Here is a 55,051-nt window from a genome sequence, read left to right on the forward strand (position 1 = left end):
GGCGTACGTGGCGAAGGACGGCACGCCGCGCGCGGTGCCGATCGCGCACACCTGGAACGGCGAGCGGATCGTGCTGTGCACCTCGAAGAACGCGCCGAAGCTGCACGCGCTGCGAGCGAACCCGGTGGTGGCGCTGACGATCGACACCGAGGTGCACCCGCCGAAGATCCTGCTGATCCGCGGCACCGTCGAGCTGGACGAGGTCGACGGCATCCCGGAGGAGTACCTGCAGATGAACGGCAGCTACGGGATGAGCGCGGAGCAGCGGGTGGAGTGGGAGCGCGAGGTCCGCTCGCTCTACGACGGCATGGTGCGGATCGTGGTGACGCCGACGTGGGCGAAGCTGATCGACTTCGAGACGACGCTGCCCAGTGCGGTGCAGGAGCTCGTCGAGCGGCGGTCAGCTCGACAGGAAGCGGTCTAGAACGCGCACACCGAACTCCAGGCCCTCGACGGGCACGCGTTCGTCGACGCCGTGCGCCATGGCCCGGTAGTCGAAGTCCACGGGCAGCCGCAGCGGCGAGAAGCCGTAGTTGTGGATGCCCAGCCGGCTGAACGCCTTGGCGTCGGTGCCGCCGCCCAGGCAGTAGGGCACGACGGCCGCGGCGGGGTCCTCGTCACGCAGGGCCTCGGCCATCGCGGTGAACCACGGCGTGTCGATGGGGGCCTCGACGGGCGGCTGGTGCTCGAGGAACTCGCGGGTCACCCCGGGCGGCAGCAGCGAGTCGATGGTGGCGACGAGCTCGTCGACGGTGCCCGGCAGGGTGCGGACGTCGAGCTGCGCGGTGGCGGTGCCGGGGATGACGTTGACCTTGTACCCGGCCTGCAGCATCGTCGGGGTGGTCGAGCAGCGCACGGTGTTCTCGGCCAGTTTCGCGGCGGGACCGAGCCGGGCCAGCGTCGCGTCGACGTCGTCGAGGTCGACCTCCACGCCCAGTGCCTTGCCGGCGCCGACGAGGAACGCCTCGACGGTCGGGGTGAGCCGGACGGGGTGCTGGTGTGCCGCGATCCGCGCCAGGGTGGTGGCCAGCGCCGTCACCGCGTTCTGGTCGTTGCGCCGCGACCCGTGCCCGGCGCGGCCGGTGGCGGTGAGCTTCATGTGCGAGGTGCCGCGTTCGGCGGTGCCGATCGGGTACAGCCGCACGCCGTCGACGTCGTAGGAGAACGCGCCGGACTCGCTGATCGCCGCCTGCACACCCGCGAAGTGGGCGGCGTGGTGCTCCACGAGCCAATGCGCCCCGTAGGCGCCCTGGTCCTCCTCGTCGGCCACGAACGCCAGCACGACGTCACGGCGTGGACGGCGGCCCTCGGTGTGCCAGCGGTTGATGACGGCCAGCGTCATCGCGGCCATGTCCTTCATGTCGACCGCGCCCCGGCCGTGCACGAACCCGTCGCGGATCTCCCCGCCGAACGGGTCGAAGCTCCACTCGCCGGGGTCGGCGGGCACGACGTCGAGGTGCGCCTGGACCAGCACGGCCGGCAGCGACGGGTCGGTGCCGGGTACGCGCGCGAGGACGTTGGTGCGCCGCGGGGCCGGTTCGAGCAACGTGGGTGGCACCCCGTTGTCGTGCAGGACCGCCGCGACGTGCTCGGCGGCCTCCCGCTCGCCCGCGGAGCCCCCGCTGCCGCGGTTGGTGGTGTCGAACCGGATGAGCTGCGCGCACAGCTGCGCCACGTCCAGCGTCATGAACGCCACCGTATCCGGCGCCCTCGTGTGGAATTGTGACGGGCCTGTGCCGATCGTGATGGGGGAACACCGGTGCACCTGCAGAAGGCCCTGGAGGGTCTCGCGCTCAACCCGGCGCTGCCCGAGGGCATGGTCCGCCGCCTGATCGCCCACCGCCGGGGCTTCGGTGACGTCGCGGCCCGCCCGGACCTGACCGGTGAGCTGATCGACGAGATCATCGCCGGCGGCGAGCACCGGTTGCTGCACACGTTGGCGCTCAACCGGGCCCTGCCCGACCCCGTACGGCTGCGGCTGGCCCGCCATCCCGACGCCTCCGTGCGGTCCGCGCTCGTCAAGGGCTGCGATCAGGGAGCGGCGCGCGAGGTGTTCGAGCTGCTGCTCGCCGATCCCGAGCCGCAGACCCGCGCGTACCTGGCACAGAGCGACGCCCTGCCGGACGACCTGCGCGAAAGCCTCGCGACCGACCCGAGTCCGCAGGTCCGGGCGGCGCTGGGCCGCTGGTGGACCGAGGCGCCCGAGCACGTCAGGCGTCTCCTGCTGACCGACGCGGAAGACGAGGTCCGGGCAGCCGCGTGCGCGACCTACCACTCCCGGTTCCCGCATCCGGTGCCGCCACCGGACCTGGTGCCGGCCCTGATCGCCGATCCGGTCACCAGGGCCGGGGCGGTCCGGCACCTCCGCCTCGACGCCGCCACTGCCGCGCGGCTGGCAGCGGATCCGGACCCGGAGGTCCGTGCCCAGCTGGCCCGCCACCCCCAGCTGCCACCAGAACTGCGGGACGTGCTCGGCACCGACCCCAGCGGGGAGGTCCGTCTCGGCGTCTACGCCCGGCAGGACACGCCGGAGCCGTTGCGAACGGCCATCCACGCCTGGTTCGAGGCCGCTCCGCACCCGATCGACGTGGATCCCGACCTGGACGACGAGGAGATGGAACTGGCGCTCGTCCGCAGCGTCCTGGTGATCGAGCTGCACATGATGCGCCTGGAGTGGGTGATGGCCGACCCGCTGTCGCACATCGACTCGCCCTACCCGTGTTTCCGCGCTTCCGCGGCCGCCACGCGTGAACCACTGCCACCGACGCCGATCCCCGGATGCGCTGCCTCGCCCCGCGCGACCCCGACCTGCCCGCCGAACTCGTCGCCGGGCTGGCGGCCGATCCCGACCACGCGGTGCGGCGCGCGGTCGCCCAGCACCGCAACCTCCCGGAGTCGTCGCTGATCGCGTTGCTGGACGACACCGATGACTGGACCGTTCACCACGCGGCGGGCTCACCGGCGCTGCCGGTGGAACAGATGGAGCTCCTGCTGCTGCTCGCCGGCCTGTAGTCAGCCGTAGAGGCCCTCGATCGCCCCTGCCGCGACGTGCGTGACGACCTTGAAGGCCTTCATCGCCTCGGTCATCGACGCGGCGTCGAACCCGACCCGACGCACTCCGATCAAGTCGACGGTCGGCACGACCGCGGCGGCGTCGGCCAGGTGCGAGGCGTCGAACTCGACCTCGATGCGATGCGGCGCCACGACACCGGCGGAACGCCCTGCCGCGGCCATCGCCGCGGTGGCCGCTTCTGTGATCTGTGAAGAAGTCACGGCGGGTGGCAGGCACACGGCCGCGTACCGCGACACGCACTCCTTGACGGCCACGGTCCACGCGGAGGCGGCGTAGGAGGCGGCGTCTTCGCATGTGAGGTCGTCACCGGTCACGAGCAGCACGGGAGCGCCGTACTCGGCTGCCAGCGCGGCGTTGAGGCGGCCTTCGGAGGCGAGCACGCCGTCGAGCCACACGCCGGTGATGGAGTTCTCCAGGTAGGTGTGCGCGAGCACGCCTCGGGTGCCCGCGGCCGTGTGGTAGCCGAGAAAGACCACTCCGTCCACATCGGAGTCGATACCTTGCATCATCGACAACGGTTTGTGGCGGCCGGTGAGCAGGCGCGCCGACGCGTGGAGGTCTTCGAGCAGGAGGTTGCGTTGCGAGGAATGCGCCTCGTTGACGATCACCTGCTCCGCTCCGCCCGCGACGAGGCCGGTGACGCACGCGTTGACGTCCGCCGTGAACAGGCGCCGGAACCGCTGCCACTGCTCGGTACCGGGAACGACGTCCCCGGTCCAGGTGACTCCGGTGGCGCCTTCCATGTCCGCCGAGATCATGATCCGCACATCTCGGTAAGTTAGCGGTGGGCTGCTGGGGAAGAGGGGTTTTCGTGCGGGTGAAGTTGTGCGCATTGCTTGCGACAGCAATGATTTTGGGCCTTGCGGCGCCTCCGGCATCGGCGCAGCAGCCGGTGGTCCTGAAGGTCGCGATCGTGCAGCAGATCGACTCGATGAACCCGTTCCTCGCGGTGTTCCAGTCGAGCACCGAGATCGGCCGGTTGATGTACGACTACCTGACCGCCTACGCCGCGGAGGACCAGTCGGTGACCGAGGGCCTGGCGAACAAATGGGAACAGTCACCTGATCGGCTGACGTGGACCTTCACGGTCCCCGAGGGCAAGAAGTGGTCCGACGGCGTGCCGATCACGGCCCGCGACGTCGCCTTCACCTACAACCTGATGCTGTCCGACGAGGTCGCCAGGACCGCGAACGGCAGCTTCGTCAGCAACTTCGCCCATGTCTCCGCCCCGAACGACCGGAACGTGGTCATCAGGACCAAGACGCCGCAGGTGACGATGCTGGCGCTGGACGTGCCGATCGTGCCCGAGCACGTGTGGTCGAAGGTCGGCAGCATCAAGGACTACGCCAACGACCAGATGCCGGTCGTGGGCTCCGGGCCGTTCGTGCTGTCGGAGCACGTGCCGGGGCAGTTCATCAAGCTCAAGGCCAACAAGACCTACTGGCGTGGCGCGCCGAAGTACGACGAGTTGCACTTCGTGTACTTCCAGAACTCCGACGCCGCGGTGCAGGCGCTGGGCAAGGGCGAGGTCGACCTGGTCAACCGGATGGCACCGGCCCAGTTCGACTCGCTGCAGGGCAAGGAGGGCGTCACCCGCAACAAGGCGATGGGCCGCCGCTTCACCGAGCTGATGATCAACCCCGGCGCGCAGACCCGCACCGGTGAGCCGATCGGTGACGGCAGCCCGGTGCTGCGCGACGTGCGGGTGCGCCGGGCGATCGCGCAGGCCATCGACCTCGACGCCCTGGTGGCGCGGGTGAACCTCGGCTACGCGGAGAAGGGCGCCGGTCTCGTGCCGCCGGTGTTCGGCAAGTACCACTGGCAGCCGTCCGCGGCCGAGCTGCGCAAGTTCGACCCGGCCGCGGCCGGCGCGGCGCTCGACGCCGCCGGGTATCCGCGCAAGGCCGACGGCACCCGGTTCCCGCTGCGGCTGATCGGCCGTGCCGGACGGGCCTACGACGAGCAGGCCAGCGAGTACCTCAAGCGGTCGATGAGCGACATCGGCATCCCGCTCGACGTGCGGCTGGTGTCGGACAACCAGCTCAACGAGTCCACCACCGCCGCGACCTATGACCTGGCGTTCTCGGGCTGGTCGACGAACATCGACCCGGACTTCGTGCTGAGCCTGCACACCTGCGCGCAACGGCCGGGCGCGGACGGCAAGGGCGGCACCACCGACACCTATTTCTGCGACGAGACCTACGACAAGCTCTACGCCCGGCAGCTCTCGGAGTTCGACGAGGCCGAGCGTGTCGAGCTCGTGAAGCAGATGCAGGCCCGCTTCTACGACCAGGTGCCCGCCGTCGTGCTGGCCTATGAGAACGCGCTGGAGGGTTATCGGTCCGACCACTTCGCGAGGTTCACGACGCAGCCCGCGCAGGGTGGCGTGATCATGGCGCAGAACGGCATGTGGGGTTACTACGGCGCCGAACCCGCGGGGCGCACCGCGCAGGCCAGGAGCACGGGCTGGGCCGGGTTCGCCGTGGTGGGCGCGGCGATCGCGGCGCTGGTGCTGGCGTTCGTGGTGCTGGCGCGGCGGCGCAGGGCGACGGCGGGGGAGCGCGAGTAAGTGCGTCTGGCCGGTCGGTTCGGTGGTGCCGCGCTCAGCTTGCTGATGGTGGCGGTGCTGGGCTTCTTCCTGTTCCGGGTGGTGCCCGGCGACCCCGTGGTCTCGATGACGCGCGGACGTCCGACCACGGCGGCGATGCAGGCCGAACTGCGCGCGCAGTTCGGCCTGGACCGTCCGCTGCTCGAGCAGTTCTGGAGCTACTTCACCTCGCTGCTGCAGGGCGATCTGGGCACGTCGTTCACGTTCCGCCGCCCGGTCTCCGACGTGATCCTGGAGCGGCTGGGGCCGACGTTGCTGCTGGTGGGCACGGCGACGCTGATGGCGGTGCTGCTGGGGTTGTGGCTCGGGGTGCGGGCGGCGTGGCGGCGTGACTCGGTGTTCGACAAGGTCACGACGGGGGTGTCGCTGACGTTGTGGGCGGTGCCGACGTTCTGGCTGGGCATGTTGCTGATGATGGTGACGGGGGACCTGTTCCCGTCGCGGGGCATGCGTGACACCGACACGGCGCCGGACTTCGTGTCGCAGGCCCTGGACGTGGGCCACCACCTGGTGCTGCCGTCGGTGACGCTGGTCGCGGTGGTGTGCGCGGAGTACGCGCTGGTGATGCGGTCGTCGTTGCTGGAGGAGATGAACGCCCCCTACCTGACGACGGCCCGCGCCAAGGGTCTGCGCGACGACCTGGTGCGGCGCCGCCACGCCGTGCCGAACGCGGTGCTGCCGGCGATCACGCTGGTGTTCCTGCGGTTCGGGCTGGTGGTGGCCGGGGCGATCACGACGGAGACGGTGTTCTCCTGGCCGGGTCTGGGGCTGTTGTTCTACGACGCGCTGACCGGGCCGGACTACTTCCTGCTGCAGGGGTTGCTGGTGGTGACGGCGGGCGCGGTCGTGGTGATGAACCTGCTGGCCGACCTGCTGCACGGGGTCCTGGATCCACGGGTGAAGGTCGTATGAACAGGTTCGACAGGACCGGCCTCGCGGGTGCCGCGATCCTCGCCGTGGCGGCGCTGGTCGCGGTGCTTGCGCCGCTGCTGATCGACGCGGAGTCGCTGGACGTCACGCGGGTGACGGCGGACGCCTGGCAGGCACCCGACGCCGGGCATTGGCTGGGCACCGACCACACGGGACGGTCGGTGGCGCTGCTGATGGCGCAGGGCACGGGGACGTCGTTGTTCGTCGGGTTGACTGCGGCGGTGCTGTCGGTCGGGATCGGCACGCTCGTCGGAATCGTGAGCGGTCATTTCGGTGGCCTGCTGGCGGGGGCGTTGCTGCGGGTCACGGACTTCTTCCTGGTGCTGCCGGCGCTGGTGCTGGCGATCGCGCTGTCGACGGTGCTGCCGCGCGGGCTGGGCACGATCGTGCTGGCGATCGGGCTGACGAGCTGGCCGTCGACGGCACGGATGGTGCGGGCGCAGACGCTGACGATCGAGGCCCGTCCGTTCGTGGAACGCGCACGGGCGCTCGGTGGTGGCCACGTCCACGTCATCGGGCGGCACGTGGTGCCGTCGGTGGTGCCGCTGGTGCTGGTCAACGCGACGCTGGCGGTGGCATCGGCGATCGTGGCGGAGTCGACGCTGGCGTTTCTGGGGCTGGGTGATCCGACGCGGATCTCGTGGGGCGCGATGCTGCACCAGGCCCAGCTGCACGGGGCGGTGCCGCAGCAGGCGTGGTGGTACCTGCTGCCGCCGGGCCTGGCGATCGTGGTCGTGGTGCTGGCGTTCACGCTCGTCGGGCGGGCGCTTGAAGCCGTTGTGACGCCGAAGAGGTGAATCCGGTGCTGGAGCTGAAGAACCTCTCCGTCCACTACGGACCGAAACGTGTCGTGAGCGAGGTCGACCTGACGCTCGCGCCCGGTCAGACGCTCGGGCTGGCGGGTGAGTCGGGGTCGGGCAAGTCGACGGTGGCGATGTCGGTGCTGCGGCTGCTGCCCAGGGCCGCGCGGGTCGAGGGCGAGATCCTGCTCGACGGCGACGACGTGCGGACGATGTCGTGGGGCCGGTTGCGGGCGGTGCGGTGGGCGGCGGCGTCGATCGTGTTCCAGGGCGCGATGCACTCGCTCAACCCCGTGCGCCGCGTCGGTGACCAGATCGCCGAGCCGATGCGGCTGCACGGCGCGCGGGGCAGCGTGGCCGAGCTGCTGGAGCAGGTGGAGCTGCCGCGGGAGAAGGCGCGGGCGTATCCGCACGAGCTGTCGGGCGGGCAGAAGCAGCGGGTGATGATCGCGATGGCGCTGGCGTGCGGGCCGCGCCTGGTGATCGCGGACGAGCCGACGACGGCGCTGGACGTGGTGGTGCAGGCGCAGGTGCTGGCGGCGATGAAACGCCTGGTGGCCGAGCAGGACCTCGGGTTGCTGATGATCAGCCACGACCTGTCGGTGCTCGCGCAGACGTGTGAGGACCTCGCGGTGATGCATCGCGGTGAGCTGGTCGAACGCGGCCGCACCCGCGAGGTGATCGCGAACCCGCGGCATCCGCACACCGCGGCGCTGACGGCGGCGTTCCCGGTGATCGGCGATCCGGCGCACCGCTGGGCCGAGCCCGCCCCGCAGCCGGAGCCGTTGCTGCAGGTGCGGGATCTGGTGGTCGACTACGGGCGCACCCGCGCGGTCGACGGGGTGGACCTGACGATCGGGCGGGGCGAGATCGTGGCGCTGGTCGGCCAGTCCGGATCCGGCAAAACGACACTGGCCCGTACCATAATGGGGCTGCGGAAGCCGTCCTCCGGTCGGGTGATCTTCGACGGTGCCGAGGTGGGCCGCACCGGCAAGGCGCTCAAGGCCTTCCGGCGTCAGGTGCAGCTGGTGCTCCAAGATCCGTCCAGCGCGCTCAACCCACGTCACACGGTGTTCGACGCGGTCGCCGAGGGACTGCGCGTGCACGGCCTGGCCGACGAGCAGGAATCCCTGGTCACGGCCGCTGTCGAACGCGCGGAGCTGCGTCCGGCGAGCCTGTACCTGGAGTCGCTGCCGCACGAGCTGTCGGGGGGTCAGCAGCAGCGGGTGGTGATCGCCGGAGCACTGGTGCTGCAGCCCCGTCTGCTGGTGGCCGACGAGCCCGTCGCGTCCCTGGACGCCTCGGTGCGCGGGGAGATCGTGGCGCTGCTGCTCCGGTTGCGCCGGGAACTGGGCCTTGCTTCATTGATCATCACGCACGACCTAGGGCTGGCGTGGCAGATCGCCGACCGGGTCGCGGTGATGCATCAGGGGAAAATCGTGGAACAAGGCTCAGTCGAACAAGTCCTCCTCACCCCGTCTCACGACTACACGCGCGCTTTGCTGCGCGCGGTGCCGCAGGTCTGAGGGTGATCCCGCTCGAACACGCCCGGTGCCGGGCCTCGCTGACGCCTGCCGAGATCGGGCGGGGCGGGGCCGACGGCTGGGTGGCCGTGGACGAGGTGCCGGCGCTGGCGCGGCTGGCGTGGCAGGACCTGGGCCGCCCGCCCGGTGTCCTGGGTGAGCTCGCGCAGGCGAGCGAGCGCGAGCACGTGCTGGAGCTGTGCCGGATCCTGGCCTCGACCTCCCGTGCCGACACCGCGGCCGTGTGGCGGTACCTGGCCGCGGACTTCGAGCACACCGGGGAACGCTCCGACGGCAGGCAGCGGTTCCTGCTGGACCGGGCGATGCGCGGCCAGGGCGTGAACTGGCACGACTACTCGGCACTGATGGGCGTCGCCCGCCCCGAGGAGGTCGACGCGGCGTTCGACCGAGGCGAGGACATGGTCGGGGTGGCGGTGATCGGCCTGGCCCTGTCGCATCCGGACCCGCTGGTGGTGTCGCGGCGGGTGGCCCGCGCACTGGACCACAACCGCATCGAGGTCCGCCGCCAGGGCGCGACGGCGCTGGCGCACGTGGCGCGCATCCACGGGGTGGTGTCGCGGGAGTGCCTGGAGGTGCTGCGCCGTCACCCCGACGAGGTGGCCGAGGACGACCTGTGGACGTTCGTCGCACACCGCAGGCTGCCGGCGTGGTTGTGGTGGCGGCGGATCAGGTCACGGCCAGGGCGGCGAGTTCCGCGCGCACGGCGGTCTCGGTTACGTGGTCGCGCTGCCCCTCGGCCCGTCGCAGTGCCTCCTCGAAGTGCCGGCGGGCCAGGACGGGATCGCCTTCGGCCTGCGCGACGCGGCCGCGTTCCACGGCGATGTGGCAGCGCATCTGGTCGGGCCCGTACCAGCCGCCCGGGCACCGCTCCCACGCCTGGTCGCACTGCTCGCGGGCGGTCGCGTAGTCGCCGGTGACGCGGGCGAGTCCGGCCAGGCCGAGGTGGGCGCCGGCCTGCACCACGAGTGCGCCGGCGCGCCGCGCGAGGGTGAGCGCGAGGCCGAAGTCCGTGCGCGCGCCGTCGAGGTCGCCGGCGAGCAGGGCGGCCTGCGCGCGTCCGATGACGGCTTCGGCGGTGTCCTCGGTGGCGCCGAGCTCGTCGAGCAGGCCGCGGCCCCGTTCGATGTGCGCCAGGGCGCCCGCGGCGTCGCCTCGCGCCAGGGCGATCTCGCCGAGCTGGTTGAACGCGAGCGCCGCGCCCCAGCGGTCGCCGATGCGCGTGAACGCCGCCGCACCCTGCGCCAGCAGGTCGGCGCCCGCCGTCTGGTCGCCTGCCATGCGTGCCACGAGACCGTCGCCGACCAGCGCCAGCGCGGCACTCCACGGGTCGCCGCCGAGCAGCCGGTTGCGGCGGTGCCACACCTGGGAGTCGCCTCGCGGCGCACCGAGCGCCATGCCCCACATCATGGTCATGATCGGGTAGCGCGGCGGGTCGACGAGCCTGTCCAACAGCGCGTCGGCCTGCCGGATGCGGGCGCTCTGGTCCCCGGTCGCGACCGGCCAGGCGATCAGCAGGCACAGCGCGTACTCCTGCTCGTGGCCGGGCGGCGGGGTCTCGCCGCACGCGTGCAGCACGGCTTCGGCCTGCTGGGCGGCCTCGGTGCGCAGGCCGCGGAACCAGTAGTAGGTGGCGAGCGCGGCCATGAGCTCCAGGGCGAGGCGCACGTCGTGGCAGGTGGCCCAGGTGACGGCGGCGACGAGGTTGTCGTGGTCGGCGGCGAGCCGGGCGAGCCATTCGATCTGGCCGTGGGCGCGCAGGTGCGGTTCGGCCTGCTGCGCGCGTTGCAGGAACCAGCGCGCGTGCGTGGCCGCGAGGTCCGGGGCGTGGGTGGCGCAGAACGCGCGGATGGTGTCGAGCATCCGGTAGCGGTCGTCGACGACCTCGACGAGTGACTTGTCCGCCAGCGACGTCAACGTGTCCACATCGGACCCGCACACCGCGGTGACGGCGTCCAGGCCGGCTCCGCCGCTGAACACGGTGAAGCGGGCGGCGAGGTCGCGTTCGGCGTCGGTGAGCAGGTCCCAGCTCCACTCCACGACGGCGTGCAGCGTGCGATGGCGGGGCGCGGCGGTGCGGCTGCCCTTGGACAGCAACCGGAACCTGTCGTCGAGGCGGGCGGTGATCTCGGCCAGCGGCAGGGTCCGCACGCGGGCGGCGGCCAGTTCGATGGCGAGCGCGATCCCGTCCAGCCGCCGGCACACCTCGGCGACGACGCCCGCATCGGCGTGGAACCCCGGCTTCACGGCCTGCGCGCGGTCGAGGAACAAGCGGGTGGCGGCGTCGTCGTCCAGCGCGGTGACCGGGCTCAGCGTCTCCCCGGTGATGCCGAGCGGTTCACGGCTCGTGGCCAGCACCCGCACGTCCGGGCAGGAGGCGAGCACGGAGCCGAGCACGCGGGCGGCGTCCTCGACGACGTGCTCGCAGTTGTCCACGACCAGCACGACGTCGCGGGCCGCCAGCGCCGCCCGCAGCCGTTCCTCGACGCTGACCGGGCCACCGGACAGCAGTCCGGCCTCGCGCACCCCGAGGCCGTCGAGCATCGCCCGGGCGACGTCGGTGGTGGCGCTGAGGTCGACGAACGCCACCTCGCCCGGTTCGCGGTGCGCGACCTCGACGGCGAGCCGGGTCTTGCCGGTGCCACCGGGGCCGATGAGCGTGACGAGCCGGTTGTCGCGCACCCACTTCGACACCCGCCGCAGGTCCTCGTCGCGACCCACGAAGCTGGTGAGCTGCGCGGGCACGCCCCGGTGCGGTGCCTGCGCCCGCAGCACCTCCAGGTGCGCGGCCGCGAGCACGGGGGAGGGATCGACGCCGAGCTCGTCGGCCAGCAGCTCCCGGCCCTGCGCGAACACCTCCAGCGCCTCGCCCTGGCGGCCGTCGCGGTGCAGTGACCGCATCAGCGCCGCTCGCAGGTCCTCCCGCAACGGGTGCTGCGCGAGCAGCTCCCGCAGGTCTTTCGTGGTCCCGCCCGCCACCGCGCAGCCGATGAGCACTTCCGTCAGGTTCTGCCGCGCCACCGGCACGAACGGCGCGTCGACGTCCGCGAGGGCGGGCCCGCGCCACAACGCCAGCGCCTGCGCGGCCCGTCCGGCCGCGAGCAGCCCGGCGCAGTGCAGGTGATCCACCTCGGACGGCCCGGCGACGAGCCGGTAGCCCGCCGGGTGGTGCTCGATCACCAGCCCCGGCACCGTGCGCCGCAACCGCGAGACCTGCGACTGCAGGGCATTCGCCGCCCCGGCGGGCGGGTCGGCGTACAAGCCGCCGATCAGCTGGTCGTGCCCCACGATCCGCCCGGCGTCGAGCACGAGCATGGCCAGCAGCGCACGCTGCCGCGGCGCCGCGACCTCCACACCGTCGACCAGCACCGGACCGAGCACCCCGAACCTCACAGGCGTGATTGTTCCCGAGCCGGGGGATCTACGAGGCCGGAACCGGCACTGCTCCGAACACCTAGCGCAGCGCGTGTCCCGTCGTCGCGTCGACATGAGCCGGGACCTCGTCGTGACGATCACCGACCGTCGAGGTCCCGGTGGGCTCGAACAGCAGGATCTCCGCACCGTCCGGCGCCGACGGCTTGTGGAACGTCCCGCGCGGCACGGTGAACACCGACCCCTTCGCGAGCACGACCGTCCGCTCCCCGTCAGGCTCGCGCAACGCGATGCGCAGCTCACCGTCGAGCACCAGGAAGAACTCGTCGGTGTCGTCGTGCACGTGCCAGAGGTGCTCACCCCGGACCTTCGTGACGCGCACGTCGTAGTCGTTGACCTGCGTGACGATCCGAGGGCTCCACAGGTCGTCGAACGAGGCCAGGGCTTTGTCGAGGGCAATGGGTTCGCTGTTCACGGCCACCAGCCTCGCCGTTGTCGCACCACGGGCGTGAGTGCTAGGAATCGCACATGCCGCAAGATTCCTCGCACCGCGTCGTCGTCATCGTCGACGAGAACTCCAACCCGTTCGAACTCGGCTGCGCCACCGAGATCTTCGGCCTGCACCGCCCCGAGATCGGCGGCCACCTCTACGACTTCCACCTCTGCGCACCCGAACCCCGCACGGCGATGCGCGACGGCTTCTTCACCCTCACCGGCGTCGCGGACCTCAGCGCCGCCGACACCGCCGACACCCTCATCGTCCCCAACCGCCCCAACGTCGACGCACCCAGACGCCCGGAGGTCCTCGACGCCATCCGCCGCGCCCACACCCGCGGCGCCCGCCTCGTCGGATTCTGCAGCGGCGCCTTCACCCTCGCCGAAGCCGGCGTCCTCGACGGCCGCCGCGCCACCGCCCACTGGCAGTGGGCCGACGACTTCCGCAGCCGCTTCCCGGCCGTGCACCTCGAACCCGACGTCCTGTTCGTCGACGACGGCGACATCCTCACCTCCGCCGGCAGCGCCGCCGCCCTCGACCTCGGCCTGCACCTCGTCCGCCGCGACCACGGCGCCCAGATCGCCAGCTCCGTCAGCCGCCGCCTCGTCTTCGCCGCACACCGCGACGGCGGCCAGCGCCAGTTCGTCGAACGCCCCGTACCCGACCTGCCCGACGAGTCACTCGCCCCCGTCCTCGCCTGGGCCCAGCGCCACCTCGACACCCCGCTCACCGTCACCGACCTCGCCACCCGCGCCGCCGTCAGCCCGGCCACCCTGCACCGCCGCTTCCAGGCACAGCTCGGCACCACACCACTCGCGTGGCTCACCGGCGAACGCGTCACCCTCGCGTGCCGGCTCATCGAACTGGGGGAGCGGCGCTTCGACGTCGTCGCCCGCCGCACCGGCCTCGGCACCGCCGCCAACCTCCGCGCCCTGATGCGCCGCGAAACCGGCCTCACCCCGTCGGACTACCGGCGCCGCTTCAGCCCAGCGCCCGCAGAATGATCCGCTCCACCACCCGCGTCTTCGCGTCGGCGTAGTCCTGCACCCGCCCCCACGTCCGGCCCGCCAGCTCACGTTTCGTGCGCTCGTACTTTTCCCGGTCCTCCGGGTGAGCACGCAGCCGGTCGCGGAACGCCAGCATCCGGTCCAGCTCCTCACACCTGGGCGAGAAGACGTGCAGGTTCACGTCCGGCGCCGTGCCCTTGAGCACCCGGTGCTCGTGCCACGTCCGCTCACGAAGCCGCAGGTGGTAACCCGCCGCCACCAACGCCGGCACGTAGGCGTCCTCATCGGCCGAGTCCGGCACCACCAGCAAGATGTCGATCAACGGCTTCGCCGCCAGCCCCGGCACCGACGTCGACCCCACGTGCTCCACCCGGACGACCTGCTCACCCAGCGCCGCCCGGATCTTCGCCTCCTCACCCGCGTACCACCGCGCCCACGCCGGATCGTGGTCCCGCAGCACCACCGGGGCGTTGTGCGGCGGCGTCTCCGTCACGAACTCGACCTCACCCGGCTCCACCGGACACGCCAGATACGCGCGTTCCAGGATCTCCAGCACCACGGCGTTCTTCGCGTCCACGTAGTCCTGCACCCGATCCCACGGCCGGGCCGCCAGCGCTCGCTTGGTGGACGCGTACAACTCGCGGTCCCCGGCGTTGCCGCGCAGCCAGTCGCGGAACAGCAGATGCCGCCGCACCTGAGCACACCCACGCGGGAACACGTGCAGGTTGACGTTCGTGTCCGGGCCCTTGAGCACCCGGTGCTCGTGCCAGTCGTCCTCCCGCACCGCCACCCGATACCCGGCCGCCTCGAGCGCGGGCACGTACGACGCCTCGTCCAGCGGGTCGTCCACCACCAGCATCAGGTCGATCAACGGCTTCGCGCACAACCCGGGAACCGACGTCGACCCCACGTGCTCCAGCACCGCCCCCGGCAACGCGGCCAGCACCCGCACCCGTTCCCGCTCGTACAGACCGGGCCAGGCAGGGTCGTACTCGGCGAGCTCGATGTTCATGGCAAACCCCCAGATCGGCAGTAGGCCAGAATATCAACTCCCGAACAGGTCACCCGCGCTCTCGACCCGCTCCAGCACCTCGTCCGCCGTGAACACCAGATCCTCCACGACCTCGCAGTCCTCGACCTCGTCCCACGTCACCGGCGTCGACACCGCCGGCCGCTCCCGAGCCCGCAACGAATACGGCGCCACCGTCGTCTTCGCCGGATTGTTCTGCGACCAGTCGATGAACACCTTCCCCGTGCGCTGCGCCTTCGCCATCGTCGACACGATCAACGCCGGATGCTCCTGCGCCAACCGCTGCGCCACCGCCTTCGCGTACTCCGACGTGTCCTTCGCCGGCGCATACGCGTACACCTGCATGCCCTTGTTGCCCGACGTCTTCGCCCACGAATCCACACCGTCGTCGTCCAGCACCACCCGCACCAGCTCCGCGACCCGGCAACACTCCACCACCGTCGCCGGCACACCCGGATCCAGGTCGAACACCAGCAGATCAGGATCCCGCTTCCCACCCCGCGGCCCCACCGTCCACTGCGGCACGTGCAACTCCAGCGCCGCCAGATTCGCCAGCCACACCAACGTCGCCAGCTCGTCCACCATCACGTAGTTGACGGTCTCGTTGCCCTTCGAACTCCCCGGCGACTCCAGCCGCATCGTCCGCACCCACTCCGGACGGTGCTCCGGCGCGTTCTTCTCGAAGAACCACTTCCCGTCCACCCCGTTCGGAAAGCGCTTCAACGTCACCGGACGGTCCTTCAGATGAGGCAGCAACACCGGCGCGATCCGGGTGTAGTAATCGACCACCTCACCCTTGGTGAACCCGAACCCCGGATACAACACCTTGTCCAGGTTCGTCAGCTTCAACACCCGGTCCTCGACACGCACAGTCGCGTCACTCGACAACCCGACGCACCTCCTCCGGCGTCTTGTCCGGCCGCAACCCACGCCACGCCGGAAACCGCATCCGCCCGTCCGGCGTCCACTGCCGGAACACCACCTCCGCCACCAGCTCCGGCTCCACCCACTTCGCGCCCTTGGACCGCTCCCGCGGCATCTCCGTCACGAACGGCGACGACCTGCGCGCCAACGCCTTCAACCGCGGCGTCAGCACCGCCAGCTCCGCGTCGTTGAACCCCGTGCCCACCGACCCCGCGAACGCCAGCCCGCCGTCCCGCGGAATACCCAGCAACAACGCACCGATCACCCCGGCCCGCTTGCCTTCACCCATCCGCCAGCCGCCGATCACCACCTCCTGCGCCAACAGGTCCGTGATCTTGCGCCACACCGGCGACCGCATCCCCGGCTGATAAGGCGAATCCAGCCGCTTCGCGACCACACCCTCCAAACCCTGCTCACGACTCGCCGCCAGCACCGACGCCCCGTCCTCGTCATACGACGGGGGAGTCATCCAGTTCGGACCCCGCAGCTCAAGACCCCTCAACAGCTCACGACGCTGCCGAAAAGGGAGCTGCACAGTCGAACTGCCATTCAGGTGCAGAAGATCGAACAGCAGCAGCGTGGCCGGATACTGCTTCGCCGCCCGACGCGCCGCCTCCGACTTCGTCACGTGCATCCGGTTCTGCAACGCGCTGAAACTCGGCCGCCCGTTCCGCAACGCGACGATCTCCCCGTCCAGCAAAGCCTCCGTCGACCCCAGCTGCTCACCCACACCCTGCAACTCCGGATAAGCGACCGTGATGTCGTTGCCCAGCCGCGACCACGCCTGAACACGCCCACCCTCGACCCTCAGGACCGCCCGGACACCGTCCCACTTGAACTCATACGCCCACTGATCATCATCGTCGTGGGGGAGAGGACCAGGAACCGCGAGCATCGGCTTCAGCAGCTCCGGCAACACCTGCCAGTCCGGCCGCGCCGCAGCATGCCGGCGCTTCATCATCCAGTTCTTCTCGTCCTTCCCAGAACGGAAGAACACGAACTGACCCTGCACACGACCACCACGCAAGATCACATCGACCTCGCGGTCCGACCACTTCACCGTCTCATAACGACCGCGATCCCAGATGAACATCTCACCGCCGCCGTACTCACCCCTCGGGATCTCCCCGGAGAACTCCGCGTACTCCAGCGGATGGTCCTCGGTGTGCACAGCCAGCCGCACCACATCCGTCGTCGGCGGCAAACCCTTCGGCACCGCCCACGACACCAGAACCCCATCACGCTCCAACCGCACATCCCAATGCAGGCTGCTCGCGTGATGCTCCTGGATCACGAACGTGTCGTTGTCGCCCCTCGGCAGATCAACCGCGTCCGGAACGGGCTCCGGCGTCCTCGCCGGATCCCTCTTGCGCCGGTACTCGTCGAGCCCGGCCATCTACGCCGACGAAGCCTTCTTCTTCGGCGCAGCCTTCTTCTCAGCGCCCTTCCGCCCGGCCTTCGCCTTCTCCACACTGCGCTCCAGAGCCGTCATCAGATCGATGACATCGCCCTTCTCCTCGGCCTCCGGCTGCTCGGGCAACTCCGCACCCTCCGCCTTCGCCGCGATCACCTTCTCCAACGCGTCCCGGTAGTCGTCGGTGAACGTGTCCGGATCGAAGTCACCCGCCATCGACTCCACCAGCGACGTCGCCATCTTCAACTCCTGCGGCCGCACCTCCACGTCCTGGTCCAGGAAGTCGAACTCCGCCTTGCGGATCTCGTCCGGCCACAACATCGTGTGCATCACCAGCACGTCATCGCGCGCCCGAATCGTCGCCAGCGTCTCCTTCTGCCGAATCGTGATCTTCACGACCGCCAGCTGACCCGTCTTCACCAGCGCGTCCCGCAACAACACATAAGGACGCGCCGCCGCCTTGTCCGGCTCCAGGTAGTACGTCTTCTGGAAGTAGATCGGATCGATCTCCTCCGCCGGCACGAACTCCAGAACGTCGATCGACTTGTCGGTCTTCACCGGCAACTTCTCGAAGTCCTCGTTCTCCATGATCACCATCCGGCCGTCGTCCAGCTCATAGCCCTTGGTGATCTCCGAATACTCCACCTCTTCACCACACACCGAACAGACGCGCTTGTACTTGATGCGCCCGCCGTCCTCCCGGTGCACCTGGTTGAAACGGAAGTCGTGCTCCTCGACAGCCGTGTAAAGGCGCACGGCGATCGTCACCAAGCCGAACGAGATGGCCCCACGCCACACGGATCTCATTCTCATTGGGTACCCCTGAAATGCGGTTTTCGCACCACCAGGTCACCCACTCGGCCTAACGATCCGGCAACTGAGCGACCCCCCGGCCCACGCGTCACAACCCAGAGTCCCGCACCACGGTGGAGCACCGCTAGATGTCCTTGAGCGCCCAATACGTCCGGTTGCTCGCCACCGCCGCCCGCCGCTCCCGCGCCGTCGCCTCGATGTAGTTCTGACTCGTCGCCAAACTCGCATGCCCCAGCAACGCCATGATCTCGCTCGCCGACGCCCCGTCCTCCGCCAGCCTCGTCGCGAACGTGTGCCGCAACGCGTGCAGATTCGCCCCCGTCGGCACCCTGTCGTTCAACCCCGCCCACCGAAAACACGACTTCACCAGGTACTCCAGCCCACCCCGGCCGATCGGCTCGCCATGCCGATCCCGCAGCAACGCCGACTCCCGGTCAAAACGCCCCTGAGGAAACCGCTGCCTACAACTCTTCAGGTACGCATCCACGATCCGCTCCATCGGCGGCTCGATCGGAACACTGCGATCCCGGTTCCCCTTGCCCTTCACGTGCAACCGCTGATCACCCTCCCGCCCGACGATGCTCGCCAGCGTGAGCGTCCGCATCTCAGCACTGCGCAACCCCGCCACCAGCCCCAGCGCGATCACCAGCACATCCCGCTCCGGCCACGGATCACGACCCTTGCGCGCCCCCTCCGCCGCGGCCGTGAGCAACTGCTCGGGAGTGTCCTCACCCCGCAGCGGCTTCGGCACCAGCGGAGGCGTCTTGGGACGAGCGACAGCACCCATCGGATTACCGGCGATCAGGTCCTCGGCCACGCAGAACGTCAGGAACTGGTTCCACGTCGACCAGGCCCGCAGCACGGAGCTCTTGGCGTGGGTGTCCGCGAACACCCCGAAGGCGTTGCGGAGGTTGGCCCCGGTGAGCTGAGCGACGACGAGGTCCTCGACCGGGCAGGAGAGGGTCTCGGCCAGGAGCGTGTTCACGCCGGCGAGATCCCGCTGGTAGGCCGCCGTTGTGTGCGGCGAGTCCTTGCGGGTCCGGCGGGCGAGGAAGAAGGCGTCCTGAGCGGCGAGCACGTGCATATGGATCTTGTACCGCACACCACCGACAATCCCGGACGCGGCGGCGGCACAGGGGAGGGGAGTGCCCGCTGGTCTTCGTGTGCGAGCGATGGTGGAGGACTTCCGAATCGCAGGTCAGCGCGTGGCGTGGGGCGTCATCTCGGCGGCAAGGCAGCGGTGGAACGCGTCGCTGCGAGGTTGGTGCACGGCGGCGCGAGCGCTCGGGTCTGCCAACCTGTTCTGTGCTGGATAATGGCGATTATGCATGAAATGTCCGTTTCGCCGGATTCTGATCGGCCTGAGACGGCGCTGGACCAGGTGGCGTCACTTGTCGGGGATCGTGAGCGTAATGGCGCCTCGCTACGTACGTCTCACTGACGACACGTCGGTGTCGACCGCGCTCCGGCATCGCCGTGGATCTGATGTTGTGGCGTCTGCAAGCGCAGCCGGCCTGCCCGTTGGCTGTGACTTGCAGACGCGCCAACACGGGCGTTTCGGCCCCTTCTGAAGCGATCTTCGCAGGTCGCCGTTTCGCCGATAATCTACATTATGTCAAGTAACGTGGATCTGGGCTGCCTGAGGCGCTCTCCCGCCGTTCCTCTGCGCCCGTCTGCGACCCGGATCGCTTCATCGGGCGTTGCGCGGCGCTTCTTGGTCCCGCTGTCGTCGCTGGGCCCGCTCCATGGCGACCTGGCCGGTTTCCTGGGCTCGCCGCTCAGCCGGTGTCCACGACCGTTGCTCCTGGCGGTCCTGACGCCTTACGTCACCGTGGCGATAGATGGCAGGGTGCTCGCTCATGATCGATGAGTTCGCCAAGGACTACCTGCACGGAGATCTGCGTGAGTTGCGCGAGGTGATGGTGTGGAAGCTGGAGGGCCTGTCCGATGCGGACGTGCGGCGGCCGCTGACGGCTTCCGGGACGAATCTGCTGGGGTTGGTGAAGCATCTGGCGTTGTCGGAGTCGCGGTACTTCGGTGAGGTGTTCGGGCGGCCGTTCCCTGAGCCGTTGCCCCGGTGGGACGACCTGGCGGCGCGCGGGTCGGACATGCGGGCGGACGAGTCGGAGTCGCGCGAGGACATCGTGGGTCGCTATCGGCGCGTGTGGGCGCATTCGGATGCGACGATCTCTGAGCTTGCGGTGGACTCGCCTGGTCATGTGCCGTGGTGGCCGCGTCCGGACGTGATGTTGTTCAACGTGTTGGTGCACCTGGTGACGGAGACCGCGCGGCACGCCGGGCACGCCGACATCTTGCGGGAGCAGCTCGACGGTGCGACCGGCGAGGGGCGTTGAGGCCTGTTTCCGCTGCTCCCCCGCGTTGAGATGATCTTGTCGGGGGTGCTTGCCACACTCGGGTCATGCGCTATGCGATCTATGTGCCGTCGTTCGGTTCTTCCCTGGGTGATCCGTCCGTGCTGGTGTCGCTCGCTGTCGAGGCGGAGGCGGCGGGGTGGGACGGGTTCTTCCTGTGGGACCACGTGGTGGTGCCGGGTGAGCCTGTCGTTTCTGACGTCTGGGTGACGTTGGGTGCGGTGGCGGCGCGGACGTCGAGGCTTTCACTGGGGCCGTTGGTGACGTCGCTGGGGCGTCGGCGTCCGTGGAAGGTGGCGTTGGAGGCGTCGACGTTGCAGCGGTTGTCGGGCGGTCGGTTGGTGTTGGGCGTGGGTGCGGGTGTGCCGCAGGACTACTCCCCCTTCGGCGAGCGCGGGTCGCGTGCGGAGGCGATGTCGGAGGGTGTGGGGTTGGTGCGGGCGTTGTTGTCGGGCGCCGAGGTGGAGCATCACGGTGCGTTGTTCGAGGTGTCGGGGGTGCGGTTCGCGCCGGTGGAGGTGCCGATCTGGGTGGGTGGGATCTGGCCGCGGTCGTCGCCGTTTCGTGCGGCGGAGCATGCGGCGGGTGTGGTGCCGGCGACGTTCGGTCCTGACGGCTTGGTGGTGCTCTCCCCCGCGGATGCTGCTCGGTTGAAGGCGGATTTCGTGGCGTCGGGTGGTCCGGCTGATGGTGATGTCGTGTTGTGGGGTGGTGGTGCGTTACCGGAGGCGGGTGAGTACGAGGCCGCTGGTGTGACGTGGATGCTGACCGATGGTGGTGCGCAGGGGCTTGATGAGTTGCGGGGGTTCGTGGCTGCTGGTCCCCCGCGTTCAGGCGTGTAGGCCTCGGAGCAGTGTGTTGAGGTAGCGGCGTGCGGTGGGGAGCCGTTCGGCGGGGCCGGCGCTGTGGACGTAGGTGGCGTAGGCGATGCCGCACATGAGTGGGATGAGGTCTGCGTCGTCGAGGTCGGGGCGGACGGCTCCGGCGTCGCGTGCGCGGGCGAGCAGTTTGGTGCCGTTGCTGAGGATCTGTGCTTTGAGTTCGGTGGTGCGTGGGAGCACGTCTTGGGCGCTGGCGGCGACTTTGACGAGTGCGGGGTCGGTGACCTGGCTTTCGACGACCTTGGTGAGGAAGTCGGCGAACGCGGTCCAGGGGTCGTCGTGTGTCAGACCTTGTTCGCCGCAGCCGGCGAGTGCTTCGAGGCAGGGGGTGGCGACGGTTTCGAGGAGTGCTTCGGTGGTCGGGAAGTGCCGGTAGACCGTGCCGACGCCGAGTCCTGCGCGGCGGGCGACGTCGTTGAGTTGCAGCGGGGTGCCTTCGTCGACGAGTTCTCTGGCGACGGTGAGGATGTGCTCCCAGTTGCGGGCGGCGTCCTTTCGCTGCGGCGTCATGTCTTCCAGACTAATTGGATACGCCATCCGGAACGTGGTCGAGTGGTGCGTGCCTCTGGCTGAGTCTGCGGACGGCGTGCTGGACGCGGGGGTCGGCCGCGGTGCGGTTCGGTGTGACCGGGGTGGCGCGCGGGCCGATGACGGTGCCGGAGGTGAGTGTCTGGTCGGTCGCGGCGAGGATCGAGGGGCGGGCGGCGGTGGAGGCGGGTCCGGAGGTCGCTCGCTCGAAGGTGCGGCGGACGAGTGGCCACAGCAGGCGCAGGCCGGGTGACACGATCTTGGGTGTGCGCATGGTGCCGTCGGTCATGTCGGTGGCCGCGCCGCCGGGGTCGGCCGCGAGGACGGACACCGTGGTCTGTCGCTGGGCGAGGTCGAGTGTGTAGGCGAGGTTCGCGAGCTTGGCGCGTCCGTACCAGTGGAAGCCGTAGTAGCCGCCGGGCGGTTCGATCTCGTCGAAGACCTTCTTGGCGGCCATGACGGAGCCGGAGGTGACGTTCACGATGCGGCCGGTCAGCACTGGGAGCAGGGTTTCGGTGAGCAGGTAGGGCGAGAGGTGGTTGACGAGGAAGGAGGCTTCGACGCCGTCGATCCGGGTGTGGTCGGGGAACATGGCGCCGATGTTGTTGACCAGTACTTCCAGCTCCCCCTCGGCGGCGATGCGTGTGGCGAGCGCGCGCACTTCGTCCAGTGAGGAGAGGTCGGCGCGCAGGTACCGTGCGGGCTCCCCTCCCCTGGCGTTGATCCTCTCGACGGCTTGCGCGCCTCGTTCGGGGTTGCGGCCGACGATGGTGACGGCGTAGCCGGCTTTGGTGAGTCCGAGGGCTGTCTCCAGCCCGATGCCTCCGGTCCCCGCGGTGATGACTGCTCTGGGTGCCATGACATTCCCCAATCCGGATAGTCGATCCGCTTATTGAGGACGCTAGCACACATGCGGATTAGCTATCCGCTTCGCGCGGGTGAGAATGCCGCTGTGGATCTCGGGGTGATCGGCCAGGCGGCGGGCATGTTCGCGGTGACGAACGTCGACGACCTGGTGCTCCTCGCGCTGTTCTTCGCGCGGGCCAAGTCGGCCTGGCAGGTGGTGACGGCCCAGTACGTGGGCTTCACCGCCATCCTGGCGCTGGCCGTGATCGGCGCGCTCGGTGCGTCCCTGCTCCCCGCCCACTTCCGCCCGTGGCTGGGTCTCATCCCCCTGGCGCTCGGCCTCAAGGCCGCCTGGTCCCTGTGGCGCGGCGCGGACGACGAGGACGAGCCGGACTCCGCTCCCGGGGTTCTGGCGATGGCCGGTGTGACCCTGGCGAACGGCGGCGACAACATCGGCGTCTACGTGCCGGTCTTCACCGTGACGGACTCGCTGTGGGTCTACGTCGTGGTGTTCCTGCTGCTGGTCGGCGTGTGGTGCCTGGCAGGCTGGTTCCTGGCCTCCCGCCAGGTGGTGGCCCGCGCCCTGGCCCGGTGGGGCCACGTCGCCCTGCCGATCGTGCTGGTCGCGATTGGTCTTTTGGTGTTGTTCTCGGGCTGAGCGGGCCTGTGGTCGGGTAGACACCTTCGGGTGCGAAAGACCTACAGCTACAACGAGGCCGTCAAGATCCTCGGCGGCCGCGACCACCCGGTCATCGCCGCCATGGACAAGGTCCTGGGCGGCGCGCTGCTGGCGGGTTCGCTGGGGCTGTGGCAGGTGCTGGACCTCTTCGACGCGAAGCCCGACTTCCTCCGCCTGAGCAACGAGCTGATCTCCAAGGTCTCCGCGAAGCGCCGAGGCGTGAGCCGCCACACCCGCACACAGCAGTTGCATGCCGCGCATGCGGTTCTGGTGATGACGGCGTTCTTCGAGGCGTTCGACGAGCAGCAGGTCCCCGTAAAGCTCACCGCAGAGGACCGCGAACTCGTCGTCAGGTACAACCCGTGGGACGAGCCTCTGCCGCTTCCGTCGGTCGGCCGTTCGTACGAGGAGAATCTGGTCGTCCTGGCACGTCAGTACGACTTGCTCGCGGCACTGCTCTGCGAGGTGGTCGCGAGCATGGCGTGCTGGGACGGCTTGAACGAGACCGAACGCGGTCGGGTGCGCAGCGCCATCGGAACCGCCGCCCTCCGTGCGTCGGAGCGGTATCAGGAACTGCTGGGGCAGCTCGCCGCCGAGTTCCCCGAGATCCGGTTCTGGTTCGCGGTCGAGGACGGCCGGGCGGCGCGCAAAGCGCTGGCGCGACTGGAGGACGTGCTGCGCGAGACCACCACGGAGGTGATGCCGGAGGTGCGGTTCGCCGAGCTCGCCGGTGTCTACGGGGGCGCGCTGCGGCGGCCGTTGGTGAAGTCGGCCGACGTGCCGGACGGCGTGTGGATCCCGAGCCTGGCCGACGCCTACGTCGACCCGCGGTTCCAGGTCGTGACCAGCACCGACCGGGCTGCCGCGCCGTCGCTGCTCGCGTGGTGGGACGACGTGCCCGTCCGTGACGATCTCTACGCCTACCTCGCCGGTCTTCTGACCTCGCCGGAGGCTCTGTCGGCTCCGCTGCTGGTGCTGGGTGATCCGGGGTCGGGCAAGTCGGTGCTGACCGAGATGCTGGCGGCGCGGTTGCCGGCGTCGGACTTCGCCGTGGTTCGGGTGGAGCTGCGGTGCACACCCGTCGGCTGCACCTTGGAGGAGCAGATCGAGCACGGCTTGCGCACCCTGCTGCAGGAGCCGGTGAGCTGGGCGGAGTTCTCTCGCGCGACCGGTGGCGCGTTGCCGCTGGTGGTGCTGGACGGGTTCGACGAGCTGTTGCAGGCCACCGGCGTGAGTCAGACGCGGTACCTGACGACGATCGCCGAGTTCCAGCAACGGCTCGAAGACAGGGGCAGGCCGGCGTTGTTCGTCGTGACGAGCCGGTTGAGCGTGTGTGCGGGGCTGGAGCTGCCTGAGGGCACGCAGGTGGTGCGGTTGATGCCGTTCGACGAGACACAGGTGCGTTCGTGGCTGGAGGTGTGGAACGCGGGCAACCGCCCGCTGCTTCCTGAGACGGTGCTGCGTTACCCGGACCTCGCCTCACAACCGCTGCTGCTGTTGATGCTGGCTCTGTACAACGCGGTGGACAGCTCGTTCCAGCGTGATCACGAAGGCCTGAGCCGAAGTCAGCTGTACGAGCGGCTGCTCGACCGGTTCGCCGAGCGTGAGGTGACCAAGACCGGGGCCGACAGGACCGAGGCCGATCTCGCCGAGGACGTCCGCTACGAGCTGGACAGGCTGTCGGTGGTGGCGCTCGCGATGTTCAACCGGGGCGTGCAGTGGATCGCCGAGCACGAGGTGACCGCGGACCTGGGCGAGTTGCTGGGCATCGGTTCCCCGGAGCGGCTGAAGGGGACGCGTACTCCCCTGTCCGCCGGTGAGATGGTGCTGGGCCGGTTCTTCTTCATGCAGAGGACGGAGGCCGTCCGGGAGGACAGGACCAGGCTGCGGACCTACGAGTTCCTGCACGCGACGTTCGGCGAGTACCTGGTGGCGAGGTTCGTGTGGCAGAGGCTGCTGGAGCTGCGCAGGGAGGACGAGGCCCGCTCGCGCAGGAAATCCACCGTGGACGACACCGAGCTGTACTCGGTGCTGTCGTTCGCGGCGCTGACGGCGAGCAAGCCGGTGCTGGACTTCCTGCGGGAGTTCGCGGAACGCAGTGACCGGGGCGGGTTGTTCGACCTGGTGTCACGGCTGTTCGCCGCGCGGGACGAGTCGCGGGGGTCGCGTGGCGGGTATGCGCCGGTGTCGTTGCCGGACTCGGTGCGGGATGCGAAGTACTCGTTGAACCTCGTGGTCCTCGCGGTGGTGGTGCGTGGGAGGTGCTATTCCGACCAGCTGGGGTTGGGTGTGGACGGCTGGCAGCGGCTGACGCTGTTCTGGAAGTCGCGGCTGCCGTCGAGCGAGTGGGCGAGCGTGGTGCTGTGGCTCTGGGTGGAGCGTGACGCGGAACGGCACTTCTCGGTGTGCCTCAACATCCGGGTCCGTGAGCCGCACGCGGAGTGGCTGATGATGTCGGAGCCGTACGTGACGTTGGACGAGGTCGCGCTGACCCTGCGGGACATGGTGACCCCGCTGGCGTCCCGGTACAGCCTGGACGTGACAGCGGCGTTGATCGCGCTGGCGGCGACCCGGCCGGACAACTGCCTGCCCGCGCTCGCACTCCTCCGGGCGTCGGACACGAGTCGCGGTGTCTTCGTTTCAGCGTTGCTCGAGAGGTTGGGGCAGGGCGGCGATGACCTCTCACTCCTGAACATCCTGGGGCCGGGTTACCCGGGCAAGCCGACCGAACTGGTGGAAGCGTGGTTGCGGATGTACGACCGCGGAGAACGTTTCGAGGACAAGCGGCCCTTCCTCGAACTGATCGCGGCGGCATCGAACATGGACATCTCGCACCGGCCTGACCTGATCAGGCGGGCCAGGGTGGCGGCGGCCGATCTGGGTCTTGTATGGCCACCGTCAGGGCCTGCGCCAGGGTGGCGAGGTCCTGTTCGGTGAGGTCGCGCTCCCCCACACGCCGCTGGATCTCGCTGCGCGAGCACACCACGACCGCGCCGGTGTGCCCGCCGAGCTCGGCGGCGGCCACGATCTGCGTCTCCCCGTTGTGCAGGACCAGGATCGGGTCGGGCGTGTCGGTGTAGAGCAGGTGCTCGATGTCACGTCCGGTGATGGCCATGCTCAGTCTTGTACGGCTCGGGCGTAGCGGGCCGCAAGAGAGCGAACGTGTGCCACGAGTTCGGGGGGTGAGGTGACTTCGAAGTCGTAGCCGAGCATGCCGATCCACACGGCGAGTGTTTCGACGGAGTCGGAGCCGGTCACGAGTTCGCAGGTGGTGTCGTCGACGGCTTCGACGGTGCCGATGGCGGCGTTGATGCGGGCGGCGACGGCGTCGGCCGGGGCGTGGACTCGGACTCGGGCCTGGAAGCGCCAGGCGGCTTGGGTGACGCGGGAGGCGACGTAGGTGGTGGCGTCGAGGTCGCGTGGGGTGAAGCGGGGGCCGAACGGGGGCTGCGGTGGGGTGATGCGGTCGACGCGGAAGCTGCGCCAGTCCTGTTTGTCGGCGTCCCAGGCCACGAGGTACCAGCGGCGGCCCCAGTTGACGAGGCGGTGGGGTTCCACTCGGCGGCGGGTCGGGGTGCCGTCGTGGGCCTGGTAGTCGAAGCGCAGGGTGTCGCTGTCGCGGCAGGCCGCGGCCAGGGTCGAGAGCAGTTCCGGGTCCAGTGCGGGGGCCGGGGAGTCGCGGGGGACGGATTCGACCTGTTCGAGGGCGGAGACGCGGTGGCGCAGGCGGGACGGGAGGACCTGTTCCAGTTTCAGCAGGGCGCGCAGGGAGACTTCTTCGAGGCCGGTGACGGCGTTGGTGCGCAGGGCCGCGGCGACGGCGACGGCCTCGTTGTCGTCGAGCAGCAGGGGTGGGAGTTCGGCGCCGGCGCCGAGGCGATAGCCGCCGAACGAGCCGGTGGTGGCGTTGACCGGGTAGCCGAGTTCGCGCAGGCGGTCGACGTCGCGGCGGACGGTGCGGGGGCTGATCTGCAGTTCGTCGGCCAGTTCGCTGCCCTGCCAGTCGCGGCGTGATTGCAGCAGGGCGAGCAGGCGCAGCAGGCGCGCCGAGGTTTCCAACATGGACGGACACTTTAGGACAGAGGCTGGCCGCAAGGCTCGTTAGCCTCGGGTTATGACGGAGATCAGGGAATTCCACATCGCGGTCGACGACGCCGACATCGACGAGTTGCGGGCTCGTCTGGCGCGGACGCGGTGGACCGACCAGGTCGCGGGTGCCGGGTCGCGCTACGGCGACGACGTCGCGGACGTGCAGGAGATGGCCCGGTACTGGGCCGAGGAGTTCGACTGGCGGGCGGTGGAGGCGCGGCTCAACGCGTTCCCGCAGTTCGTCACCGAGATCGACGGCACGAACGTTCACTTCCTGCACGTCACCAGCCCGAACCCGGACGCGCTGCCGCTGCTGCTGATCCACGGCTGGCCGGGTTCGGTCATGGAGTTCGTCGACGTCGTCGAGCACCTGCGCGAGGACCACCACCTGGTGATCCCCTCGATCCCGGGCTTCGGGTTCTCCGGGCCGACGACGCAGACCGGCTGGCACTCCGGGCGCATCGCCGCGGCGTTCGCGGAGCTCATGGCACGGCTGGGGTACCGGCGTTACGGGGTGCACGGCAACGACGCGGGGGCGATCATCGCGCCGCAGGTCGGGCAGGCCGACCCGGAGCACGTCGCGGGAGTGCACGTCACGCAGATCTTCTCGTTCCCCTCGGGTGACCCGGCCGAGATGGAGGGCCTGACCGAGGACGACCACCGGCGCCTGGGGGTGCTGCAGAACTTCTGGGAGACCATGTCCGGCTACGCGAAGCTGCAGCAGTCGCGGCCGCAGAACGTGGCGTTCGCGCTCGCGGACTCCCCCGTCGGCCAGCTCGCCTGGACGATGCAGCTGATGGGCGAACCGGCCGTGACGAAGGACTTCCTGCTCGCGAACGTGGCGATCTACTGGTTCACCGGCACCGCGGGGTCCAGCGCGCGGTTGTACTTCGAGGACGCGCACCGCGAGGACCAGCCGACGGAGCCGACGACGGTGCCGATGGGTGTCGCGATCTTCCCCGACGACTTCCAGACCATCCGCCGCTTCGCCGAACGCGACCACCGCAACCTCGTGCACTGGTCGGAGTTCGAGACCGGCGGGCACTACTCCGGGCACGACTCGCCGGAACTGCTGGCGGGCGACCTGAAGGTGTTCTTCGCCAAGATGTAGCCATGCCGCAGTGGATCGAGGCGGGGATCTGGGGACTGGCCGGTGGCGGCGCGCTCGTGGCGGGCGCGCTCGTCGCCTGGTTCCTGCGCGTGCCCCGCGACGTCGTGGCCGTCGTGATGGCGTTCGGCGCCGGGGTGCTGACCGCGGCGGCGGCGTTCGAGCTGATGGACGAGGCGGAGAAGACCGGTGGTCTGCTCGCCACCTCCGCCGGGTTCCTCGGCGGCGCGGTCGGCTACGTGCTGGCGAACCTGGTGCTCGCGCGGCGTGGGGCACGGCACCGCAAGCGCAGCAGCAACCAGCCCACCGAGGCCGACCAGGCCGGCAGCGGCACCGCGATCGCCGTGGGAGCGCTGCTCGACGGCGTCCCCGAGTCGGTCGTGCTGGGCGTGTCGCTGCTCAGCGGCGGCGGGGTCGGGGTGGCGATGCTGGCGGCGGTGGTCATCTCGAACGTCCCGGAAGGGCTCTCCAGCGTCGCCGGCATGAAACAGGCCGGCCGCGGGCCCGGTTACGTGTTCGGGGTGTGGGGTGCGATCGCCGTGGCGAGCGGGCTGTCCGCTGCCCTGGGGAACCTGCTGCTCGACGGCGCGTCACCGCAGCTCATCGCCGTGATCACCGCCGTCGCGGCGGGCGCGATCCTGGCCATGATCGCGGACACCATGATCCCCGAGGCCTACGAGCGGGCCCGCCTCTACACCGGGCTGTGCACCACCGCCGGGTTCCTCACCGCGTTCGTGGTGGAGCGGCTGGGCTAGATTCGCGGTGTGGTGATCGGAGAGTTCTACGACGTGGTGGTCGACTGCCCGGACCCCGGCGCGCTCGCCGAGTTCTACCGGCAGGTCGTCGGCGGTGAGATCACCGACTCCGACGGCGACTGGTCCACGCTCGTCACGGCCAACGGCCGGCGCCTGTCGTTCCAGCGCGTCGAGGACTACTCGCCGCCGCGCTGGCCCGGCCAGGAACACCCCCAGCAGATCCACCTCGACGTCATGGTCACCGATCTCGACGTCGCCGAGCCGCTCGTGCTGGCCTTGGGCGCGACGCTGCTCGAGGGCTCGTCGAAGCCCGTCGGGTTCCGGGTCTACTCCGACCCCGCCGGCCACCCGTTCTGCCTGGTCACCAACTAGGCCTAGGCCCTAGGCCCGCCAGACCGTGGCGGAGCGGGTCTCGGTGCTCTCCAGCGTCAGCGGCACCGGCACCTCGTAGCGGGCGCACGCGGTGAACCGGTCACGCGGCAGGTGTGCGCGGTCCGGGTCCCCGAGCAGCACCACCGCACCCCGCGCCGCGGCCCTGCTCAGGAACGGCAGCACCAGCGCGGTGATCTCCGCGTCGTAGAAGACGTCCCCGGCGAGCACGACGTCGGCGCCGTGCGCGTCGCTGTCGAGCTGGTCACCGTCCAGCGTGCTGACCGTGACGCCGTTGGCGGCGGCGTTGAGCTGCACCGCGGCGAGCGCGAGCGGGTCGATGTCGTTGGCGGTCACCACGTCCGCTCCGGCCAGTGCCGCGGCGATCGCGACCAGACCGGAGCCCGACGCGAGGTCGAAGACCTTCTTGTCCCGCACCAGCCCGGCGTTGTCGAGCAGGTGCCGTGCCAGGGCCTGGCCGCCCGCCCACGGGAACGCCCAGAACGGCGGCTGGTCGTGGTGGGTCAGTTCCCACAGGTCCATCGCCTCGGCCGCGCTGTGCAGCAGCACCTCGGGCACCAGCGGCACGGGGGCCAGCGTCGTGTTGGCGAGCACGAAGTCGGTGAGCGTGGGCGCGGACATGACGGACAAGCTTAGGGGCAGCGCGAACCCCGGCCGCAGAGGCGAAAGGCCGTAGGTTCACATGCCGCCGGCCACCCGCAGGATCGCGCCCGTCGTGTACGAGGCCTCGTCCGACAGCAGCCACGCGATGGCGTTCGCGATCTCGTCGACCTCACCGGGCCTGCCCAGCGGGATCCGGGCGGCGACGCGGTCGGGGCGGCCGGGGTCGCCGGACAGGCTGTGGATGTCGGTGCGGATCGTGCCGGGCTGCACGCAGTTGACCCGGATGCCGCGCGGCGCGAGCTCCTTGGCCAGGCCGATCGTCAGCGCGTCCACGGCGGCCTTGGTGGCGGCGTAGTGCACGTACTCCCCCGGACTGCCCAGCGTCGCCGCCCCGGAGGAGACGTTCACGATCGAGCCGCGGCTCATCCGCCGGGCCGCCTCGCGGGCCACGAAGATCGCGCCGACGAGGTTGACGTCCACCACGCGGCGCAGGTCCTCCGTGCGCAGGTCCGCGAGCGGCCCGGACGGGGAGGTGATGCCGGCGTTGCTCACCACGCCGGTGATGTCGTCGCCGGCCGCGTCGAACAGGCGCGCCACGTCGGCCTCGTCCGCCGTGTCGGCCCGTACGGCCAGCACGCCGAGTTCGGTCTCCAACGCCCGCGCCTCGTCCTCGGCCTGGCGGTAGCTGATCACGACCCGATGCCCGTCGCGCACGAGCCTGCGCGCGGTCGCGGCACCGATACCCCGGCTTCCCCCGGTGATCACCGTTGTCATACCGCAGACCCTATACTCGGCACCGGATATACGGGAGCGGATATGACGTTCAAACGCACGAACCCTCTGGCCCTCGCGGTGCTGGCCCTGCTGTCGGAGCGGCCGATGCACCCCTACGAGATGGCGCAGACCATGCGGGAACGCCACCAGGAAGAGGTCATCAAGCTCAACTACGGCTCGCTGTACACGGTGGTGGAGTCACTGCACAAACACGAGCTGATCACCGCCTCCGCCGTGCAGAAGGCCGGCAACCGCCCCGAACGCACCGTCTACGCCGTCACCGGCGCGGGCACGGCGGAGCTGCACGACTGGCTGCGCGAACTGATCGCCGTGCCCGCCAAGGAGTACCCGCGCTTCGAGGCCGGGATCTCCCTGGTCGGCCTGCTGCCCCCGGCCGACGCGCTGCAGCTCGTGCACCAACGCGAAGCCGCCGTCGGGGAGCAGCTCACCGCGCTGGCGGTGCTGCTGGAGAAGCTCGCCGGCATGGGACTGCCGCAGCTCGCGTGGATCGAACTCGACTACCGGATGGCCGTGCTGCGCGCCGAACGCGCCTGGCTGTCCTGGTTCGCCACCGCCACCCGCGAGGGCACCGTCGGCGGCTACGACGACTGGGAGGACAGACACCGATGAGACTGCTGTTCGAAGTGACCAGCGTGGTGCACGCGCCGTTGGAGGACGTGCGCGCGCGGATGTTCGCCGACGCCGGCGAGTCCGGGCCGCACCGGCTCGTGGACCGCGAGCAGGGCGTGATCGCCTACTGGGGCGACTGGTGGTACCGCGGCGAGGACACGCTGCACCCCCACCCCGAGGGCGCGCTGCTGCGCCACCGCGTCTACAACATCGCCAGGCAGGGCAACTGGGCGCCCTACCTGGCGAACAAGCTGTTCATCGGCTACCGCGCGAAGCTCGAGGCCTCGATGCGCGAACGGGTGCGGCGGCTCCAGAGCTGACCGATCAGAGCTGACCGAAGCGCACGACCGCCACGAACACGGTCAGCGCGCACAGCACGAGGTTGATCGGCACCGTGGCGCCCTCACCGCGCCGGATGTGCGTGATCGCGGCACCCACCTGCACCAGCGCCAGGCCCAGCGCCGCGATCGGGGTGAGGATCGGCGCGACGCCGGTCAGCCACGGCAGCACCAGCCCGAGCGCACCCGCGACCTCGACCGCGCCGATGCCCTTGACCTGCCCGGACGTGAAATCCCCCGCCCAGGACATCCTCGGCTCGGCCAGCAGGTCCTGTTTGGTCTTGACCAGCTTGGTGAAGCCCGCCATCAGGTACAGGGCAGCCAGCACACCCGACACGATCCACACCGCGACGTTCATGAACGAGAACCTAGCCCCGCACCTGGGAGGCCAACTACCGATGCCCGAGTCCACAGATCAACTAAGGGTCGCCTTAGTCATCACCCGAACGGCCGTATAGAGTGTGCAGATGAGGTGCTCGACACTCTCCGGCTTCGCGGGCGAACCGCTGGCCGGCACGGCCGCGACCGCGACGGCGTGGCTGTGCCTGGAACAGCCGGGCCCGTGGGGCCGTGACGCCCTGACCGAGAGCCACCTCGACCCCGAACTGGGCGCCGAACTGCAGCGCCGCGCCGCCGGCACGGGTGTGCGCATCCTGCTGATCCGCCGCCCCGGCAGGCACGCCGACGACCACGTCCCCGCGACCCGCCGCCTGTACCTGGCCTCAGCGAGCCCCGGCGCCTCCTGGCTGGAACAGGCCGACCTGGCCGTGCCGGAGGAAGCCCTCGAACTCGACTTCGAGGCACTGGGCGCGGGCCGCTCCACCGCGTTCGGCACCCCGGTCCACGACCCGTTGCTGCTGGTCTGCACCAACAGCAAGCGCGACGTCTGCTGCGCGCTGTACGGCCGCCCGATCGCCACCGCGCTGAACCTGTGGGAGTGCACCCACACCGGCGGCCACCGCTTCGCGCCCACCGGGGTGCTGCTGCCCACCGGTCACCTGTACGGACGACTCGACCACCAGTTGGCCCAGCGCGTGGTCACGGAGGGCATCGTCGCCGACCGCTGCCGGGGCCGCTCCTGCTTCACCCCGCGAGGCCAGGTCGCCGAGGTCGCCGTGCGCGAGAAGATCAGCGAGACCCGCGACGTGCTCACCGTCGTCGCCGAGACCCCGGACTCCGCGACCGTGCGGCACGCCGACGGGCGGGAGTGGCGGGTGACGCTGACCGAGCAGCCGGTGCCGCCGCGGCCCGCGAGCTGCGGGAAGTCGCCGGACATCGCGATCGCGCTGGTGGCGACGGCGATCGACGAGCTGGCGAAGGTCTGCCGCTAGTGGTGTGGCCCGGAACGTTGCCAGGTCGCGCCGCTAGCCTCGCCGGGTGCCTCGGCTGATCCACCTCAACGGCCCCACCGGCGTCGGCAAGTCCACGATCGCCGCCCGCTACGCCGCCGACCACCCTGGAACGCTCGACCTCGACGCCGACGAGATCGTCCGGCTCGTCGGCGGCTGGCGCGAGGACTTCCACGGCGCGGTCAACCTCGTGCGGCCACTCGCGCTCACCATGGCGGCGACGCACCTGGCCTCGGGCCACGACGTCGTGATGCCGCAGCTGATCATGCTCGGAGGCGAACGCGACAAGTTCGCCGCGGCGGCCAAGTCCGCGGGCGCGGACTACCTGGAGTTCGTGCTGCTCGCCCCGCCCGAGATGGCGATCGACCGGTACCGGCGGCGGGAACACCACATCGACCACGTCGTCGATGCGCTCGGCGGCGTGGACGTGATCCGGCAGAGCCACGACCGCATCACCACCTACCTCACTCCGGCCGCGACCGTCCTCGACGCCACGGGTGACGCCGAGCAGACCTACGCCAGGCTGAGGGCGGCGCTGGACGTAGGTTGATCGGATGCAGAGCACGCACACGGTCCCCGCTGACCGGAGACGCGTCCTGGGCGTGGTGATGTCGATCATGGCGCTCGCGTGTGCCGCGCTGACGGCCGCGGGGTTCGTGGTCGACCTCGGCGGCGCCGAGGACGGGCTGGTCTTCGCCGTGATCCCGCTGCTGCTCTTCGCGCCTTCCGCGGTGCTCCTGCTGAGCACACCGGGCAAGCCCGAGTTGATCGAACTCGACGACGACGGCATCGCGCACGTCCTCGGTGGCGTGAAGCGGTCGTGGGCGTGGGATCAGGTGGCGGCCCTCGACATCAACGAGCCCCAGGAGTACTCCTACGACGGTTCCAGCTGCACGGTCCGGTTCACCGACGGGCAGCTCCTGCACGTCAGCGGGCGCACCGAGAACAGTCGTGCCATCGTCGCGGCTCTGACCACCCACGGCGCGGACGCCCAGCGTGAGCCGGTGCGCAAGAAGCACAAGAGGCGCGCGGCGGCTGTCCTGGGCGGTATCACGCTCGTGTGCGGCAGTGTCGCGACCTGGGCGATCGTCGCGCAGAAAAGCGGTGAACCCCTCGAACTGGCCCAGCCCGCGGTGGCGTGCGCAACGCCGGCGGTGATCAGCCTGATTCTGCTGGTCTCCGTCCTGGTGACGGGCCGGCGCTAGGCGCGGTCGCGGAGAACACGCCGATGCCCAGCGCGTACGGGTCGTCCAGGCCGACGGTCTGCAGCGTCTCCGCCGGCAGCGCGAGCAGCGAGATCGCCACACCGAGGAAGTAGGCGTCGAGCAGGCCCGTGTCGCGCACCGTCGAGGGCAGGCCGGCCGCCTGCTGCAGCGCGGCGGCGGCCTCGGCGTTCGCGAGGACCATGCCCGACAGCGCCTCGCGCACACCGGGGCGGCGGACCGCCTCCAGGTACAGCTCGACCATCGCGAGCATCTGCGTCGGGTCGTCGGCGACCGCGCGGCGCAGCAGGGCCGGGTAGAGCTCGGCGACGTCGATGGCGCTGATGTCGGCCGGGGTCGTCTCGCGCAGGCGTTGCACGGCGGCGCGGTGCAGCGAGGTCATGCGGGCGGCGCAGGCGGTGAGGACGGCCTCGCGGGTCGGGAAGTAGTTCTTGGTGGTGCCGATGGGGACGCCGGCCTCGCGGTCGATCGCGCGGTGGGTCAGGCCGCGGCCGCCTTCCACCGCGAGGATCTGGATCGCGGTGTCGCACAGCAGATCACGACGGCTCACGGTCCGGGACACTAGCAAGATCACCACGGGTGTGGTGAATCGGGGCGAAAGTGCTGGTCCCGGCCGTCGCGATGACGACGCCGCGTTCGAGCACGAGGAACAGGCCGCAGACGCAGCGGACGTAGGCGACGGCACCGTGCGAGGAGACGGCGGAGGTGGACGACCAGTGGCAGGCAGGGCAGGTGGCGATCATGAGCCAAGCCTGATGTCATGGTCTAGTGCATTTCAACCCTTACGGCGGGACGGCTGCCGAACTCGCCGCGACCCTGGTCAACGCCGACCCCGCCACGCACCTGCTGGACGTGCTGAAAGCGTCGGACTACAAGCCCCTGGGCTCGCTCGACGCACGGCAGGAACGTGACGTACGAGACTGGATCGAACGGCTGCGCCAGGTGTTCCGCGCGCCCGCGGTCGAGCTGCTCAACGACCTGCTGGCCCAGTCCTCGACCACGCACTACATCTCCACGCACGACGGGCGCGCCCCGCACCTGCACTACGCCCGCGAGGACGCGCCGACCGACGTGCGGCTCAAGGCGTACACGGCGGCGGGCATGGCGGCGTTGTTCTGCGAGGACGCGGGGCGCATCGGCTCGTGCGGCCGCGACGGCTGCGACACGGTGTTCGTGGACACCAGCCGCAACGGCAGGCGGCGGTTCTGCTCGACCAAGTGCGCCAACCGCGTCGCCGTCGCGAACCACCGCAGCCGGGCCCAGCCCGCGTGAGCCCGATCAGCGGGACCTGGGCCCGGCGGGCTCACTTGTCGATGACGTTGAGCAGGCGGCGGGCCTTGTACTCGGAGTTCGCCTCCAGCCCGTAGGTGTGGCTGCGCCAGTCGGTGCCCCAGCCGCCGCGCTGCTCGTAGGCGAAGTAGCGGGTCCTGGTCGAGTCAGTCCACCGGTCGAAGATCACGACGTGGCGGTTGTCGCCGTCACCGATCGCGTCGATGACCAGGTCGCCGCGCTTGAGCTCGCTCATCGCGATGGGGGACGTCCAGGTGGTGGTGATGAGCGCCTGGGTGTTGGGCGCGTCCGGGACCTTGTCCAGGCGCGCGGCCATCGAGGCGTAGCCGGAGCAGTCCATGCGGTAGCCGTCGGTCCACTTGCGGTTCTGGTCGTAGGGCACGCGGGTGCCGTTGTTCGCCGTCAGCCAGCTGTTGGCGCGGTTGATGATCTCGTAGCGGTAGATGGGCGCTCCGGCGGCGTAGGCCGGGGCCACCAGGGTGCTCAGGGCGACGAGTGCGGCGGCCGCGATCGCGAGGACTCTCATGTGCGCTACTCCCATTCCGTAGATCAGCTGTGGGCGCTTAGGGTCGGTTCATGGAGCTGACGGAGCTGTGTTTCGGCGGGGTGGCCAGGCAGGCACACGCCGTGCGGTCCGGTGAGGTGACCGCCCGCGACCTGCTCGCCGAGCACCTGCGCCGCATCGAGCGGATCGATCCGCGGCTCAACGCGTTCCGGCTGGTCTTCGCCGACCAGGCCCTCGCGGAGGCCGAACAGGCCGACGCGCGCAGGTCCGCGGGCGAGGACCTGCCCCTGCTGGGGGTGCCGATCGCGGTCAAGGAGGACATCGCGCTGGCGGGCCTGCCCACCACCAAGGGCACGAACGCCGCGCGCACCCCGCAGCCGGCGGACGCCGCGATCGTCACGCGGCTGCGCGCGGCCGGTGCGGTGATCATCGGCCGCACCCGCATGCCGGAACTGGGCCTGTGGCCCTTCACCGAGAGCTCCTGGGCGGGCCCGACGCGCAACCCGTGGTCGCTCACGCACTCCCCCGGCGGTTCGGCCGCGGCGGTGGCGGCGGGACTGGCCGCGGCCGCGATCGGCACCGACGGCGCCGGGTCGATCCGCATCCCGTCGGCCGTGACGGGCCTGTTCGGGCTCAAGCCCCAGCGCGGCCGGATCTCGCTGGCGCCGGAGCCGCAGGTGTGGGGTGGTCTCGTCGTTGCGGGGCCGATCACCCGCACGGTGCTGGACTGGGCGCTGGTCGCCGACCAGATCCACGGCGCCGCCCCCGGTGACGCGCACGTCGCGCATCCTCCGCGCATGAGCTTCACGCAGGCGGCGCGCACGGATCCGGGCCGGCTGCGGATCGGGGTGTCGCTGCGGCCGTGGGGTCCGGGCATCCCGATCGCCGACGAGGTCCGCGACGCCGTGCAGGACACCGCCGCGCTGCTCACCGACCTCGGTCACGACGTCGTGCGGCTCGACCCGCCGATGCGCGACGTCACCGCCTCCACGCAGTTCGCCGCCCGCTACGTGCACAACGCCTACCTGGCGCGCACGGACATGGAGTTCCCGGACCTGCTCGAGCCCCGCACGCGCGCGGTCGGCGAGCTGGGGCGGCGCCTGCCGCGCGGTGTCGTGCGGTGGGCGGCCAAGGACGACGCGGCGCTCACCGCGTACGCGAACCGGGTGTTCGCCTCGATCGACGTGCTGCTCACCCCGGCGCTGACCCGCCCGCCGATCCGCGTGGGCGAGTGGGACGGCCGCAACGTCGTCACGGCGCTGCTCGCGGCCGCGCACTACACGACGTTCCTGCCGCTGTGGAACATCGTCGGCAACCCCGCCGCCTCGGTTCCGGCCGGCCGCACGTCGGCGGGCCTGCCGCTGGCGGTGCAGCTCGTGGGCCGCCAACACGACGAGTGCACGCTGCTGTCGGTGTCCGCCCAGCTGGAGCGCGCCCGGCCGTGGGCGGACCGGGTCCCCTCCGGCCTCGATCATGCGAACTAGGATATTACGAGAACGGACTATCCGAACCGGGAACGGTCAGAATCCGCGCTTGGACAACTCGTCGAGCAGTTCCCGGTCCGCCACGTGCCGCGACTTGATGTGGTCCAGGTAGTCGGCGAACGCGTCGGGCTGCAGGCCGCGTAGTTGTTCCAGCAGATCCATGACGAGGTCCTGCTCCTCGATCCCCCGCCGGGCGAGCTCGACCTCCACGATGCGCCGGTACACCTCCACGGCGAGGCGGCTGCCGTCCTGCACCAGGTGCTGCACCAGCTCCGCGCGCAACGGCGGCCATTCGTCGGTGTACACGACCAGCGCCCGGATCTTGAGGTACACGTCGAGGTTGGGCCGTGCGAAGAACGCCTCCCGGCAGACCTCCAGCGCGCGTTGCGGTGCGCCCCGGCGCAGGTGTTCCTCCACCGCGAGGTCGATCAGCCGCAACGACGCGCCACGCCCGCCGACCGCGCGCAGCCCGCGTTCCACCCACTCCAGTGCCTCGTCCGAACGGCCGTTGTCCCGCAGCACGGTCGCGACCTGCAGGTAGTGCCAGCCCGAGGAGAGGTCCTTGGACAGCACGAGCAGCTGCAGATCGACGTCCTCGGTGTACTCGGCGAGCTCCTCCATGACGCGCAGCAACGCCCAGCGGGCGCGGTCGTAGCGGCCTGTCTCGCCGAACCCGATCACCGGCAGCGGTTCGAACAACTGCACCGCCCGCTCCCGGTAGCGGGCGAGACCGTCGTCGTCGAGGGCTTCGGCGTAGGCGGCGAGGCTCACGTCGGGCGCGTCGGGGTGCTGCAGCTGCAGGTCGAGCAGCCAGTCGGCCAGGCGCCCCGGCTCGGTGCCGGTCTCGGCGCACGCGCGGGCGTGGATGGTCAGGACGCGGTGGGCCAGCTCGGCGAGTTCGACGCGATGACGCCTGCTGGTCGCGACGCCGTCGGCGAGCTGGGTGACGATCTCCTCTATCAACGCGACCAGCCGCGGGCCGGGATCGGTGACGAGCAACGACTGCAGTTCGACCGACACGGCGGTCAGCGCCTGCCAGCGCGCCGGCCAGTCGGTGGTCTCGCTGTCGGCCTCGACGAGCGCGGAGGCCACGGTGGCGGGCAGCGAGTCCATCGCAACATCATTCCCGCGTCACCCGGTCGAGTGCTACCGATGTAGCCCTAAGGATTTAAGGTTCACCCTAGGTGGTCAGACGGGGACAGTTCCGCCAGCTTCCGCGTCAGCACGGCCCGTTCGCGTTCATTGCCGCACAATCGAATTGCCTGCTCAAGCTCGGTGCGGGCCTCGTCGAGCCGGCCGAGGCGCCGCAGCAACTCTCCGCGCACACCCGGTAGCTGGTGCGAGTCCTTGAACGCGTCGGCCGACGCCAGCGCGTCGACGAGCGGCAGGGCGGCGGCGGGCCCCTGGGCCATCGAGACGGCGACGGCCCGGTTGAGGTCCACGACCGGCGACGGCGCGAGACGGCCCAGGCCGTCGTAGAGAGCGACGATGCGGCCCCAGTTCGTGTCCTCGACCGACGACGCCAGCGCGTGGCACTCGGCGATCGCGGCCTGCAGCCCGTAGTAGCCGTACCCGCGGCCGGCGTCGGCGGCCTTCGCGAGCGCGGCACGGCCGCGGGCGATGGCGGAACGGTCCCAGCGGCGCCGGTCCTGGTCCTCCAGCAGCACGGTCTCGCCGTCGGGGCCACGCCGCGCCGGGAAACGGGCGGCGGTGAGCTCGAGCAGGGCGAGCAGGCTGTGGACCTCGGGTTCCTCCGGCATCAGCCGCGACAGGATCCGGGCGAGCCGTTGCGCCTCCCCGGCCAGGTCGAAGCGGATGACCTCGTCACCCGAGCTCGCCGACGAGCCCTCGGTGAAGATCAGGTAGACGACGCTGAGGACCTGCGCCAGGCGCGGGGGCCGCTGCGCGACCGGCGGCACCTCGAACGGCACACCGGCGGCGCCGAGGGTCTTCTTCGCGCGGGTGATGCGGGCCTGCACGGTCGCCGTCGGCACCAGGAACGCGCGGGCGATCTCGTCGCTGGTCAGACCGCCGATCACGCGCAACGTCAGCGCCACCCCGGCCTCGCGGGACAGCACCGGGTGACAGGAGGTGAACATGAGCGCGAGGGTGTCGTCGTCGATCTGGTCCGGGTCCCACAGCACGTCGTCGGGCGCGGGTCCGGGATCGGCGCCGGTCAGCGCACCGCCCTCGGGCAGGTGGTGCGCCATCGCGGCGTACTTCTCGTCACGGGCGCTGCGGCGGCGGAACGCGTCGATCGCCCGGCGCCGGCCCACGGTGAGCAGCCAGCCCGCCGGGTTGTTCGGCACGCCCTCGCGCGGCCAGGTCACCAGCGCCTCGGCCAGTGCCTCCTGCGCCAGGTCCTCGGCCAGCGCGAAGTCGCCGGTGTAGCGGGTGAGCGCACCGATGATCCTCGCGGAGTCGATGCGCCACACCGCCGCTACGGCCTTGCGTCCCGTGGGGTCGCTCATGCTGCTCAAAATAGATCAGACGCGGTGGGTCAGAGCTGGCCGGTGGACTCGCGCCAGGCCCGTTCCTTCTTGATCCACTCGTTGTCCTGCGGGAACTCGTCGATCGTGGGCACGCGGCGGATCTCGGTCTTGAACCCGGCCGCGGTCATCGGCGTGCGCTTGGCCCACTCGACGGCGTCCTGGATGGTGGGGACGTTGATCAGGTAGAAGCCGTTGAACAGCTCCTTGGTCTCCCCGTACGGGCCGTCGGTGACCACGGGCGGCTCGGAGGAGAAGTCGACGACCACGCCCTCCTCGGCGGGGGCGAGACCCTCGGCGGCGATCAGGACCCCGGCCTCGATCAGCTCCTCGTTGAACTTGCCGACGCTCTCGAGCATCTGGTCGAAGTCGATCTCACCGAGGTTGCCCCAGGCCTCGTCGGAGGTCACGCGCCAGATCAGCATGAACTTCATTTCGATCTCTCCCAGTGGGTTCGTGCGGGTCCGTTGTGGACCCTTTCACGCTCAGGTCGAACGGGCGGGGTGTTCGATCGACACACGACGCGGAATTTTCTCAGAAGTTTCTGTTTTCGCTGGTGAGACGACTGAGCAGCCCACCCCGGTGATCGGGATGGGCCGCTCGGTGTGTCGTTCGGTCAGACCTGGTCGCCCGGCTGGTGCAGCGACCGGGGCTGCTCGGTCTCGAAGTCGGACCCGGCCAGTTCCGGCAGCGGCGAGGTGCCGGCGACCGGACGCGGCATGCCGCTGAGCGGACCGGGCACCTCCTGACGTGCCACCGCCTCCGCGGCGGCGACGGCCTCGGCGACCTTCGGGTCGGACTTGAGGTCGAACCAGGCGGCGACCGACTCGTCCTCGTCCTCCGGGCGTGAGGTCTCACCCTCGTCGGTGGCCGGGGGCTCGTAGCGGAACACGCCGTCGTCGCCGGGTGCGCCCAGCATGCGGGCGAACCCCTCGAGGGCCTTGCCGTAGTCGGACGGGATCATCCAGACCTTGTTCGCGTCGCCCTGCGCCATCTGCGGCAGCGTCTGCAGGTACTGGTAGGCCAGCACCTCCGGCGTGGGCTTGCCCGCCTTGATCGCGGCGAACACCTTCTCGATGGCCTTGGCCTGACCCTGCGCCTGCAGGTAGCGGGCGGCACGTTCACCCTGCGCCCGCAGGATCTGCGACTGCCGCTCACCCTCGGCGGACAGGATCGCGGCCTGCTTGCCACCCTCGGCGGCGAGGATCTGCGACTGCTTCTGGCCTTCCGCGGTCTTGATCGACGACTCGCGCTGGCCCTCGGCGGTGAGGATCATGGCGCGCTTCTCGCGGTCGGCGCGCATCTGCTTCTCCATCGAGTCCTGGATGGAGGGCGGCGGGTCGATGGACTTGAGCTCGACGCGGGCGACGCGCAGGCCCCAGCGGCCGGTGGCCTCGTCGAGCACCCCGCGCAGCTGACCGTTGATGTGGTCACGCGAGGTCAGCGTCTCTTCGAGGCTCATGCCACCGACGAGGTTGCGCAGCGTCGTGATGGTGAGCTGCTCGACACCGACGATGTAGTTGGAGATCTCGTACACCGCGGAGCGCGGTTCGGTGACCTGGAAGTACACGACGGTGTCGATGGACACGGTCAGGTTGTCCTGGGTGATCACCGGCTGGGGCGGGAACGACACGACCTGCTCGCGCAGGTCGATGCGGGCGCGCACCTTGTCGATGAACGGGACCATGATGTTCAGGCCGGGTGCCGCGGTGTTGCGGTAGCGGCCGAGGCGTTCGATGACGGCGGCCTGCGCCTGCGGGATGACCAGCACGGATTTGACGGCGATGGTCAGCACGAAGATCGCGATGACGGCGGCGATCACAGCGGTGATCGGGTCCAACTCGGTTCACACCCTCCTGCGGGCGCTCACATCGCGGCTATCACCACGGCGACGGCGCCCGAGATCTCGACAACGGTGACGGCTTCGCCTTCTTCGACCACGGACCCGTCGAGGGTGCGTGCGCTCCAGGTGTCGCCGCCGATCTTGACCTGCCCGCCGTGCTCGGTCACCTGCGTCACCGCGACGGCCCTGCCGCCCAGCAGTGCCTCGTGGTGCATCCGGATGCCGGAGCCGAGCTGCAGCCGCTTCTTGAGCAGCGGCCGGGCCGCGACGATCAGGCCCACCGACGAGGCCGCGAAGACGAGCACGCTCACCAGGTCGGGAACACCCAGTACGGACACGCCTGCCGCGGCCAGCGCGGCGGCGCCGAGCATGACCAGCACGAAGTCACCGGAGAGAACCTCGGCGACGACGAGCAGTATCCCGACGATCAGCCAGATCAGGGCGGCCATGGCCCATGCATACACCAACGGGGAGCACCGGGGTCCGAGATTCACCGTGCTGGGCCCCGGACCGTAACGAAATCGATCAACGGCAGATGTTCTGGGCGAAGGAGGCGTGATGGCGAAGTCGGTGAGGTCCCGCACGGGCCGGTTCGTGTCCGGGCTCGTGCTCGCGGGCGCGGTGGTGGGGCTGGTGATCGTGTTGCAGTCCTCGGCCGAGCAGCGGTCCTGGGCCAGTTCCGAGGCGACGGTGCTGGAGCGGCTGAAGTCCGGCAAGAGCGTCTCGGTGAAGGTCGAGTACTCGCTGCCCGACGGCTCGAAGCAGGTCGAGACGTTGTCGGAGAACGGGTCCGCCCACCAGCCAGGTACACGCGTGACCGTGCGCTACGACCTGCGTGACGGGCGGGTCGTGGACTCCGCGCTGGCCGACAACGACCAGGTGTTCTGGGTGCTGGGCGTGATGCTGGGCGTCGTGGCGGTCGGTGCGCTCGGTGTGAACCTCATCGCGTGGACTCGCCAGCGCCGCTCCGGCTGAGGCGCGGTCAGTCCTGGGGGACGGTGACGAAGTCGATGAGCCGTTCGACGGCGCCGAGCAGGTCGGACTCGATGTCGCGGTAGCTGGAGACCGCACCGAGGACGCGCTGCCAGCCCTCCCACGTCTCACCCCAGCCCAGCTGGGCGCACACGCCGGTCTTCCAGTCGACGCCGCGCGGCACGACGGGCCAGGCCTTGATCTTGACGGCCTGGGGCTTCACGGCCTGCCAGATGTCGACGTAGGGGTGGCCGGTGACCAGCACGTTGTCGTCGCGGATCTGATCGACGACGCGCTGTTCCTTGGAGTTGGCGACGAGGTGGTCGACCAGGACGCCGAGGCGGCGGTGGGGCGCGGTGCCGAACTCGGCGATGCGCTGCGGGAGTTCGTCGACGCCGTGCAGGGGTTCCACGACGATGCCTTCGACGCGCAGGTCGTGGCCCCAGACGCGTTCGACGAGCTCGGCGTCGTGCTTGCCCTCGACCCAGATGCGGCTGGCCTTGGCGGTCTGGGCGCGCAGGCCTTCGACCTTGACCGAGCCGGACGCGGTGATCTTCTGCTTGGGCGCCTGCGGTGCGGGCTTGACCAGGGTGACGGGGTGTCCGTCGACGAGGAACCCGGCGGGGCGCAGCGGGAACAGGCGGTGGCGGCCGTGGCGGTCCTCCAGGACGACCTGGCCGTACTCGAACTTCACGACGGCCCCGCAGAAGCCGCTGGCGGGGTCCTCGACGACGAGGCCGGGTTCGGCCGCGATCTCGGGGACCTTCTTGCGCTTCGGGGTCGAGAGGATGTCGCGGCCGTAGTCGTGGGAACGCACGGCTCGCAAGGTTAGCCGTAGAACGGTTTGAAGGCGGTGAGCCACTCGTGGACGCGGTCGAGGTCCACATCGGCGCCGTGCAGGTCGTGTCCGCCGTGCACGAAGTCGAGCCAGTCGATCGCCGGGTCGCCGACGCAGGCCCGCGGGTCGATCGCGACCGGTCCGTCCGGGCCTTGCAGGACGTTGCCGGGGTGCATGTCGCCGTGCAGCAGCACGGGTTTGACGTTGTCGCCGGCGAGTTTGCGGGCGCGGTGGTGTTCGGTGGCGTAGTAGGTGCCGGTCCGGCGGGTGAGCACGGTCTCGAACAGGAAGTCGACGCGTGCTTTGAGCGGCGGGAACCCCGCGGGCTTCGCCTCGTGCAGGTGCGGGACGACCGTCGCGGGGGCGGTGGCGGGGGTGCCGGGCCGGATCGGTTGCAGCAGCAGCGCGCCGCGGCTGAGGTCGGCGTCGAGGAGGTCGACCATGGCGGGCGTGTGGGCCCAGGCGGTCAGTGCCCGTGCCTCGTGCACGGCGATGTCGTGGTCCGGGGTGAGTTTGAGGACGGCGTTGGTGCACAGGAACGTGGTGCCGGTGCCGCCGGGCATGTGGTGCAGGAGCGTGAGGCCCCAGCGGGCGGTGAGCGTGGCGACCAGGTCGGGCAGCGCGTCGATCCAGCCCGTCACATCAGCGCCGAAACGTCGGATCAGCCGGGTTCTGTCCTCGTCGTCGATCACTCCACTCAGATTAGCGAGTTCGCTCCCGTTTCGCGGCGGAACTGGTAGTCCGCCAGCGCCGGGCGCCACAGTCCGTTGGCGTCGAAGCACGTGGAGAGCAGCCGCAGGTCCGCCTCGTCGCCGGCGACGACGACCTTGCCGTCGACGACCCACCTGTTGACCGGCAGCAACGGCACGGGCCACCCGGCGATGAGCAGCCGGTCGCACACCAGGCGCTGCAGCCGTCCGCCGTCGTTGTCGACGATGACGGCGGGGGTGTCGAGGTCGAGGTCGCGCACGACCGCGTGCGGGTAGCGCCGGACGCCGATGTCGGCCAGCGTCTCGGCACCGGGTCCGATCAGGTGAACGGGTCCGAACCGGCGTGCGAGGCATGTGGCCGCCCAGGCGCCGAGATCGGCGGCACCCACCACGACGATTCGTTCGAAATAGGTCATGTCACCCGTGTCCCGCATTCATGATTTGAATGTTTATGCAGGTCAGAACGCCTTCAAGAAGATAGGGGCACGATGATCCGCCGTCAAACCCCAGGGCTGTCTCAATTGGAAGATGTCAATGGGCAAGGAATAGTTCACCGATGACCGCCACCGTCAGTAGGTGACGGTGATCGTGCGGGCCGGGCCGTCGACCTCGACGGTGCCGCCGACGGGGATGACGAGCTGCGGGTCGGTGTGGCCGAGGTCGACGTCGAACACGATCATCGTGCCGGGCGCGTACTGCGCGAACGCCTTCAGGACCGCCTCGCGCTGCGCGGTGGTGTAGGCGGCGCGGCCGGTGTCCTGGTCGGTGAACGACCACGCCTTGGCGCGCCCGACGAGCACGGCCGCGAACCGCCCCAGCAGGCCGCGTTCACCGATGTTGCGCAGGATCCGGTACACCTCGGTCGCGGACGGCATCTCCTCACTGGTCTCGAAGAACAGCACCATGCCGTCGTAGTGCTCGGGCGCGTTGATCTCCCGGCCGGCCATCATCAGCCACGACAGGATCTCCAGGTTGCCGCCCCACGACCGGCCTTTCACGGTGCTGTGGGGCTGGTGCCAGATCCAGCCGCCGCCCGGTTCGAGGACGGGTTCGGCGTCGAAGGTGCGCGGGTCGTCCCAAGCACCGTCCTGGTCGCCGTAGGCCGTGGACTCGGTGAGCCGGTACTCCCCCGGCGTGAACAGCGCGGCCCGCAGCGAGTCCGCGGTGGCCGGGTGCATCGCGCCGGGCCGGCCGAACTGGACCATGACGCTGCCGCCGTAGAAGCCGGTGATGCCGCGGTTGGCGAGCCACGTCAGCAGGTTGGTGTTGTCGCTGTGCCCGAAGAACGGCTTGGGGTTGGCCTTGATCAGGTCCTCGTCGAGGTGCGGGAGGACGGTGATCTGGTCGTCGCCGCCGATCGTGGCGATCACGGCCTTGATGTCCGGGTCGGCGAACGCCGCGTGCAGGTCGGCCGCCCGTTCCCGCGGGGTCGAGCCCATCTTGCGGGTGGCCGGGTACTCGACCGGGACGAGGCCGAAGTCGTGTTCGAGGCGCTTGAGGCCCAGTTCGTGGGGCTGGGGGAACAGGCCCGCCACGCCGGAGGCCGGGGAGACGATCGCGACGCGGTCGCCGGGGCGGGGTTTGGGCGGGTTGATCAACTGCATGGTCGCCGAGCGTAGTGACGCCGCGCGAGCGGATCACCGCGATTTACCGGCAAGTGAGCTAGAACGCGGGCCAGGGAATGGCGGGCCAGTCGCCGGACGGTTCGGGGTAGACACCGGCGGCCAGCAGCTTGTCGACCCGTTCCCCGACGGCGCGGACTTCGGCGCGGGTGAGGTGGTCGTGCAGCGACTCCCCCAGGGTTCCGTCGAGCTCGGATCTCAGGCGGCGCAGCGACTCGACGACGTGCTCGGGGAGGGGTTCGCGGGCCCAGCCCCACAGCACGGTGCGGAGTTTGGGTTCGGTGTGCAGGCAGATGCCGTGGTCGACGCCGTACACGGCGCCGTCGAGCGCGTGCAGGACGTGGCCGCCCTTGCGGTCGGCGTTGTTGACGACGACGTCGAAGGCGGACATCTCGGCGATGCGGGGGTGGTCGGCGTGCACGAGGACGGCCGGGTCGCCGAAGCGGTCGTGGGCGTGGAAGACGGGGATCCAGCCGGGTTTGACGTCGTCGACGCCGATGATGTCGACGAGTTCGTCTTCTTCGCGGGTCTCGATCCAGAGCTGGACCATGCCGGTGCCGAACGGGCCCGGGCGCAGCACGGTGGGCGGCACGATGCCGATGCCCGACGCGGCGGAGATCAGGTAGGTGGCCACCTCGCGGCCGGCGAGCGTGCCGTCGGGGAAGTCCCACAGCGGCCGTTCGCCTCGCACGGGTTTGTAGACGCACTGGGCGTCGACGCCGTCCAGCGAGATCTTGCAGAACAAGGTCGCGTTGGAGGCGTCGACCAGGCGGCCTTCGACCTCGATGCGGCCGTGTTCGAGCAACCGCAGGGCCGCCGAGGTGTCCACGTCAGTCTTCTTCGGTGCGGCGGTAGCCGTTCTGCCGGGGGCAGATGTGGCCGTCCGCGTCGAGCGGTTCGTTGCACAGCGGGCAGGGCTTGCGGCCGGCGTTGACGACGCGGTCGGCGCGTTCGGCGAAGGCGCGGGCGGCGGACGGGGACAGGAAGACCCGCACGGCGTCGGGGCCTTCCTCGGTGTCGTCGAGCACGACGGCCTCGTCGACCTCCTCCTCGGAGACCGCGAGGAGCTCGATGACGACCGCCTTGGACTCGGCGTCCCAGCCCAGCCCCATGGTGCCGACGCGGAACTCCTCCTCGACGGGCACGTCGAGGGGCTGGGTGTCGAGGTCGTCGGGCGGGGCGTCGTCGGGCACGTCGGTGCCGAAGCGGCGATACACCTCCTCGAGCAACGAGCCGATGCGCTCGGCGAGGACCTGGACCTGCTGCTTTTCCAGGGCGACGCTGATCAACCTGCTCTGCTCGGAGGCCTGCAGGTAGAAGGTGCGGTCGCCGGGCTGCCCGACGGTTCCTGCGATGAACCGGTCGGGTGCGCGGAATACGTGAATGACGCGAGCCATGGCAGATACGACCCTAGGCCACGCGGAGATCGTCGGCAGGTCCTCCCCCACCAAACACTCCGCGTATAGGGTCGGGCTGTGGTGAAGATCGCTTCGTACGGGACCTGGACCTCGCCGATCAGCGCCGGCGACACCTCGAAACCGGGAGGTGGGTTCCAGTGGGCCGACCTGCACGGCGAGCAGGTGTGGTGGGCGGAGAGCCGGCCTGCCGAGGGCGGCAGGGTGGCGTTGGTGCGCGACGGTGTGGAGGTGCTGCCCGCGCCGTGGAACGCCCGCAACCGGGTGCACGAGTACGGCGGCCGGCCGTTCGTGGTGCTGGCGCCGGACAGGGTGGCGTTCACGCATTGGGCCGACCAGCGCGTCTACGTGTTCGACCCGGACTCCCCCGAGCCCAAGCCGTTGACCGAGGCACCGCAGCGGCACCACGGGGTGCGCTACTCCGACCTGTCGGCGGGCCCGGACGGCGAGGTGTGGTGCGTGCGGGAGACCGTCACCGGTGACGCGCGCACCGACGTGCGCCGTGACCTGGTGGCGATCACCCCGGCGGGCGAGGTCCGTGTGCTGGGCGCCTCGCACCACTTCATGACCGGCCCGAAGATCAGCCCGGACGGCACCAGGTTCGCGTGGATCGGCTGGAACCACCCGCAGATGCCGTGGGACGGCACCGAGCTGTGCGTCGCCGAGGTCGGTTCGTCCACCCACGAGGTGGTCGCGGGGTCGACGACGGAGGCGGTGTGCCAGTTCGAGTGGGAGGGCGAGCACCTGCTGGCGCTGACCGACCCGGACGGCTGGTGGAACCTGTTCCGCGTCTCCCCCGACGGCACGCGCAAGAACCTGGCGCCGTGCGAGGAGGAGCTGGGCGGGCCGATGTGGCGGCTGGGCAACCGCTGGTTCGCGACGCTCTCGCCGGGCCGTTACCTGGTGGTGCGCTCGGGGCAGCTGGCGGTGCTCGACGAGCGGTCCGCGACGGTGACCGACGTGCAGACCGACCTGCCGACGTGGGTGCCGGACCTGTCGGTGCGCGACGGCGTGGTGGTCTGCGCGGCGGCGGGGCCGACGTCGGACTTCGCCGTGGTGCGCCTGGACCTGTCCAACGGTGAGCTGACCTACCTGACCGGCGGGGAGGAGTCCCCGGAGGCCGCGTACCTGCCGGTGCCGGTGGAACGCGTGTTCGGTGAGATCCCGGCGTACGTGTACGCGCCGTCGAACCCGGATTTCGCGGGCCCCGAGGGTGAGTTGCCGCCGTACGTGGTGCATGTGCACGGCGGGCCGACGGGGCGTGCGCTGCCCAAGCTCGACAGCGACATCGCCTACCTGACCAGCCGCGGTATCGGTGTGGTGGCGGTGAACTACGGCGGGTCGACCGGCTACGGGCGGGCGTTCCGCGAGCGGCTGCGCGAGCAGTGGGGTGTGGTGGACGTGCAGGACTGCGCGTTCGTCGCCCAGCAGCTGGCCGCGGAGGGCACGGCGGACCCGAAGCGGTTGGGGATCCGCGGTGGTTCGGCGGGCGGCTGGACGTCGGCGGCGTCGCTGACGTCCACGGACGTGTACCGGTGCGGCATGGTCGCGTTCCCGATCCTGGATCTGGCGGGGTGGACGTCGGAGGGCGGCGAGACGCACGACTTCGAGTCGCGCTACGTCGAGGGCCTGGTCGGGACGCTGCCGGAGGCCGCGGACCGCTATCGGGACCGGTCGCCGTCGACGAAGGCGCGTCAGGTGTCGGGGCCGGTGCTGCTGTTGCAGGGCCTGGAGGACGAGATCTGCCCGCCGGAGCAGGCGGACCGGTTCGCCGCGGACCTGGCCGGGTCGGGCATTCCGCACGCGTACCTGAGGTTCGAGGGTGAGCAGCACGGGTTCCGGATGGCCGAGAACATCAAGACGGCGCTGGAGGCGGAGCTGTCGTTCTACGGGCAGGCGTTCGGGTTCGTGCCTCCGGGTGTGCCGGTGCTGGACCTGTCGGAGTGAGTCTGCTGTGCGCCGGGGATCGGGTCGCGCTGGTGTCACCGGCCGGCCCGGCCCTGGCTTCGAGGATCACCGCGGGCGCGGAGGTGCTGCGGTCGTGGGGCCTGGAGGTCACCGCACCGGTGGTGCGGCCGTGGTCGTTGCCGTACCTGGCGGGGTCCGACGAGGCGCGGGCGGCGGAGTTCGTGGCGGCGTGGTGTTCGGACGTGGCGGCGGTGTTCAGCGTGCGCGGCGGCTACGGGTGTCTGCGGATGACGGACCTGGTGCCGTGGAAGGACCTGCCGCCGCGGGTGTTCGTGGGTTCGTCGGACGTGACGGTGCTGCACACCGAGCTGAACGCGGTGGGTCAGTCCACGGTGTTCGGGCCGATGCCGGGCACCTCGGACTTCGTCGACGATCCGCTTGCCCAGGCTCGGCTGCGCGAGGTGCTGTTCACGGGCACGCGGTCGTGGACGGCGGGAACGCCGGTGGTGGCGGGCACGGCGCGCGGGGTGCTGACGGGCGGGAACGCGGCGTTGCTGGCGGCCTCGATCGGCGGGCCGCGGTGGGCGCCGCCGGTGCCGGGCGCGATCGCGTTGCTGGAGGACATCGGTGAGGAGCCCTACCGGCTGGACCGGATCCTGACGCAGCTGTTGCGGGCGGGCTGGTTCGAGCCGGTGTCGGGCATCGTGCTGGGGTCGTGGACGGACTGCGGTGACGTGTCGGCGGTGCTGGCGGACCGGCTGTCGGGGCTGGGTGTGCCGATCCTGGGGGATTTCGGGTTCGGGCACTGCGCGGGCTCGTGGTCGTTGCCGCTGGGGGTGACCGCGGAGCTGGACGCCTCAGCCGCGAGGCTGACGCTGCTCTAGCGCGTCGGCCCGCAGCTGGTCGGTGTGCCGGCTGATGTCGGCGATCTGCCGCGCGAGGCCGGGCTGCCCGTCGCGCAGGCCGGGCCCGGCCTGCGCGAGAGGGCCGAGCAGGCCGGCCGCGTCCTCGCCGGCGAGCGCCTGTTGCACGGCGGGGTCGTGCGGGCCCACCTGGGCGGCCAGGTTCCGCAGCACGGCGGCGTTCTGCTGCGCCCACGCGGTGACGGCCTTGTCTCCCGCGCGCCGGTCGCGTTCGGCCTGCACGCGTTCGTCGCCGGTGCCGCCCTCGCCTGTGCGGCGCACGCGCAGGTAGCGCTTCTCGGCGGCCTGGCGGCTGGCGACGCCGAGGGCCGGGGCGAGGTCGGCCCAGCTCGTGCCCAGCGCGCGTGCGGCCTCGATGAGCTGGGGCTCCCACCCGGACAGTTCGTCGCGCAGCTGCCTGAGCAGCATCAACGCCGCGAGGACCTCGGTGGCGTCACCGGGCGCCGCGGCCGCGGACCGGACCGCGTCGTAGTCGTTCGCCATGTCATCCTCCCGATGACGCAGGGGACTTGTCATCGTTCCGACGACATGCTACAACGGTGGGGCAGCGCATTGACAGTCCTACGAGTGATGACTGGAGGTGTCAGATGTTGATGCGCACTGACCCGTTCCGCGAGCTGGACCGGCTGACGCAGCAGGTGATGGGGTCCGCGGGGACGTGGTCGCGGCCGACGGCGATGCCGATGGACGCCTACCGCGACGGTGACGAGTTCGTGGTGGCGTTCGACCTGCCGGGCGTGCCGGCGGACGCGATCGACCTCGACGTCGAGCGCAACGTGCTGACCGTGAAGGCGGAGCGCCGGCCGGTGGGCAAGGACGTCGAGATGCAGGTGTCGGAACGGCCGCTGGGCGTGTTCTCGCGGCAGCTGTTCCTGGGCGACTCGCTCGACACCGACCACATCGACGCCAAGTACGACGCGGGTGTGCTGACGCTGCGGATTCCGATCGCGGAACGCGCGAAGCCCCGCAAGATCGCGATCTCCGCGGGCGAGGACGCGCCGCGCCAGATCGACGCCTGACGCACCCCGGCGGGCGGCGGCCGTCCGGGTGACGCCCGGTAGGCTTCCGCCCGCCATGAGACCGCAGCCCCAGTGGACGGCGCTGGACGTCTACGCGTCCAATTCCGACCTTTACGCAGATCCCCGACTGGTGGAACGGGTGGATTACCGGCGTCGCTTCAAGCGGCACCGGCCCCGGACCCCGTCGGTCGTACTCGCCCCGCACGGCGGCGGCATCGAGGTCGGCACCTCGGAACTGTGCCTCGCGATCGCGGGCTACCACCCCTCCACGCGGGTGCCGATCGGCCAGACCCACGACTACTGGATGTTCGAGGGCCTGCGCACGGCCTCGAACGACGAGCTGCACGTGACGTCGTCGAACTGCGACGACCGGGTGGCGCGGCAGCTGGTGTCGGGTGCCTCGCACGCGCTGGGCCTGCACGGCTGCACGGCGGCCGCGGCGGGCCTGGAGGACCACGACCGGGCGGTGCTGGTCGGCGGCCGGGACGCGTTGCTGCGCCTGGAGCTGCTGACGCGGCTGCGGCGGGCGGGTTTCCACACGATCGACGCCGTGGACCACCCGATCCTGGGCGGCTACGACCGGGCGAACATCGCGAACCGCACACGCGGGCGGCAGGGCGGGCAGCTGGAGCTGACGACTCCCCTGCGTTCGGCGATGTTCGAGGAGAACTCGCGGCCCGCGCGGCGGCACACGACGACCGAGGTGTTCTGGGACTTCGTGCACGCCTGCCGGGCGGCGCTGGCGGCGCGTGAGGCGCTGAACAACTGAACGCCTGGCCGGTAGTCATGGCCGAAACCCGAGGACTGCGTTGGTGCTGTGGGCGTCTGCAAGTACCACCAACTCGTGATCGAATCGCCGTCAACTACACCCAACTCGTTCGCCGCACGTGTGCTCGATGGCGCTGTTGGTAGTAGAAAAGTGCCCGTCGACGGTGAGTTGGCGGTACTTGCAGACGCCGTCAAGCCACGGAGCGGTCCCTTTTGTCCTTACACGTACTTCCTGAGTTCCCTCTTCGCCAGCGACATGCGGTGGACCTCGTCGGGTCCGTCGGCCAGCCGCAGGGTGCGGGTGGCGGCCCACAGTTCGGCGAGCGGGAAGTCCTGGCTGACGCCGGCGCCGCCGTGGGCCTGGATGGCCTTGTCGAGGACCCATTCGGTCATCGACGGGACGCCGATCTTGATGGCCTGGATCTCGGTGTGGGCGCCCTTGTTGCCGACGGTGTCCATCAGCCACGCGGTCTTGAGCACGAGCAGCCGGGCCTGTTCGATGCGGACGCGTGATTCGGCGATCCACTCGTGCACGACGCCCTGGGCGGCGATGGGCTTGCCGAACGCGACGCGCGAGGAGGCGCGGCGGCACATCAGTTCCAGGGCGCGTTCGGCCATGCCGATCAGGCGCATGCAGTGGTGGATGCGGCCGGGGCCGAGGCGGGCCTGCGCGATGGCGAAGCCCTCGCCCTCGCCTGCGATGAGGTTCGAGGCGGGGACGCGGACGTCCACGAACTCGATCTCGGCGTGGCCGCCGTGGGCGTGGTCGCCGTAGCCGAAGACGTGCATGGCGCGCTTGACGGTGACGCCGGGGGTGTCGCGCGGGACGAGGATCATCGCCTGCTGGCGGTGACGTTCGGCGTCGGGGTCGGTCTTGCCCATGACGATGAAGATGGCGCAGTTGGGGTTCATCGCGCCCGAGGACCACCACTTGCGGCCGTTGATGACGTAGTCGTCGCCGTCGCGTTCGATGCGGGTGGCGATGTTGGTCGCGTCGGAGGAGGCGACCTCGGGTTCGGTCATGCAGAACGCGGAGCGGATCTCGCCGTCGAGCAGGGGCTGCAACCACTGCTTCTTCTGCTCGTCGGTGCCGAACATGGTCAGCACTTCCATGTTCCCGGTGTCCGGGGCCGCGCAGTTGAGCGCCTCGGGGGCGAGGTGGGGGCTGCGGCCGGTGATCTCGGCCAGCGGCGCGTACTGCAGGTTCGTCAGGCCCGCGCCGTGCTCGGGATCCGGCAGGAAGAGGTTCCACAGGCCCTGGCGGCGGGCCTCGGCCTTGAGCTCCTCGAGGATCGGCTGGCGTTCCCACGGGTCGGCGGCGTCGTGCAGCTGCTGTTCGAGGACCGCTTCGGCCGGGTAGACGTGTTCGTCCATGAACGCGAGGAGCTTGGTGCGCAGTTCCTCGGTCTTGGCGTCGTAGGCGAAGTCCATTAGAGCTCCTTGTGGGCGGCGGCGAGTCCCTGCCGCACGAGGGGAACGGTGAACGCGCCGAGCTTTTCGAAGCCGGCGCCGACGGTCTTGCCACTGGCGAAGCGGAAGTGGATGCCTTCGACGATGACGGCGAGCTTGAAGTAGCCGAAGGCGATGTACCAGCCCAGGCCGGAGGTGTCGGTGCCGGTGCGGGCGGTGTAGCGGGCGACGAGTTCGTCGGCGGTCAGGAACCCGGGCAGGGACGGCACGCTGCCGGTGATGGGGTCGTTGTCGACGCCCAGGCCGGCCCAGTAGACGTAGAGCAGGCCGAGGTCGGCGAGCGGGTCGCCGAGGGTGGCCATCTCCCAGTCCAGGACGGCGCTGATGGCGAGCGGTTCCTGGGTGACGAGGGCGTTGTCGAGGCGGTAGTCGCCGTGGATGATCGCGGCGCGCGGCGAGTCCGGGACGGTGTCGGCGAGCTTGTCGCGCAGTTCGTCGATGCCGGGCAGCTCACGGCTGCGGGAGGCGTCGAGCTGCTTGCCCCACCGCTTGACCTGCCGGGCCATGAACCCCTCCGGGCGGCCGAAGTCCTGCAGGCCGACGGAGGCGGGGTCGACGGAGTGCAGGTCGGCGAGCACGTCGACGAGGCGCTCGGACAGGACGCGGGCGTCGGAGGGGGTGAGCCACGGGCACTGGCCGCGTTCGCGCAGGGCGGCGCCGGGCATCTCCTGCATGAGGTAGAAGGGCGCGCCGATGACGGAGGTGTCCTCGACCAGCTGGTGGGCGCCGGGCACGGGGACGGTGGTGTCGGCGAGCGCGGAGATGACGCGGAACTCGCGGGCCATGTCGTGGGCGGTGGCGAGGACGTGGCCCAGGGGCGGGCGGCGCAGGACCCAGGTGCGGGTGCCGTCGCTGATGCGGTAGGTGAGGTTGGAGCGGCCGCCGCGGAACAGCTCGCCCGTGAGCGGGCCCGTGCCCAGGTGCGTGGCCAGCGCCTGCAGGTCGAGGCCGGGAAGGTCGGTCACAGGTTCACTCCGAGGGTGGCGAGGTGGGCGCGGGTGCTCTCCGCACCGGTGTGGCGGAAGGCGTGCATGCCGACGGCCTGGGCGGCTTCGACGTTGACGGGCGCGTCGTCGAAGAACACCGATCGCGTGGCGGGGACCCCGACCTGCTCGAGGGTGTGGTGGTAGATGCGCTCGTCGGGTTTGCGCAGGCCGATCCGGCCGCTGATCACGACGGTGTCGAACAGTTCGAGCAGCAGGTCCTTCGGGTAGCCCTCGCC

61 protein-coding genes (1 of these 61 cut by a window edge) are annotated in these 55,051 nt (G+C 70.3%); 27 read left to right on the plus strand and 34 right to left on the minus strand.

Translation table 11 applies throughout. The annotated features are described in order from the left end of the window. The coding region (locus SK571_RS36830; RefSeq protein ID WP_319988734.1) for a pyridoxamine 5'-phosphate oxidase family protein at window positions 1-424 on the plus strand (424 nt) is incomplete at its 5' end. Here SK571_RS36830 and SK571_RS36835 read toward each other — a convergent pair. Beyond that, window positions 401-1,687, minus strand: a complete 1,287-nt coding sequence (locus tag SK571_RS36835) for a M20/M25/M40 family metallo-hydrolase (protein WP_319988735.1) — start codon at window positions 1,685-1,687, stop codon at window positions 401-403. The genes SK571_RS36830 and SK571_RS36835 overlap by 24 nt on opposite strands. 72 nt (window positions 1,688-1,759) lie before the next feature. Here SK571_RS36835 and SK571_RS36840 point away from each other — a divergent pair, with 72 nt between their 5' ends. Next, entirely contained in the window at window positions 1,760-2,905 is a 1,146-nt protein-coding gene (locus SK571_RS36840) for a hypothetical protein (RefSeq protein ID WP_319988736.1), read from the plus strand. Further along, entirely contained in the window at window positions 2,857-3,012 is a 156-nt protein-coding gene (locus tag SK571_RS36845; protein WP_319988737.1) for a hypothetical protein, read from the plus strand. Before SK571_RS36840 ends, SK571_RS36845 begins: the two co-directional genes overlap by 49 nt. Here SK571_RS36845 and SK571_RS36850 read toward each other — a convergent pair whose 3' ends face one another. Next, the gene (locus tag SK571_RS36850; RefSeq protein WP_319988738.1) at window positions 3,013-3,840 is read right to left on the minus strand and encodes a M55 family metallopeptidase; all 828 of its coding nucleotides are present in this window, start codon (window positions 3,838-3,840) and stop codon (window positions 3,013-3,015) included. A gap of 80 nt (window positions 3,841-3,920) precedes the next feature. On the opposite strand from SK571_RS36850, the gene SK571_RS36855 reads away from it, so the two are divergent. From SK571_RS36855 to SK571_RS36870, 4 genes are read left to right on the plus strand one after another with little or no spacing between them, the layout of a single operon-like run. Continuing rightward, on the plus strand, window positions 3,921-5,642 hold the full coding sequence (locus SK571_RS36855) for an ABC transporter substrate-binding protein (protein ID WP_319988739.1): 1,722 nt from the start codon (window positions 3,921-3,923) through the stop codon (window positions 5,640-5,642). After that, window positions 5,643-6,593, plus strand: a complete 951-nt coding sequence (locus SK571_RS36860; protein WP_319988740.1) for an ABC transporter permease — start codon at window positions 5,643-5,645, stop codon at window positions 6,591-6,593. It begins immediately after the preceding gene. Beyond that, a complete protein-coding gene (locus tag SK571_RS36865; protein WP_319988741.1) occupies window positions 6,590-7,408 on the plus strand; it encodes an ABC transporter permease in 819 nt (272 codons plus the stop codon). The genes SK571_RS36860 and SK571_RS36865 overlap by 4 nt, the downstream gene beginning before the upstream one ends. Next, on the plus strand, window positions 7,405-8,937 hold the full coding sequence (locus SK571_RS36870; RefSeq protein WP_319988742.1) for an ABC transporter ATP-binding protein: 1,533 nt from the start codon (window positions 7,405-7,407) through the stop codon (window positions 8,935-8,937). Before SK571_RS36865 ends, SK571_RS36870 begins: the two co-directional genes overlap by 4 nt. A gap of 684 nt (window positions 8,938-9,621) precedes the next feature. On the opposite strand, the gene SK571_RS36875 is transcribed toward SK571_RS36870, so the two are convergent. Continuing rightward, window positions 9,622-12,345: an AfsR/SARP family transcriptional regulator gene (locus tag SK571_RS36875; protein ID WP_319988743.1), complete on the minus strand. Its 2,724-nt coding sequence runs from the start codon at window positions 12,343-12,345 to the stop codon at window positions 9,622-9,624. Between the two features lie 61 nt (window positions 12,346-12,406). Then, on the minus strand, window positions 12,407-12,799 hold the full coding sequence (locus SK571_RS36880) for a cupin domain-containing protein (protein ID WP_319988744.1): 393 nt from the start codon (window positions 12,797-12,799) through the stop codon (window positions 12,407-12,409). Window positions 12,800-12,852: 53 nt separating this feature from the next. Between SK571_RS36880 and SK571_RS36885 the strand changes: the two genes are divergently transcribed. Continuing rightward, on the plus strand, window positions 12,853-13,824 hold the full coding sequence (locus tag SK571_RS36885) for a GlxA family transcriptional regulator (protein WP_319988745.1): 972 nt from the start codon (window positions 12,853-12,855) through the stop codon (window positions 13,822-13,824). On the opposite strand, the gene SK571_RS36890 is transcribed toward SK571_RS36885, so the two are convergent. The 5 genes from SK571_RS36890 to SK571_RS36910 form a co-directional block, all read right to left on the minus strand. Further along, a complete protein-coding gene (locus SK571_RS36890; protein ID WP_319988746.1) occupies window positions 13,802-14,839 on the minus strand; it encodes a GrpB family protein in 1,038 nt (345 codons plus the stop codon). The two genes, SK571_RS36885 and SK571_RS36890, sit on opposite strands and share 23 nt — an antisense overlap. A 33-nt stretch (window positions 14,840-14,872) precedes the next feature. After that, entirely contained in the window at window positions 14,873-15,745 is an 873-nt protein-coding gene (ligD, locus tag SK571_RS36895) for a non-homologous end-joining DNA ligase (protein ID WP_319988747.1), read from the minus strand. After that, the gene (gene ligD / locus SK571_RS36900; protein ID WP_319988748.1) at window positions 15,735-17,177 is read right to left on the minus strand and encodes a non-homologous end-joining DNA ligase; all 1,443 of its coding nucleotides are present in this window, start codon (window positions 17,175-17,177) and stop codon (window positions 15,735-15,737) included. The genes ligD (SK571_RS36895) and ligD (SK571_RS36900) overlap by 11 nt, the downstream gene beginning before the upstream one ends. Continuing rightward, window positions 17,178-18,002 carry a non-homologous end joining protein Ku gene (ku, locus tag SK571_RS36905; RefSeq protein WP_319988851.1) on the minus strand — a complete coding sequence of 275 codons (825 nt, stop codon included), beginning with the start codon at window positions 18,000-18,002 and terminating at the stop codon, window positions 17,178-17,180. 130 nt (window positions 18,003-18,132) lie between these two features. Beyond that, entirely contained in the window at window positions 18,133-19,110 is a 978-nt protein-coding gene (locus SK571_RS36910; protein ID WP_319988749.1) for a tyrosine-type recombinase/integrase, read from the minus strand. A 757-nt stretch (window positions 19,111-19,867) separates the two neighbouring features. On the opposite strand from SK571_RS36910, the gene SK571_RS36915 reads away from it, so the two are divergent. Together SK571_RS36915 and SK571_RS36920 are read left to right on the plus strand one after the other, a co-directional pair. Further along, window positions 19,868-20,362 carry a DinB family protein gene (locus SK571_RS36915; protein ID WP_319988750.1) on the plus strand — a complete coding sequence of 165 codons (495 nt, stop codon included), beginning with the start codon at window positions 19,868-19,870 and terminating at the stop codon, window positions 20,360-20,362. A gap of 65 nt (window positions 20,363-20,427) precedes the next feature. Then, window positions 20,428-21,222 carry an LLM class flavin-dependent oxidoreductase gene (locus SK571_RS36920; RefSeq protein WP_319988751.1) on the plus strand — a complete coding sequence of 265 codons (795 nt, stop codon included), beginning with the start codon at window positions 20,428-20,430 and terminating at the stop codon, window positions 21,220-21,222. Here the strand turns inward: SK571_RS36920 and SK571_RS36925 are convergent. Both SK571_RS36925 and SK571_RS36930 read right to left on the minus strand, forming a co-directional pair. Next, window positions 21,211-21,771, minus strand: a complete 561-nt coding sequence (locus SK571_RS36925) for a TetR/AcrR family transcriptional regulator (RefSeq protein WP_319988752.1) — start codon at window positions 21,769-21,771, stop codon at window positions 21,211-21,213. The two genes, SK571_RS36920 and SK571_RS36925, sit on opposite strands and share 12 nt — an antisense overlap. 10 nt (window positions 21,772-21,781) lie before the next feature. Further along, window positions 21,782-22,648 carry an SDR family NAD(P)-dependent oxidoreductase gene (locus SK571_RS36930; RefSeq protein WP_319988753.1) on the minus strand — a complete coding sequence of 289 codons (867 nt, stop codon included), beginning with the start codon at window positions 22,646-22,648 and terminating at the stop codon, window positions 21,782-21,784. A gap of 93 nt (window positions 22,649-22,741) precedes the next feature. Between SK571_RS36930 and SK571_RS36935 the strand changes: the two genes are divergently transcribed. Both SK571_RS36935 and SK571_RS36940 read left to right on the plus strand, forming a co-directional pair. Then, window positions 22,742-23,293, plus strand: a complete 552-nt coding sequence (locus SK571_RS36935; protein ID WP_319988754.1) for a cadmium resistance transporter — start codon at window positions 22,742-22,744, stop codon at window positions 23,291-23,293. A 30-nt stretch (window positions 23,294-23,323) separates the two neighbouring features. Continuing rightward, the gene (locus SK571_RS36940; RefSeq protein WP_319988755.1) at window positions 23,324-26,251 is read left to right on the plus strand and encodes an NACHT domain-containing protein; all 2,928 of its coding nucleotides are present in this window, start codon (window positions 23,324-23,326) and stop codon (window positions 26,249-26,251) included. Here SK571_RS36940 and SK571_RS36945 read toward each other — a convergent pair. Both SK571_RS36945 and SK571_RS36950 read right to left on the minus strand, forming a co-directional pair. Then, entirely contained in the window at window positions 26,163-26,429 is a 267-nt protein-coding gene (locus tag SK571_RS36945; RefSeq protein WP_319988756.1) for a hypothetical protein, read from the minus strand. The genes SK571_RS36940 and SK571_RS36945 overlap by 89 nt on opposite strands. Before the next feature lie 2 nt (window positions 26,430-26,431). Continuing rightward, on the minus strand, window positions 26,432-27,376 hold the full coding sequence (locus tag SK571_RS36950) for a helix-turn-helix transcriptional regulator (RefSeq protein WP_319988757.1): 945 nt from the start codon (window positions 27,374-27,376) through the stop codon (window positions 26,432-26,434). Window positions 27,377-27,428: 52 nt separating this feature from the next. On the opposite strand from SK571_RS36950, the gene SK571_RS36955 reads away from it, so the two are divergent. Genes SK571_RS36955 through SK571_RS36965 form a run of 3 tightly spaced genes read left to right on the plus strand, consistent with a single transcriptional unit; the run spans window position 27,429 to window position 29,638 of the window. Beyond that, a complete protein-coding gene (locus SK571_RS36955; RefSeq protein ID WP_319988758.1) occupies window positions 27,429-28,514 on the plus strand; it encodes an epoxide hydrolase family protein in 1,086 nt (361 codons plus the stop codon). A gap of 2 nt (window positions 28,515-28,516) precedes the next feature. Beyond that, window positions 28,517-29,266, plus strand: a complete 750-nt coding sequence (locus SK571_RS36960; protein ID WP_319988759.1) for a ZIP family metal transporter — start codon at window positions 28,517-28,519, stop codon at window positions 29,264-29,266. Between the two features lie 9 nt (window positions 29,267-29,275). Beyond that, complete coding sequence (locus tag SK571_RS36965; RefSeq protein WP_319988760.1) at window positions 29,276-29,638, plus strand: VOC family protein; 363 nt, start codon at window positions 29,276-29,278, stop codon at window positions 29,636-29,638. Between the two features lie 9 nt (window positions 29,639-29,647). Here the strand turns inward: SK571_RS36965 and SK571_RS36970 are convergent, their stop codons facing one another. Then, complete coding sequence (locus SK571_RS36970; protein ID WP_319988761.1) at window positions 29,648-30,277, minus strand: class I SAM-dependent methyltransferase; 630 nt, start codon at window positions 30,275-30,277, stop codon at window positions 29,648-29,650. Between the two features lie 57 nt (window positions 30,278-30,334). Continuing rightward, on the minus strand, window positions 30,335-31,033 hold the full coding sequence (locus SK571_RS36975) for an SDR family oxidoreductase (protein ID WP_319988762.1): 699 nt from the start codon (window positions 31,031-31,033) through the stop codon (window positions 30,335-30,337). Between the two features lie 42 nt (window positions 31,034-31,075). Between SK571_RS36975 and SK571_RS36980 the strand changes: the two genes are divergently transcribed. After that, a complete protein-coding gene (locus SK571_RS36980) occupies window positions 31,076-31,663 on the plus strand; it encodes a PadR family transcriptional regulator (RefSeq protein WP_319988763.1) in 588 nt (195 codons plus the stop codon). Continuing rightward, complete coding sequence (locus SK571_RS36985; protein WP_319988764.1) at window positions 31,660-31,983, plus strand: hypothetical protein; 324 nt, start codon at window positions 31,660-31,662, stop codon at window positions 31,981-31,983. The genes SK571_RS36980 and SK571_RS36985 overlap by 4 nt, the downstream gene beginning before the upstream one ends. Window positions 31,984-31,987: 4 nt before the next feature. Here the strand turns inward: SK571_RS36985 and SK571_RS36990 are convergent, their stop codons facing one another. Further along, a complete protein-coding gene (locus SK571_RS36990; protein ID WP_319988765.1) occupies window positions 31,988-32,359 on the minus strand; it encodes a DoxX family protein in 372 nt (123 codons plus the stop codon). Window positions 32,360-32,468: 109 nt separating this feature from the next. Between SK571_RS36990 and SK571_RS36995 the strand changes: the two genes are divergently transcribed. Genes SK571_RS36995 through SK571_RS37005 form a run of 3 tightly spaced genes read left to right on the plus strand, consistent with a single transcriptional unit; the run spans window position 32,469 to window position 34,555 of the window. Continuing rightward, complete coding sequence (locus SK571_RS36995) at window positions 32,469-33,332, plus strand: sucrase ferredoxin (protein ID WP_319988766.1); 864 nt, start codon at window positions 32,469-32,471, stop codon at window positions 33,330-33,332. A 46-nt stretch (window positions 33,333-33,378) separates the two neighbouring features. Further along, window positions 33,379-33,900 (plus strand): AAA family ATPase, encoded by a 522-nt coding sequence (locus SK571_RS37000; RefSeq protein ID WP_319988767.1) that lies wholly within the window; start codon window positions 33,379-33,381, stop codon window positions 33,898-33,900. A gap of 4 nt (window positions 33,901-33,904) precedes the next feature. After that, window positions 33,905-34,555 (plus strand): hypothetical protein, encoded by a 651-nt coding sequence (locus tag SK571_RS37005; RefSeq protein ID WP_319988768.1) that lies wholly within the window; start codon window positions 33,905-33,907, stop codon window positions 34,553-34,555. Here the strand turns inward: SK571_RS37005 and SK571_RS37010 are convergent. Both SK571_RS37010 and SK571_RS37015 read right to left on the minus strand, forming a co-directional pair. Beyond that, window positions 34,509-35,123 carry a TetR/AcrR family transcriptional regulator gene (locus SK571_RS37010; protein WP_319988769.1) on the minus strand — a complete coding sequence of 205 codons (615 nt, stop codon included), beginning with the start codon at window positions 35,121-35,123 and terminating at the stop codon, window positions 34,509-34,511. The two genes, SK571_RS37005 and SK571_RS37010, sit on opposite strands and share 47 nt — an antisense overlap. Beyond that, complete coding sequence (locus SK571_RS37015) at window positions 35,110-35,316, minus strand: hypothetical protein (RefSeq protein ID WP_319988770.1); 207 nt, start codon at window positions 35,314-35,316, stop codon at window positions 35,110-35,112. The genes SK571_RS37010 and SK571_RS37015 overlap by 14 nt, the downstream gene beginning before the upstream one ends. A 25-nt stretch (window positions 35,317-35,341) precedes the next feature. Between SK571_RS37015 and SK571_RS37020 the strand changes: the two genes are divergently transcribed. After that, window positions 35,342-35,845, plus strand: a complete 504-nt coding sequence (locus SK571_RS37020; RefSeq protein WP_319988771.1) for a CGNR zinc finger domain-containing protein — start codon at window positions 35,342-35,344, stop codon at window positions 35,843-35,845. A 31-nt stretch (window positions 35,846-35,876) separates the two neighbouring features. On the opposite strand, the gene SK571_RS37025 is transcribed toward SK571_RS37020, so the two are convergent. Further along, on the minus strand, window positions 35,877-36,389 hold the full coding sequence (locus SK571_RS37025; protein ID WP_319988772.1) for an NlpC/P60 family protein: 513 nt from the start codon (window positions 36,387-36,389) through the stop codon (window positions 35,877-35,879). 50 nt (window positions 36,390-36,439) lie between these two features. Here SK571_RS37025 and SK571_RS37030 point away from each other — a divergent pair, with 50 nt between their 5' ends. After that, window positions 36,440-37,852 (plus strand): amidase, encoded by a 1,413-nt coding sequence (locus SK571_RS37030; protein ID WP_319988773.1) that lies wholly within the window; start codon window positions 36,440-36,442, stop codon window positions 37,850-37,852. 36 nt (window positions 37,853-37,888) lie between these two features. On the opposite strand, the gene SK571_RS37035 is transcribed toward SK571_RS37030, so the two are convergent. The 5 genes from SK571_RS37035 to SK571_RS37055 form a co-directional block, all read right to left on the minus strand. After that, window positions 37,889-38,965, minus strand: coding sequence for a hypothetical protein (locus tag SK571_RS37035; protein ID WP_319988774.1), 1,077 nt, complete (start codon window positions 38,963-38,965; stop codon window positions 37,889-37,891). 62 nt (window positions 38,966-39,027) lie between these two features. Then, a complete protein-coding gene (locus tag SK571_RS37040) occupies window positions 39,028-40,323 on the minus strand; it encodes an RNA polymerase sigma factor (RefSeq protein WP_319988775.1) in 1,296 nt (431 codons plus the stop codon). A 29-nt stretch (window positions 40,324-40,352) separates the two neighbouring features. Next, a complete protein-coding gene (locus SK571_RS37045) occupies window positions 40,353-40,775 on the minus strand; it encodes a YciI family protein (protein ID WP_319988776.1) in 423 nt (140 codons plus the stop codon). 182 nt (window positions 40,776-40,957) lie between these two features. Then, on the minus strand, window positions 40,958-42,172 hold the full coding sequence (locus SK571_RS37050; protein ID WP_319988852.1) for an SPFH domain-containing protein: 1,215 nt from the start codon (window positions 42,170-42,172) through the stop codon (window positions 40,958-40,960). 35 nt (window positions 42,173-42,207) lie between these two features. Then, window positions 42,208-42,633 carry an NfeD family protein gene (locus SK571_RS37055; protein WP_319988777.1) on the minus strand — a complete coding sequence of 142 codons (426 nt, stop codon included), beginning with the start codon at window positions 42,631-42,633 and terminating at the stop codon, window positions 42,208-42,210. Window positions 42,634-42,742: 109 nt separating this feature from the next. Between SK571_RS37055 and SK571_RS37060 the strand changes: the two genes are divergently transcribed. Further along, window positions 42,743-43,159, plus strand: coding sequence for a DUF3592 domain-containing protein (locus tag SK571_RS37060; protein WP_319988778.1), 417 nt, complete (start codon window positions 42,743-42,745; stop codon window positions 43,157-43,159). Window positions 43,160-43,166: 7 nt separating this feature from the next. On the opposite strand, the gene SK571_RS37065 is transcribed toward SK571_RS37060, so the two are convergent. The 6 genes from SK571_RS37065 to SK571_RS37090 all read right to left on the minus strand — a co-directional run bounded on the left by SK571_RS37065 (window position 43,167) and on the right by SK571_RS37090 (window position 47,723). After that, entirely contained in the window at window positions 43,167-43,973 is an 807-nt protein-coding gene (locus SK571_RS37065) for a DUF3097 domain-containing protein (protein WP_319988779.1), read from the minus strand. Between the two features lie 11 nt (window positions 43,974-43,984). Then, window positions 43,985-44,686: a fructosamine kinase family protein gene (locus tag SK571_RS37070; RefSeq protein ID WP_319988780.1), complete on the minus strand. Its 702-nt coding sequence runs from the start codon at window positions 44,684-44,686 to the stop codon at window positions 43,985-43,987. A gap of 5 nt (window positions 44,687-44,691) precedes the next feature. Further along, a complete protein-coding gene (locus SK571_RS37075) occupies window positions 44,692-45,120 on the minus strand; it encodes a hypothetical protein (protein ID WP_319988781.1) in 429 nt (142 codons plus the stop codon). Window positions 45,121-45,273: 153 nt separating this feature from the next. Beyond that, complete coding sequence (locus tag SK571_RS37080; RefSeq protein ID WP_319988782.1) at window positions 45,274-46,308, minus strand: S66 family peptidase; 1,035 nt, start codon at window positions 46,306-46,308, stop codon at window positions 45,274-45,276. 58 nt (window positions 46,309-46,366) lie between these two features. Next, window positions 46,367-47,155 carry an SCO1664 family protein gene (locus SK571_RS37085; RefSeq protein WP_319988783.1) on the minus strand — a complete coding sequence of 263 codons (789 nt, stop codon included), beginning with the start codon at window positions 47,153-47,155 and terminating at the stop codon, window positions 46,367-46,369. 1 nt (window position 47,156) lies between these two features. Then, window positions 47,157-47,723: a DUF3090 domain-containing protein gene (locus SK571_RS37090; protein WP_319988784.1), complete on the minus strand. Its 567-nt coding sequence runs from the start codon at window positions 47,721-47,723 to the stop codon at window positions 47,157-47,159. A 78-nt stretch (window positions 47,724-47,801) separates the two neighbouring features. Here SK571_RS37090 and SK571_RS37095 point away from each other — a divergent pair, with 78 nt between their 5' ends. Together SK571_RS37095 and SK571_RS37100 are read left to right on the plus strand one after the other, a co-directional pair. Further along, window positions 47,802-49,688, plus strand: a complete 1,887-nt coding sequence (locus tag SK571_RS37095; RefSeq protein WP_319988785.1) for a dipeptidyl-peptidase 5 — start codon at window positions 47,802-47,804, stop codon at window positions 49,686-49,688. Next, on the plus strand, window positions 49,685-50,533 hold the full coding sequence (locus SK571_RS37100) for a S66 peptidase family protein (RefSeq protein WP_319988786.1): 849 nt from the start codon (window positions 49,685-49,687) through the stop codon (window positions 50,531-50,533). Before SK571_RS37095 ends, SK571_RS37100 begins: the two co-directional genes overlap by 4 nt. Here the strand turns inward: SK571_RS37100 and SK571_RS37105 are convergent. Next, complete coding sequence (locus SK571_RS37105; RefSeq protein WP_319988787.1) at window positions 50,507-51,055, minus strand: HSP18 transcriptional regulator; 549 nt, start codon at window positions 51,053-51,055, stop codon at window positions 50,507-50,509. The genes SK571_RS37100 and SK571_RS37105 overlap by 27 nt on opposite strands. Before the next feature lie 104 nt (window positions 51,056-51,159). On the opposite strand from SK571_RS37105, the gene SK571_RS37110 reads away from it, so the two are divergent. Further along, window positions 51,160-51,591, plus strand: a complete 432-nt coding sequence (locus SK571_RS37110) for an Hsp20/alpha crystallin family protein (RefSeq protein WP_319988788.1) — start codon at window positions 51,160-51,162, stop codon at window positions 51,589-51,591. A 55-nt stretch (window positions 51,592-51,646) separates the two neighbouring features. After that, window positions 51,647-52,360: a poly-gamma-glutamate hydrolase family protein gene (locus SK571_RS37115; protein WP_319988789.1), complete on the plus strand. Its 714-nt coding sequence runs from the start codon at window positions 51,647-51,649 to the stop codon at window positions 52,358-52,360. Window positions 52,361-52,578: 218 nt separating this feature from the next. Here the strand turns inward: SK571_RS37115 and SK571_RS37120 are convergent, their stop codons facing one another. The 3 genes in view from SK571_RS37120 to SK571_RS37130 are tightly spaced (each overlapping or abutting the next) and all read right to left on the minus strand, a layout consistent with a single transcriptional unit that may run on beyond the window. Next, window positions 52,579-53,790 carry an acyl-CoA dehydrogenase family protein gene (locus SK571_RS37120; RefSeq protein WP_319988790.1) on the minus strand — a complete coding sequence of 404 codons (1,212 nt, stop codon included), beginning with the start codon at window positions 53,788-53,790 and terminating at the stop codon, window positions 52,579-52,581. Beyond that, window positions 53,790-54,794, minus strand: a complete 1,005-nt coding sequence (locus SK571_RS37125) for a phosphotransferase family protein (protein ID WP_319988791.1) — start codon at window positions 54,792-54,794, stop codon at window positions 53,790-53,792. Before SK571_RS37125 ends, SK571_RS37120 begins: the two co-directional genes overlap by 1 nt. Continuing rightward, window positions 54,791-55,051 carry the 3' portion of an HAD family hydrolase gene (locus tag SK571_RS37130; RefSeq protein ID WP_319988792.1) on the minus strand. Its footprint extends 411 nt past the window's final position, so the window shows 261 of its 672 coding nt (coding positions 412-672); its start codon lies beyond the right edge, outside the window; its stop codon occupies window positions 54,791-54,793. Before SK571_RS37130 ends, SK571_RS37125 begins: the two co-directional genes overlap by 4 nt.

This window comes from Lentzea kristufekii (genome assembly GCF_033949925.1).
Classification (GTDB): Bacteria; Actinomycetota; Actinomycetes; order Mycobacteriales; family Pseudonocardiaceae; genus Lentzea; species Lentzea kristufekii.

Excerpts from the sequence above, each read along its gene's own strand:
- SK571_RS36995 (WP_319988766.1), top strand. The coding sequence starts at position 32,469 with ATGAGGTGCTCGACACTCTCCGGCTTCGCGGGCGAACCGCTGGCCGGC.
- SK571_RS37045 (WP_319988776.1), bottom strand. The coding sequence starts at position 40,775 with ATGAAGTTCATGCTGATCTGGCGCGTGACCTCCGACGAGGCCTGGGGC.
- SK571_RS36920 (WP_319988751.1), top strand. The coding sequence starts at position 20,428 with ATGCGCTATGCGATCTATGTGCCGTCGTTCGGTTCTTCCCTGGGTGAT.
- SK571_RS36925 (WP_319988752.1), bottom strand. The coding sequence starts at position 21,771 with ATGACGCCGCAGCGAAAGGACGCCGCCCGCAACTGGGAGCACATCCTC.
- ku (WP_319988851.1), bottom strand. The coding sequence starts at position 18,002 with ATGAGATCCGTGTGGCGTGGGGCCATCTCGTTCGGCTTGGTGACGATC.
- SK571_RS37110 (WP_319988788.1), top strand. The coding sequence starts at position 51,160 with ATGTTGATGCGCACTGACCCGTTCCGCGAGCTGGACCGGCTGACGCAG.
- SK571_RS37030 (WP_319988773.1), top strand. The coding sequence starts at position 36,440 with ATGGAGCTGACGGAGCTGTGTTTCGGCGGGGTGGCCAGGCAGGCACAC.
- SK571_RS37040 (WP_319988775.1), bottom strand. The coding sequence starts at position 40,323 with ATGAGCGACCCCACGGGACGCAAGGCCGTAGCGGCGGTGTGGCGCATC.
- SK571_RS37055 (WP_319988777.1), bottom strand. The coding sequence starts at position 42,633 with ATGGCCGCCCTGATCTGGCTGATCGTCGGGATACTGCTCGTCGTCGCC.
- SK571_RS36885 (WP_319988745.1), top strand. The coding sequence starts at position 12,853 with ATGCCGCAAGATTCCTCGCACCGCGTCGTCGTCATCGTCGACGAGAAC.
- SK571_RS36950 (WP_319988757.1), bottom strand. The coding sequence starts at position 27,376 with ATGTTGGAAACCTCGGCGCGCCTGCTGCGCCTGCTCGCCCTGCTGCAA.
- SK571_RS36835 (WP_319988735.1), bottom strand. The coding sequence starts at position 1,687 with ATGACGCTGGACGTGGCGCAGCTGTGCGCGCAGCTCATCCGGTTCGAC.
- SK571_RS36985 (WP_319988764.1), top strand. The coding sequence starts at position 31,660 with ATGAGACTGCTGTTCGAAGTGACCAGCGTGGTGCACGCGCCGTTGGAG.
- SK571_RS36990 (WP_319988765.1), bottom strand. The coding sequence starts at position 32,359 with ATGAACGTCGCGGTGTGGATCGTGTCGGGTGTGCTGGCTGCCCTGTAC.
- SK571_RS37080 (WP_319988782.1), bottom strand. The coding sequence starts at position 46,308 with ATGCAGTTGATCAACCCGCCCAAACCCCGCCCCGGCGACCGCGTCGCG.
- SK571_RS36955 (WP_319988758.1), top strand. The coding sequence starts at position 27,429 with ATGACGGAGATCAGGGAATTCCACATCGCGGTCGACGACGCCGACATC.
- SK571_RS37115 (WP_319988789.1), top strand. The coding sequence starts at position 51,647 with ATGAGACCGCAGCCCCAGTGGACGGCGCTGGACGTCTACGCGTCCAAT.
- SK571_RS36945 (WP_319988756.1), bottom strand. The coding sequence starts at position 26,429 with ATGGCCATCACCGGACGTGACATCGAGCACCTGCTCTACACCGACACG.
- ligD (WP_319988748.1), bottom strand. The coding sequence starts at position 17,177 with ATGGCCGGGCTCGACGAGTACCGGCGCAAGAGGGATCCGGCGAGGACG.
- SK571_RS36855 (WP_319988739.1), top strand. The coding sequence starts at position 3,921 with ATGATTTTGGGCCTTGCGGCGCCTCCGGCATCGGCGCAGCAGCCGGTG.
- SK571_RS37025 (WP_319988772.1), bottom strand. The coding sequence starts at position 36,389 with ATGAGAGTCCTCGCGATCGCGGCCGCCGCACTCGTCGCCCTGAGCACC.
- SK571_RS36975 (WP_319988762.1), bottom strand. The coding sequence starts at position 31,033 with ATGACAACGGTGATCACCGGGGGAAGCCGGGGTATCGGTGCCGCGACC.
- SK571_RS37060 (WP_319988778.1), top strand. The coding sequence starts at position 42,743 with ATGGCGAAGTCGGTGAGGTCCCGCACGGGCCGGTTCGTGTCCGGGCTC.
- SK571_RS36960 (WP_319988759.1), top strand. The coding sequence starts at position 28,517 with ATGCCGCAGTGGATCGAGGCGGGGATCTGGGGACTGGCCGGTGGCGGC.
- SK571_RS37015 (WP_319988770.1), bottom strand. The coding sequence starts at position 35,316 with ATGATCGCCACCTGCCCTGCCTGCCACTGGTCGTCCACCTCCGCCGTC.
- SK571_RS37105 (WP_319988787.1), bottom strand. The coding sequence starts at position 51,055 with ATGGCGAACGACTACGACGCGGTCCGGTCCGCGGCCGCGGCGCCCGGT.
- SK571_RS37005 (WP_319988768.1), top strand. The coding sequence starts at position 33,905 with ATGCAGAGCACGCACACGGTCCCCGCTGACCGGAGACGCGTCCTGGGC.
- SK571_RS36915 (WP_319988750.1), top strand. The coding sequence starts at position 19,868 with ATGATCGATGAGTTCGCCAAGGACTACCTGCACGGAGATCTGCGTGAG.
- SK571_RS36890 (WP_319988746.1), bottom strand. The coding sequence starts at position 14,839 with ATGAACATCGAGCTCGCCGAGTACGACCCTGCCTGGCCCGGTCTGTAC.
- SK571_RS37035 (WP_319988774.1), bottom strand. The coding sequence starts at position 38,965 with ATGGACTCGCTGCCCGCCACCGTGGCCTCCGCGCTCGTCGAGGCCGAC.
- SK571_RS37075 (WP_319988781.1), bottom strand. The coding sequence starts at position 45,120 with ATGACCTATTTCGAACGAATCGTCGTGGTGGGTGCCGCCGATCTCGGC.
- SK571_RS36930 (WP_319988753.1), bottom strand. The coding sequence starts at position 22,648 with ATGGCACCCAGAGCAGTCATCACCGCGGGGACCGGAGGCATCGGGCTG.
- SK571_RS36980 (WP_319988763.1), top strand. The coding sequence starts at position 31,076 with ATGACGTTCAAACGCACGAACCCTCTGGCCCTCGCGGTGCTGGCCCTG.
- SK571_RS36970 (WP_319988761.1), bottom strand. The coding sequence starts at position 30,277 with ATGTCCGCGCCCACGCTCACCGACTTCGTGCTCGCCAACACGACGCTG.
- SK571_RS37090 (WP_319988784.1), bottom strand. The coding sequence starts at position 47,723 with ATGGCTCGCGTCATTCACGTATTCCGCGCACCCGACCGGTTCATCGCA.
- SK571_RS37120 (WP_319988790.1), bottom strand. The coding sequence starts at position 53,790 with ATGGACTTCGCCTACGACGCCAAGACCGAGGAACTGCGCACCAAGCTC.
- SK571_RS36865 (WP_319988741.1), top strand. The coding sequence starts at position 6,590 with ATGAACAGGTTCGACAGGACCGGCCTCGCGGGTGCCGCGATCCTCGCC.